This window comes from Paraburkholderia atlantica, assembly GCF_009362785.1.
Lineage (GTDB): Bacteria > Pseudomonadota > Gammaproteobacteria > Burkholderiales > Burkholderiaceae > Paraburkholderia > Paraburkholderia atlantica.
The window spans coordinates 1-45,230 of sequence record NZ_WHNQ01000042.1; the positions used below are offsets into that span (position 1 = coordinate 1).

Genomic DNA, 45,230 nt, shown 5'->3' on the forward strand with positions numbered 1-45,230 from the left:
CCAGGCGCCCCCACCAACTCGCGACCTTCCCCCCCAATCCTCAGATTTTTTTCACGCCGACCCTCAACCCGCCTCCGGTCGCTGCCGATATCCAAAGGTTGGCGCGTAAAAGATTTGCATCGATGCGGCCCAACGCACCGGTAGCGAGCGCGCTCTCCCGCCCTCGGAACGATTGACGTTCGGAACCCATGAATCCTTTTTTGTCGAAGCGACTGCTGATCAATATTGCGGTCGTGGTCGTCGCGGTCGGTGCGAACGCGTTCGTCGCGTACACGCAGATTCGCGGGCAGCGCGATGCCGATGCGCGCCTCGCGCGCTCGACCAGTGTGCGCCAGAACCTCGATGCGTATCACGCCGCGCTAGGTAAAGCGCTTGCCGTGGTGCACCGCCGGAAGGAATCGGGCGATCCGGTGCCGCCGGACGCGGCCGCTTCGATGATGAATACACTCGCGAGCCGCGAGGACGCACTGCGCGACGAGCTCGCGAGCGAGCCGTCCATGTCGGGGGCGCTCGCCAGCCTGAGCGCGGCGCGGCACGCGCTGCAGCACGATCTCGAGGACACGCTGCGCGGTACCGCGAGCGACTTACCCGGCGCGGCCAGCGCGACGTCGGGCGCGGCACCGACCGGAGCACCGATTTCGGCCCCCCTCGACGCATCCGTCGACCCCGCGCCGTCCAACCCGCAGCTTGCCTCCTCGCTAGAGCGTGTCGAAGCCGCGCTCGCCACGTTGCGCAGCGAGGAAACCCGCTCGTTGCAAGCCGCGCTCGCGGCATCGGCGAGCGACAGCCAGCGCGCGATGTTCGTGCTGCTCGTGACGATGCTCTCCGGCAGCGTGCTGCTGATGCTCACGTTCGGCGTGCGCGAGAACAGCGTGCGTGAAAAGCTGCGCAGCGCCCGCGCGCTGGCGCGCAACGACGAGCGTTTTCGCAGCCTGTTCGACGATCACACGGTGCCGATGTACATCTTCGATCGCGACACACTGCGCTTTCTCGCCGTCAACACGGCCGCGATCGAGCAATACGGCTACACGGAAAGCGAGTTTCTGGGCATGACGATCCGCGCGATTCGCCCGACCTCGGAAGTCGCGCGCCTCGAGAGGCATTTGGCGCGCAGCGCCGACCTGCGCCAGAGCCACACGATGGCGGGCATCTGGCGGCATCGGCGCAAGGACGGCTCGATCATCAGCGTCAACGTGTCGTATCACGCGCTCAACTTCATGGGCCGCGACGCGTCGTTCGTGCTGGCGGACGACGTGACCGATCAGATCAACGCCGAAGCCGAAGCGCTGCGCTCGAATCAGATGCTCGAAGCGGTGATCGACAACATTCCGCAGCGGATTTTCTGGAAGGATCTGAACTCGCGCTATCTGGGCTGCAACATGGCGTTCGCGCGCGATGCGGGGCTCGCGTATCCCGAGCAGGTGGTCGGCAAGAGCGACACCGATTTGCCGTGGCGCGCGTTCGCCGACCTGCTGAACGAGCACGATCGCGAAGTCGCGAGCACCGGCGTGCCGAAGATGAACTTCGAGGTCGACTTCGTGATCGACGGCGTGCATCGCACGAGGGTCACGAGCAAGCTGCCGTTCACCGACGGCGACGGCCAGGTGATCGGCGTGCTCGGCTCTTACACCGACATCACCGAGCAAAAGCGCGCCGACCTCGCGCTGCGTCTGCAAAGCCGTGCGCTCGACGCGAGTGTCAACGCGATCCTGATCACCGCACCGTCGCCGTCGGGCAATCTGATCGAATACGTGAATCCGGCGTTCATGCGCATCACCGGCTACGATCTCGATGAGGTGATCGGTCACGACTGCCGCGTGCTGCAGCGTGACGACCGTGATCAGGAGGGCGTCGCGCTGATCCGCGAGGCGCTCGCGGCGAATCGCGAGGTCAGCGCGGTGGTGCGCAACTATCGCAAGGACGGTGCGCTGTTCTGGAATCAGCTGTTCATCGCGCCGGTGCCGAACGCGGAAGGCGTGATCACCCATCATATCGGCGTCATCAACGACGTGACCGAACTGATCCGCTATCAGGAACAGCTCGAATACCAGGCCAACTACGACGGCCTGACGCGGCTGCCGAACCGCAACCTGCTGCGCGACAGGCTCGAACATGCGCTCGTCGTCGCGCAGCGGCATCACACGGGCGTGGCGGTCGTGTTCCTCGATCTCGACGGTTTCAAGAACGTCAACGACAGCCTCGGCCATAGCGTCGGCGACCGGCTGCTAGGCGTGGTCGCCGAACGGCTCGCTCGCTGCTCGCGCACCAGCGACACGGTGGCGCGCCACGGCGGCGACGAGTTCGTGATCGTGATGACCGACACCGTCGACGAGCAATCGCTGATCACGTGGATGGAGCGCGTGCGCGCGTCGATCGCCGAGCCGGTGTGGCTCGACGGCACCGAGTTGTACGTCGGCTGCAGCATGGGCGCGAGCCTGTTCCCGCAGGACGGCGACGACGCCGAAACGCTGATGAAGAAGGCCGACGTCGCGATGTACCGCGCGAAGGACATGGGCCGCAACACGTTCCAGTTCTATCAGCCGGAGATGAACGCGAGCGCGGGCGCGCGCCTGAATCTCGAACGACGCCTGCGCCGCGCGCTGCGCGACAACGAGTTCCTGCTGCATTATCAGCCGCAGGTCGATATCGTCAGCGGCCAGATCGTCGGCATCGAGGCACTGGTGCGCTGGCACGATCCCGAGGCCGGCCTCGTGCCGCCGTCGTCGTTCATTCCGCTTGCCGAGGAAAGCGGGCTGATCGGGCCGCTCTCGGAGTGGGTGCTGCGCGAGGCGTGCCGCCAGAACAAGGCGTGGCAGGATCAGGGCTTGCCGCCGGCGCGCGTGTCGGTGAATCTGTCGGCGCGGGTGTTCCAACAGCGCAACATTGCGAAGCTCGTGATGCAGGTGCTCGCCGAGACCGGGCTCGAACCGAAGTACCTCGAACTGGAGCTGACCGAAAGCACGATCATGCGCAACGCGGAAGAAGCGGTGTTGATGCTCAACGAGCTGCACGCGCTCGGCATCGGTCTCGCGATCGACGACTTCGGCACCGGCTATTCGAGCCTCAGCTATCTGAAGCGCTTTCCGGTAGACCGCTTGAAGATCGACCGCTCGTTCGTGTCGGATATCGGCGTGTCGGGCGACGACGAGACGATCACGTCGGCGATCATCGCGCTCGCGCATTCGCTGAAGCTGCAGGTGATCGCCGAGGGCGTGGAGACATCCGCGCAACTCGACTTCCTGAAGGAACGCGCGTGCGACGAGATGCAAGGCTTCTATTTCGCCAAGCCGCTATCGACGGAAGGTATTTCCGAGCTGCTGCACGGCGGCTTGGTGCCGGAGCTGGAGCCGGCGTGAGGGGAGTGAGACGCGCGGCGCGCAAAGTCGCCGCGTGTCGCCGCGTGTCGCGTCAAACGCCGATCACTGCGCCGGCGTGTCCTTGAATACCGGCAGGCTTTCCGCGAACGCGGAAAATTGCTCGAGCCGCGGATGATCGGTCTTGCTGACCTCATCCGGCAGCATCATGTGCGTGAACTGCCACGCGACGGCGACGGCTACGTCCGCCGCGCTGAACTGCTGCTGCGTGTCGGGCAGCGGCCCTTCGCGCAACTCGCGTTCGAGCTCGGCATAGGCGGCGAGCAGTTGCGTTCGCACGCGCTCCACCCACGGTTCATGCTGCTTCTCCTGAGGCCGCAGATTGCGTTCGTAGACGATCTGCACGCTCTTTTCGCACGCGGCGAGCGCGAGCCCCGTCAGACGCGCGGCGCGCAACGCCGCGTCGGCTTGAGTCGGGAACAGTGGGGTGGGACCGGCGAGCGTCGCCAGATACTGCAGGATCACCGTCGAATCCATCACGACCGCGCCGTTGTCGGCGACGAGCGTCGGCGCCTTGACGACCGGGTTGATCTTCGCGAACTGGTCGTAGGTGCGGAATACCGAAATCGACTCGTGTTCGAAGTCGAGCGCGAGCAGCTTCATGCAGATGGCGACGCGCCGCACGTACGGCGAGTCGAGCATTCCGATCAGTTTCATCACGTATCCATTAGAAGAGCGACTATCGGGCGCCCGGCCTTGTGCGCTGATCGGCTGAAACGGCTAGCGGGTGGCGCGGCGCGTGACGCGTGGAACCGCTAGCTTAAGCATCCTTGCTGGCTCAGTCCAGCACGGGCAGCGCGCGCGGACGGCGGTCGCTGTCGGTGGCGACGTAGGTGAGGATCGCCTCCGTGACCTTGACGACTTCCTGCGACAGGCTCATCCGCTGCGCGTAGACCTCGACCGACACAGTCACCGACGTATTGCCGGTCTTCATGATATCCGCGTAAAAGCTCAGCAGATCGCCGACGAACACTGGCTGCTTGAACAGGAACGAATTGACCGCGATCGTCGCGACCCGTCCATTCGCGCGACGGCTTGCCGGAATCGAGCCGGCGATGTCGACCTGCGCCATGATCCAGCCGCCGAACACGTCGCCGTGAATGTTCGCGTCCGACGGCTGTGGCATCACGCGCAGCGCGCAAGGCTTGGAAGGAAGTTGAAGAAGATCGGTCATCGGGACATCCTTGGGAAACGTGTTCGAGTGTATTGACGCGCACGGACGGAATGGCTGGGCCAGCCCGACCGTAGGCGGCGGAAAGCGCCGCCAGCTGGCTTCTGCGACAATACGGGGGATCAGGAATTGTACGGGAAAGCGCCCAGCCAGGCGCGCGAGCCGCGCCGCTGCGAACTCCGGCAGTTCCACACTCTCCCCACGATTTATGCGCCGCGCCCCTTCGTCAGAACCCTCGCCGATTTCCACCGGACCCCGCAACGACTGGCAAACGATCCTGTCGCTGCTGCCATACCTTGCAACCTACAAATGGCGAGTCGGCATCGCGCTCGGCTGCCTGATCGGCGCGAAGGTCGCGAACCTCGGCGTGCCGATCGTGATGAAGCACATCGTCGACAGTCTCGCGTCGATCCGCCATCTGACCGCGCTCGGGCGCGCGCAGGACGCGCCCGGCATCGTGCTGCTCGGTGGCGTCGGCTTGCTGGTGGTCGCGTATGCGGTGGTGCGGCTGTCCACGTCGTTCTTCACCGAACTGCGCGAGATGCTGTTTTCGAAGGTGACCGAAAGCGCAGTGCGCCAGCTGGCGCTGAAAGTGTTTCGTCATCTGCACGGGCTGTCGCTGCGCTTTCATCTGGAGCGGCAGACGGGCGGCATGTCGCGCGATATCGAACGCGGCACGCGCGGCATCACGCAGCTGATTTCCTATTCGCTGTACAGCATCCTGCCGACGCTCGTCGAAGTCGGTCTCGTGCTCGGCTTTTTCGTCGTCAAATACGAGGCCTATTACGCGATCGTCACGTTCATCGCGCTCGCGGCGTACATCGCGTTCACGGTGAAGGTCACCGAGTGGCGCACGCACTTTCGCCGCACGATGAACGAGCTCGATTCGAAGGCGAATTCGCGCGCGATCGACTCGCTGCTCAACTACGAAACCGTCAAGTACTTCGGCAACGAGGAGTGGGAAGCGAGCCGCTACGACGAAAACTTGAAGCGCTATCGCGCGGCGGCGATCAAGTCGCAGCGTTCGCTGTCGGCGCTGAACTTCGGGCAGCAGGCGATCATCGGCACGGGGCTCGTGTTCATCCTGTGGCGCGCGACCCAGGGCGTGATGGCCGGACGCCTGACGCTAGGCGACCTCGTGCTGATCAACACGTTCATGCTGCAGCTGTATATCCCGCTGAATTTTCTCGGCGTGGTCTATCGCGAGCTGAAGCAGAGCCTGACCGACATGGACCGCATGTTCACGCTGCTCGGCGCGCCGCAGGAAGTGCCCGATGCGCCGAATGCAGTGGCCTTGCAGGTCCGCGGCGCGCAGGTGCGTTTCGACAACGTGAGCTTCGCATACGAGTCTTCGCGACCGATTCTGCACGACGTGAGCTTCACGATCGCGGCGGGCACGACGACCGCGGTGGTCGGCCACAGCGGCTCGGGCAAGTCGACGCTCGCGCGGCTGCTGTTCCGCTTCTACGACCTCGACCGCGCGACGGGCGGCGCGATCCGGATCGACGGGCAGGATATTCGCGACGTCACGCAGGATTCGTTGCGCGCGTCGATCGGCATCGTGCCGCAGGACACGGTGCTGTTCAACGACTCGATCTACTACAACATCGCGTACGGGCGGCCGTCGGCGACGCGCGATGAAGTGATCGCGGCGGCGCGCGCCGCGCATATCCACGAGTTCATCGAGAGTCTGCCGAAGGGCTACGACACGCCGGTCGGCGAGCGCGGGCTCAAGCTGTCCGGCGGCGAAAAGCAGCGCGTCGCGATCGCGCGGACCATCCTGAAGAATCCGCCGATCCTGCTGTTCGACGAAGCGACGTCCGCGCTCGACTCGCGCTCCGAGCGCGCGATCCAGCATGAGCTCGACCTGATCGCGCGCGAACGCACGACGCTGATCATCGCGCACCGGCTGTCGACGGTCGTGCACGCGCAGCAGATCATCGTGATGGACAAGGGGCGCATCGTCGAGCGCGGCACGCACGCCGAGCTATTGCGCGCGAACGGCCTGTTCGCGCAGATGTGGGCGTTGCAGCAGCGCGCCGCGCAGACCACGGACGCGGTGGAAAGAGCGGAAGCGGTCGGGGCGGGCGATAGCGCGGCGAAGTAAAGTTCAGCGCGCGCGCAGCAGCCGATCGAGCGCTTCCAGCTGCGCCTGCGTGCCGACGTTCTCCCACACGCCTTCGTACAGCTCGCCGCTCGCCAGCCCACGCGCGATCGTCGCGCGGTAATACGGGCTCAGCGCGCGCCGCGTGCCGCGCGGCAGATCGCGGAACATGCGCGTGTCGTACAGCCCGAAACTGCCGAACGTGAGGCGCGGCTGCGTGTCGAGCGACAGCATGCCGTCGACGAGGCCAAAGTCGCCGTTCGGATGAAACGCCGGATTCGGCACCATCACCAGATGCATGCCGGGCTCGGGCAGCGCCTTCAGCGCGCCGGCGTGCGCGTGCAGCGCGGCGTAGTCGTAGTCGGTGTAGACGTCGCCGGCTACCGCGACGAACACGTGATCCGCGCCGTCGTCGGTCAGCAGCGGCAGCGCCTGCGCGATGCCGCCCGCAGTCTCCAGCGCCTCGTGCTCGGGCGAGTAGCGCAGCTCGACCTGCCAGCGCGAACCGTCGCCGAGCGCGGCTTCGAGCTGCGCGCCGAGCCACGCATGGTTGATCACGATGCTACGGATGCCGGCCCGCGCGAGCCGTTCGATCTGCCACACGATCAGCGGCTTGCCGCCCACTTCGAGCAAGGGCTTCGGACACGCGTCGGTCAACGGACGCATGCGCTCGCCGCGGCCCGCGGCGAAAATCATCGCTTTCTTCACGGACATCGTCATCGGTCAAAAGGTGTAGCCGATTTCCTGCGCGCGGCCTTCGAGGTCGTCGAGCAGTTTCGCGAACCCGCGCAGCGGCGCATAACGCTCGGCCACCTTGCGCGCATAGCCGATGAAGCGCGGCAGGTCTTTCATGTAATGCGCCTTGCCGTCGCGGTAGTTGATGCGGCAGAACAGGCCCAGCACCTTGATGTGCCGCTGCAGCCCCATCCATTCGAGCTGGCGGTAGAACTCGCCGAAATCGGCATCGACCGGCAGGCCGGCTTTTTTCGCCCGCTCCCAGTAGTACACGAAGCAGTCGAGCTCGAACTCCTCGTCCCAGCTGAGGAACGCATCGCGCAGCAGCGACACGACGTCGTACGTGATCGGGCCGTACACCGCGTCCTGGAAGTCGATCACGCCCGGGTTCGGCTCGGCGAGCATCAGATTGCGCGGCATGAAATCGCGCAGCATGAAGCTTTGCGGCTGCGCGCGCGCGCTCGCGATCAGCAGCGCGAACGTGCGATCGAGCTGCGCGCGCGTTGCGGCATCGACCTCGCGGCCAAGGTGCCGGCCGATGAACCACTCGGGCATCAGTTCCATTTCGCGATGCAGGAACGCTTCGTCGAACGGCGGCAGCACGTCTTCGCGCGAGCTGAGCTGCCAGCGGATCAGCGCGTCGAGCGCGTCGCGCATCAGCTTACGGGCCGCGCGGGTATCACCGGCGGCCTGCGCGTCGGTCAGCGCACCGAGGTACGGCGCGGTGCCGAGATCGGTGACGAGCATGAAGCCCGCGTCGAAGTCGACCTCGAGCACGCGCGGCACGTGCACGCCGGCGGCGTCGAGCAATTGCGCGATCTGCGCGAATTCGCGGCATTTTTCGGGCGGCGGCGCGTCGACGGCGATCAGCGTGGCCGCGCCGTTGCCTTGCGGCGCCTTACCGGCGAGCCGGAAATAACGACGGAAACTGGCGTCGGACGAGGCCGGAACGATCGTGTCGAGCTCCAGCGCATGGCGCGCCGCGTGGCCTTGCAGCCAGGCCTTGAGCAGGGAGAGACGGGGGTCGGTGAAGTCTTGGGTGGAAGGCAGCGTCATGAAAAGCGGCGGCAAATTCTTGGGGACAACGTCTTGCCATATAATACCCCACGACTTTTTTGACGCGACTCACACGCCAGCTTTCGCGTGCTCCGTTTTACCGCCCGCCTTATCACTCGGCAAATTGGGAATCCAGACGTGCAGCCGACTCTCACGGTCGCGGTGTGCAGGCGGTGGATCGTGACGACGGAGGCTTGCACACGGGTCGACTCGCCAAACGATACATGCCGCCCAGACAGCTTTCCGATACCACTCCTTCCTGTGCAGTAGCGCCGCGCAAAAGGCGGCTCGTCGCGGCGCTTGTCGCCGTTCCGGGCCTGATGCCCGCGCTTGCGCACGCCCAGCTGGTGGGGGAAGCTGCGCAACCGCAACCGGTCTACCCGCCATGGGGCATGCAGCTTGCGCCGCAGCTCGAGGATCATCCGTTGCAAACGGGCCAGCGGCCGGCCACCTTCGTGCTCGGCGACCACGCGAGCGGCACGGTCGACCAGGATCTGGCCGCCAAGGGCTCGGCCGAAGTGCGCCACAACACGTCCGTGATCAAGGCCGACGGCCTGCACTACGATCAGGACACGGACATGGCCGATGCGTACGGCAATGTCCACGTGATCAATACCGGCAATACCTTCATCGGGCCCGAAGCGCATCTGCGCGTCGATTCGACCGAAGGTTTCATGACCGCGCCGAAGTATCACTTCACGTTGACGGGCGGCTCGGGCAGCGCGCAGCGCGTCGACCTGCTCGACGCCGAGCGTTCGGTGTTCACGAAGGCCACCTACACGGCATGCGCGTGCACGGACGATCCGGCCTGGTACATCAAGGGCAGCGAGTTCGATTTCGACACCGGCGCGGACGAAGGCGTCGCCTACAACAGCGTGCTGTTCTTCCAGGGCGTGCCGGTGTTCGCGTCGCCGTGGCTGTCGTTCCCGCTGTCGGGCGAGCGGCGCAGCGGCCTGTTGCCGCCCACGTTCTCGCTCAGCTCGTCGAACGGCTTCGAACTGTCGGTGCCGTATTACTTCAACATCGCGCCGAATCGCGATCTGACGGTCACGCCGCGTCTGATCTCGAAGCGCGGTGTGCAGCTGCAGAGCACGTTCCGCTATCTGTCGCCGACGTATTCCGGTTCGATCACCGGTGAATTTCTGCCTGACGATCGCCTGACGAAGACCAACCGCTACGCGCTGTACATCCAGCACAACCAGAATTTCGGTAACGGCTTCGGCGGCTACATCTACTACAACAAGGTTTCGGATAACACCTATCCGCAAGACCTGTCGTCGTCGGTCAACCAGTTCATGAACGGCCTCCAGCTCCTGTACCAGCAGGAAGCCGGGGTGACCTACAACAACGGGCCATGGTCCGTGCTCGCGCGCGAGCAGCACTGGCAGACGCTGCAGGAGTCGGTCGCGCCGTACGGCCGCGAGCCGCAGTTGAACGTGAAGTACGCGAAGTACAACGTCGGCGGCTTCGACTTCGGCGCCGAGGCCGACTACACGAACTTCCGCATCACCACCGCGGATCTGACCGAAGGCCAGCGGGTGCTGTTCAACCCGTACGTGTCGTATTCGGTGGTGGGGCCGGGCTACTTCGTCACGCCGAAGGTGCAGTGGCACTTCGCGTCGTACAACCTGAACAACATCGGCACCGATCTGAACGGGGTGCCGAACCCGCAGAAGAATTTCACCGAGTCGATCCCGACCTTCACGTTCGATACTGGGCTGACCTTCGAACGCTCGGTGCGCCTGTTCGGCCAGGATTTCATCCAGACGCTGGAGCCGAGGCTGTACTACGTCTACACGCCGTACCGCAACCAGAACAACGCGCCGCTGTTCGATACCGCCGAGTCCGATTTCGGTCTCGCGGAAATCTTCACGCCGAACACGTTCGTCGGCAACGACCGGATCGCCGACGCGAACCGCCTGACCGCGGGTCTCACCACGCGCTTCATCAACCCGGCCACCGGCGACGAACGCGCGCGCTTCGTGATCGCGCAGCAGTACTATTTCCGGGATCAGCGCGTCACGTTGCAGCCTTCGCAGACGAGCGCGCAGGCCACGCACTCGGACCTGATCGCGGGTGCGGCGATCAAGCTGGGTGCCGGTTTCGCTTCGGAAACGGCGTTCCAATATAATGCGGACAACAACCAGCTCACGAAGACGAGCGTCGGCTTCGGGTTCAGTCCGGAGACCGGCAAGGTCCTCAACGTGGCGTACCGCTACACCCGCGCCAACACCACGCTCGACAACCAGCCGATCAACCAGGTGCTGATTTCGGGCCAATGGCCGCTGTCGCACCGGATGTACGGTGTCGGCCGGTTCAACTACGACCTCGGTGGCCACCGTATCGTCGACGGCCTGGTCGGCCTGCAATACGACGCGGATTGCTGGACGCTCGGCGCCGGCATCCAGCGCTATGCGAACGGCCTGAACTCGTCGGGACAGAATCAGTCGAGCACGCGGTTTCTCGCGCAGTTGACGTTCAAGGGCTTGTCGAGCGTCGACAACGGGCTGATGACCGCGTTCCGCAGCAGTGTGGCCGGCTATACGCCGTTGCCGCCGCCGCCACCGCCGGAGTCGCGGTTCACCAACTACGAATGACGGTCGCCCGGTCATTCACGGCTTGCGAAAAGACGGGCGAAGCGCCCGACATCATTGGAGTATCTGTGGCAATCATGAAACAGCTTCGCTTGGCAATACTCGCGGCGGGTCTCGTCGCCGCGGCGTCCTTCGTTCCAGTCGCATCGGTACAGGCGCAGGCATTGGGCGGCAATAGCGGCCAGACGGTCGACACCATCGCCGCGGTGGTCAACAACGGTGTCATCACGCAGCGCGAGCTCGACGAGCGGGTCGGTCTGATCGCGCACCGGCTGAACCAGCAGAACGCTCCTGTGCCGCCGACCGACCAGTTGCGCCAGCAGGTGCTCACGCAGATGGTGCTCGAGCGCATCCAGTTGCAGAAGGCCAAGGAAGACGGCATCAACATCGACGACGCAGCCGTGCAGCGCACGCTCGAGCGTCTCGCGCAGGCGAACAACATGCCGCTCGCAATGTACCGCGCGCGCATCGAGGCGCAAGGCGTGCCCTGGGCCACGTTCTCGAACGACGCGCGCACGGAGCTGACGCTGTCGCGTCTGCGCGAGAAAGAAGTGGACAGCAAGATCACGGTGACGGACGCCGAAGTCGCGAACTACATCGCCAGCCAGCGCGGCCCGGGCGCCGGCCAGACAAGCGACCTGCACATGCAGCACATTTTCGTGAGTGCGCCGCTGAACGCGCCGGAGACCGACATCGAGGCGGCACAGAAGAAGGCTCAGGGGCTGCTCGCCGAAGCGAAGGGCGGCGCGGATTTCGGAAAGCTCGCGAAGGCCAATTCGCAAGCGCCGGACGCGTCGAAGAATGGCGGCGATCTCGGTTTCCTCGCACCGTCGAAGCTGCCGCCCGAGTTCGTGAAGGCCGCGTCGACACTGCGTCCGGGTGAGATCAGTCCGGATCTGATCCGCACCAACGACGGCTTCGAAATCGTGCGTCTGGTCGAGCGCCGTGCCGGCCAGGGCACCAGCGCGGATGCGCCGAAGCTCGTGCAGACGCACGTGCGCCATATTCTGCTGCGCGTCGGCGACGGTCAGTCCGAGCCGCAGGCACGCCAGAAGCTGATCGACATCCGCAACCAGATCGCCGCCGGCGGCGACTTCGCGAAGTTCGCGCACACCTACTCGCAGGACGGCTCGTCGTCGCAAGGCGGTGACCTCGGCTGGATCAGCCCGGGCGAGACGGTGCCCGAGTTCGAGCGCGCGATGAACGCGCTGCAGGACGGTCAGATCAGCGAACCTGTGCGCAGCGAATACGGCTACCACCTGATTCAGGTGCTCGGCCGCCGCGACGCGGAAGGCTCGATTGCACAGCAGATGGATCTCGCGCGTCAGGCCATCGGTCAGCGCAAGGCGGAACAGGCGTACGCCGACTGGCTGCGTGAGCTGCGCGATACCGCGTACGTCGAAGTGAAGCCGACCACGGCGAACGTGCAGTAACGGAGCCCATGCCATGACGAGCGCTGCTCAGCCCACCCACCGTCCGCTGCAGATCGCGATCACGACCGGCGAGCCCGCCGGCGTCGGTCCCGAGCTGACCGCGCAGGCGCTGGCGGGGGCGGCGGCGCACTGGCCTCACGCGCAGTTCACCGTGCTCGGCGATGCGCAATTGCTCGCTGAGCGGGCGCGGGCGGTCGGTGTCGATTGGGCCGCGCTGCTCGCGCAGGGCCCGCGCGTGCGGCTCGAACCTCACCCGCTCGGCGCACCCGCGCAGGCAGGCAAGCTCGACGCCGCGAACGGCCGCTATGTGCTCGATCTGCTCGATGCGGCGATCGACGGCGCGATAGCCGGCAAGTTCGACGCAATCGTCACTGCGCCGCTGCAAAAAAGCACGATCAACGACGCCGGTGTGCCGTTCACCGGCCACACCGAATATCTGGCCGAGCGCACCTATACGCCACGCGTCGTGATGATGCTCGCGGGCACCGGCAAACGGCCGCTGCGCGTCGCGCTCGCGACCACGCATCTGCCGTTGAAGGACGTGTCGGCGGCCTTGACGATCGAAAGCCTCGTCGCGACGCTGCGCATCATCGATCACGACCTGCGTCATCACTTCGGTTTGCCTGCGCCGCGCATTCTCGTGACGGGGCTCAATCCGCACGCGGGCGAAAACGGCTACCTGGGTCGCGAGGAAATCGACGTGATCACGCCGGCGTTGCAGCAGGTGAACGGCGAGGGCATCGACGCGCGCGGTCCGTATCCGGCCGACACGCTGTTCCAGCCGCGTTATCTCGAAGAAGCCGACTGCGTGCTCGCGATGTTCCACGACCAGGGCTTGCCGGTGCTGAAGTTCGCGACGTTCGGCGAAGGGATCAACGTGACGCTCGGCCTGCCGATCATCCGCACGTCGGTCGATCATGGCACCGCGCTCGATCTGGCCGGCACCGGCCGTGCCGACGCGGGCAGCCTGATGGCTGCGATCGACACGGCTGTTTCGATGGCGCAGCATCGTCGCGCGGGCTGACGCGCGGGTGACGTGAGCGGTTGCGGCGCGCGTGACGCGCCGCGCGGCGTCGTATTTCCACCGTGACGTCTTTCATTCTCAAGCAGTTTTCTTTCTAGCGTTTCTCCGATGTCCACCAGCAGACAGCAAGGCCGGCACCAGGGCCATCTCGCGCGCAAGCGTTTCGGTCAGAACTTTCTGGTCGACATGGGCGTGATCGATTCGATCGTCGACGTGATCCGGCCGCAGCGCGGCGAGCGCATGGTCGAGATCGGTCCGGGCCTCGGCGCGCTGACCGAGCCGCTGATCGAGCGGCTCGCGACGCCCGAGTCGCCGCTGCACGCGGTCGAACTCGACCGCGATCTGATCGGCCGTCTGAAGACGAAGTTCGGCGACCTGCTCGAACTGCACTCCGGCGACGCGCTCGAGTTCGACTTCGGCTCGCTCGCGGCACCGGGCGACAAGGCGTCGCTGCGCATCGTCGGTAATCTGCCGTACAACATTTCGAGCCCGCTGCTGTTTCATCTGGCGACGTTTGCAGACCGCGTGATCGATCAGCACTTCATGCTTCAGAACGAGGTGGTCGAGCGGATGGTCGCGGAACCGGGCACGAAGGCGTTCAGTCGCCTGTCGGTGATGCTGCAATATCGCTACGTGATCGACAAGCAGCTCGACGTGCCACCCGAGTCATTCCAGCCGCCGCCGAAGGTCGATTCGGCGATCGTGCGGATGATCCCGTACGAGCGGCACGAACTGCCGGTGGTCGATGAGAACGTGCTCGGCGAGGTGGTGACAGCGGCGTTTTCGCAGCGTCGCAAGATGCTGCGCAACACGCTTGCCGCGCTGCGCGATACCGTCGATTTCGACGCGCTCGGCTTCGATCTGCAACGCCGCGCGGAGGACGTGCCGGTCGCCGAATACGTGAGCGTGGCGCAGGCGGTGGCGGCGCGCTCGGCCGCCGCGCCGGACTAGTCTCGACGTTTGACGACGGCGGTGCGCCCGCCGCCGTCGAGCCGCTTATCGTTTCGCCGGCGCGTTGACGAGCGCGATGCCGGTCAGCACCAGCAGCGCGGCGATCAGAAAGCGCGCGCTGAACGACTCGCCGAGCAGCAGCACGCCGAAGGTCACGCCGAACATCGGCGTCAGAAACGAAAACACCGACAGCCGCGACGCGATGTAACGCGTCAACAGCCAGAACCACAACAGATAGCTGACGAACGCGACGATCACGGCCTGATACGCGAGGCTCGCGAACGCGAGCGGCGTCACGCTTTCCACGCGCACTTCGCCGAGCGTGAGCGCCAGCGCGAGCAGCACCACCGCCGACACCGTCAACTGATAGAACAGCGTCTTGCTCGCGCTCGTCTGCGCCAGCCGCGAGCCGCGCACGACCACCGTGGTCGCGGCCCATGCGATGCCGGCGAGCACGCCTAGCGCATCGCCGGCCGCGCCTGCGAGCGCCGAGCCGTGGGCTGCGCTTGCAGTCGCGCCGGCGTCCGGGTGCAGGAAGCCATCGGCGAACGCGAGTGCTATCCCCGCGAACGCGACGACGATGCCGAGCCATTGGATGCGCCGCATGCGTTCGCCATCGACGAACCAGTGCAGGCCGAGTGCCGTGAAACACGGCGCCGTGTACAGAAAGACCGCCATGCGCGACGCGCTAGTCAGCGTCAGGCCGAAAAAGATACAGACGAACTCGGCCGCGAACAGCACGCCCGCGAACAGGCCCGCGCCGAGCGTGCCGTCGTCGCGAAAGAGCGGCGTGCCGCGCGAGCGTGCCCATGCCCACACGAGCAGCGCCGCGATCGTCGAGCGCAGCCCCGCTTGAAAGACCGGCGGCACCGCCGCATTGGTGGTCTTGATCGCGACTTGCTGTAGCCCCCAGATTGCGCACAGGCCGATCATCAACAGGATCGCGAAGCTATCCGGGGCGCGGTGCGCGGGCAGGGCGGTGGTCGTGCTCATCGTGAATAGTCGGCTTTATTTTTTGATAGTGCCGGCGCAAGACAGGATTGCCGGGCGAATACGCCCGGCAGCAAATCCCCCAGGTACAACGTGAAGCCGGGCTTTATGTCGGTTCTGGCGCCTCGCCCGAATCTGTATAGCGGGCGCATGCGTTTCGGGAAGTGTCCAGCGCGAACGGTTGAACTCGGGTCAGTCGACTCGTCCCTTCTTCTGTATCAGCTCGATCTTGTAGCCGTCCGGATCGGCGACGAAGGCGATGACAGTCGTGCCGTGTTTCATGGGTCCCGCTTCGCGCGTCACGACGCCGCCACGCTTCTTCACTTGTTCGCACGCCGCATAGGCGTCGTCGACTTCAAGGGCGATGTGACCGTACCCGGTTCCGAGCTCGTACTTGCTCGTGTCCCAGTTGTAAGTCAGTTCGATTGCCGCGCCTTCGGATTCGTCCTCGTAACCGACGAAGGCGAGGGTGAACTTCCCGTCCGGGTAGTCGTTCTTTCGAAGCAGGCGCATTCCGAGAACTTCGGTGTAGAAACGGATCGAGGCGTCCAGATCACCGACTCGAAGCATGGTATGCAGGATTCGCATGAGTCCTCCTTTGACAGTTTGTCGATAAATGCATTGACCTGCGGGAATTGTAAATGATTGCCTGGTAGCTCGAAGCCGCGCGGGCCAGCCCGGACTCGATGCGCTTCGTGGAATCCGCGCGGACTTATTTCAACAAAAAAGTGCGGGCAATAAGGGTTTGTGTCCGGTTGCCGCTTGGATATTAGTGTCCAACACTCGGTATCAATCCGATTCGTCAGATAGCAGTCTGATATATCGGACAATCGATGCGTGACCTGGCGAATTTTCAGGCATGCCGAAAGGCCTGAAGCCGATGCGTCTGCTCCGAAACCCTCTTCTCCGCTTAGGACCCTGCCCATGAAGCTTGCCAATCGAGGCGCCAGAGCCGCCTTTCTGTTCGCTGTTGCTGGATTGCTCGCCATCACTGGCTGCACCAAGGTGGCCACGCCGGAGCAGGGCGCGGCGGCAGTTCCGTCGACGCTTCAGGGCGTGTTGCAGCGAGGCACGCTGCGCGTCGGGGACTGCCTGACATTCGCGCCGTTCGGGTTCTATAACAAAGACGGCCAACCGGACGGCTATGACGTGGACCTCGCGAAGGAACTCGCGAAGCAGATGGGCGTGAAGCTCGAGGTCGTGAATACGACCAGCGCGAACCGGATTCCGAATCTGCAGACCAGCAAGGTGGACGTCGTGTTCTGCAACTTCACGCGTAATCTCGAGCGCGCGAAAGTGATCGAATTCACGGCCCCGTACGTGGTTGCCAGCGAAGCGCTGCTGGTCAGAAAAAACAGCGGTATTCAGTCGATCAAGGACATGAGCGGTCGCACGATCGCGACGGTCAAGGGCTCGACCAATGGCGATGAAGTGCGCTCGCTGAATATCCCGGTGAAGATCCAGGAATACGACAGCTCGCAAGCCGCAATACTTGCCGTCAAGCAGGGGCAGGCTGACGCGATGATCGAGGACAACAACTTCCTCGCTTATCAGGCCAAGCTCGATCCTGAACTTGCCGTCACGAACGAAGCGCTGGTCCCGCTCGAATACAACGCGTTCGGCGTCAAGGCCGGTGATCAGGAATGGCTGAACTATCTGAATCTGTTCCTCTTCAACGTCAATGCGTCGAAGCTCAACGCGCAGCTCTACAACAAGTGGTTCGGCACCGATCCGCGCTATCCGCTCAATCCGCAGTTTTAAAACGCGGCAGACGCCGATATCTAGTGAAGCCCGCACGATGGGGAGCATGAGATGAGTTACCAGTGGCTGACTTTGTGGGGCTACGTGCCGGAGTTTCTGAGCGCGAGCTGGCTGACGTTGCAGGTGACCGTGCTGGCCTTCGTACTGGCGTTAGTCCTCGGCTTGTTGACCGCGCTCGCCGGCGCTTCTCCGCTCGCTGTGCTTCGATGGATCGCCCGGGGCTACGTTGAAATCATCCGTAATACGCCTGTGCTGTTGCAGATTTTCATCGTGTTCTTCGGTCTTCCGTCAGCGGGTGTTTCGCTCGACGCGTACTGGGCGGGCGTCATCGCGCTCGGCCTCAACGTCGGTGCTTACCTGTCGGAAGTGTTCCGCGCCGGCATACAGTCGGTGCCGCGCGGCCAAATCGAGGCTGCTGGCATTCTCGGCCTCGAACGCGCGCAGATCTTCGTCGAGGTCGTGCTGCCGCAGGCGACGCGCGCCGTCTATCCGGCCATCGTCAACTACCTGATCCAGTTGCTGCTCGGCACGTCGCTGCTGTCCGCCATTGCATTGCCGGAGTTGACCGGTACGGCGACCGTGATCAACTCGCGCACGCTTCTCTACCTTCAGACGTTCAGCGTGACGCTCGTCGCGTATCTCGTGCTCAGCAACGTACTGTCATGGCTTGCGGGTCAGCTCGGCGCGCGGCTCTTTCATCCTCCCCTCGCCATGCCGGCGCGCACCGGTTTCGGGACAGGCTTTATGCGCCGGACGAAGCGGGCCTGATTCCCGGATTGGAGTTGGATCATGTCAGTCGAATTGCTGAAAACCAGTCTATCGATCCTGCTGCAGGGTCTGGTGACCACGCTGTTGCTGTCGATCGCGTCCATCGTGGGCAGCACGCTGATCGGCCTGTTCGCCGCGGTCTTGCGGTCGTTCGGACCGTGGGGCACGGACCGCATCGCCAGACTCTATACCGAGCTGTTTCGCGGCACGCCGGTGCTCATCACGCTGATGTTCATCTATTTCGGCGTGTCGTACTTCGGTTATGCGATCGACGTGTTCGCAGCCGGCGTCATTGGCTTGAGCGTCTATCAGGGCGCCTATATCGCCGAAATTTTCCGCTCGGGGATCGAGGCGGTACGCAAAGGTCAATGGGAGGTTTCGCAGATCCTCGGCCTCACGAGGGCTCAGGCGTTCTCGTTCGTCGTGCTGCCTCAGACCGGAAAGATCGTGTTGCCGCCTCTCGTCGGACAGTATCTGTCGCTCATCAAGGACACCTCGATCGTCAGCATGATCGGAATGTCCGAGTTGATGCACGGTGGCCAGGCGATCGTCGACCGGATCGGCAAGCCGGTGGAAATCTATGGACTCGTCGCACTCATTTACTTCGCCGTGTGCTTCCCGCTTTCGCAATGGGTGCGCCACCATGACCGCAGGAGATTGTCGTGAATAACCAAAGCCAAACCAGGCCGATCATTTCACTGACGGGCGTCAGCAAAGCATTCGGTTCGACCAGGGTGCTGAACGAAATCAATCTAGAGGTCCGCTCGGGTGAAGTGCTGGTGCTGATCGGCGCGTCAGGCTCGGGCAAGAGCACGGTCCTGCGAATCATGGCGGGATTGGAGACCACCGATTCCGGCGAGGTCTGGGTCAACGAAGTGCCCTTGCATGATCCGCGTCGGGCACGGGAGATTCGTGGCCACGTCGGCATGGTCTTCCAGCAGTTCAATCTGTTTCCTCACAAGACCGCGCTCGGCAATGTCACGCTCGCGCTGATCAAGGCGCGCCGCATGAGTCCGGCCGACGCGCGCAAGCGCGCGATGGAGACACTCGATCGCGTCGGGCTCGCGGACCGCGCCGAACACTATCCCAGCCAGCTCTCGGGCGGTCAGCAGCAACGCGTGGCGATTGCGCGAGCGCTCGCGGTCGAGCCCGGCATCATGTTCTTCGACGAGGCGACGTCCGCGCTCGACCCGGAGCTGGTCGGCGAGGTCACCGAGGTGATGCGCGGGCTCGCGCGCGACGGCATGACGATGGTCGTCGTCACGCATGAAATGGGCTTTGCCCGCAAGACCGCTGACCGCGTCGTTTTCATGGACAAGGGCGTCATCGCCGAGCAGGGCGATCCGGAGCAGATCTTCGTCAATCCCACGAACGAACGCACCCGGCAGTTTCTGCATCGAGTTCTCGACCATTGACCCGGCTTGGCCTGAAAGTCGCTATCGCGCGTCTGCCGTGCGATACACTCGCGTCGCTTGAATGACAACCGGTCGGATCAACGCTTTACGGGGTGAATGCATGGCTGTTACAGAGTCGTCTCGGGCGAGAGGCGTGGACCGCGTCATCGCGATTTTCCGGCAATTGCATATTGCCCAACGCCCGCTGACGATGCGCGAACTGATCGAGGCAACCGGTGCGCCGCGTTCGAGCATTTACGAGCTGGTCGCGATTCTCACGGAAGTGGGCTGGCTCGAGACGGCCGCGGACGGCAGCGTGTTCTTTGGGCGCGAGATGCACTACTACGGATCCGACTATGCAACGCACAACGATCTGATCAGCCGCGCGCATCAATCCATACTGGGACTGGTGAGGAAGTACGACGAGACCACGCAGTTGTGCATGCTGGAAGGCAACAAGTACACGGTCGTGTTGTCCGAGCACAGTGCGCGGCCATTCAACATCAGTTCGGACATCGGCGTGAGAGTGCCGATTCCCTGGACCGCCACGGGACGTCTGCTGCTAGGTCACCTGGGCGCCGACGAGATTCGCGCGCTGATTCCGGCCGAAGATTTCATCCTCGACAACGGGGCGAGCATCGAATTCGACGAATTCCTGAAGGACGTGCAGGCCGCAAAGGAACGAGGCTACTGTTGCACCGAAGGACTTTCGAACGCGTTCAGGCTTTGTATGGCAGCGCCGATTCGCGATCGTGCGGGACTGCCGATTGCAGCGCTGTGTTTCATGACTGGCCGCGACACGAGCCTGGACAGGCGCGGCGCGATGCTCGACGATCTGTTGCAGTCCGCGAAAGCGCTGTCGCAGAGATAGCACCCGGCCTCAAAGCGTCGGCAACAACTCCGGCGGATGCGATTTCAGTGTCTGCCGCGCCTCGCGGAATTCCGGAAAAATCGATTCGACCGTCTGCCAGAAGCGCGGACTGTGATTCATCTCGCGCAGATGCGCCAACTCGTGCGCGACGACGTAATCGATGATCGACAGCGGAAAATGAATCAGCCGCCAGTTCAGGCGGATTTTGCCGTCGCTCGAACAACTGCCCCAGCGCGTCGCCGCCGAAGACAACGCATACGCGCGATAGTTGACGCCAAGCTTTTCCGCGTAAATCTCCAGCCGCTCGCCGAACAGCCGCTTCGCTTCGCCTTGCAGCCAACCCTGCACGCGATCCTTGATCTGCTGCGGGTCGGCTTGCAACGGCAGCGGCAATTGCAGCGCGCCGTGCTCAGCGCTGAACCTCAGCATGCCTTGCGGCGCGCCGAGCGTCACGCGCACCGGTTGACCGAGATAGGGCACTTCGGCGCCGTCTTTCCAATCGATCTTCGGCAGCGCGCGCTGTTCGACGCGCGTTTGCCATTCGATCAGCTTCGTAAAAATCCAGCGCTGTTTTTCGGTGATAGCGGTTTCGATATCGCCGAGCGTGACCCAGCGCGGCGCGGTGATCGTGAGGCCGGTGCTGTCGATCGCAAAGCCGATCGAGCGGCGCGCGGAACGCTTGAGCGCGTAATGCAGCGTGCGTGAACCGATGGTGAGGCTGCGCAGCTTGCTGCCGTCCGGCGCGAGCGGCGCGACGGGCGGCCGGGCCGGCGCGGTGCCGGATGAACCCGGCGTGGAAGGTGATGGAGTCGACGACGTCGACCCCGGCTCGGCGAAGAGCGGGAGATCGAGCTGCCGGTTTTCGAGCGCCGCGGCGGGCTGCGGCGTGGGAGACTTCTGCATCGGCTTCGCTTCGCGCAAGACGCCTTCGGGCTTCGAAGGCGTGGCGCGTCAGATGGGAGCGGCGGCAGAGTCGTTGGCCGCCGCGCTGTAGGCAGTCGGATCGATGCGGCGCATTTCGGCTTCGATCCACTGTTCGACGCGCGTGTTCACTTCGTCGGGCGTGAGCCCCGTCGTTTCGATCGGCTTGCCGATCGACACCGTGACTATACCCGGATATTTCGTAAACGAGTTGCGCGGCCACACGCGACCCGCGTTGTGCGCGATCGGCACGACAGGCGCGCCGGTTGCGATCGCGAAGCGTGCACCGCCGGTCTTGTACTTGCCCTGCTTGCCGGTCGGCGTGCGCGTGCCTTCGGGAAACATGATGACCCATGCGCCTTCGGCCATGCGGGCCTTGCCCTGGTTCGTGACCGATTCGAACGCGTACTTGCCTTCCTTGCGGTTGATGTGGACCATCTTCAGCATGCCGAGCGCCCAGCCGAAGAACGGCACATACAACAGCTCGCGCTTGAACACGTAGCACAGCGGGCGCGGCATGAGCGCCGGAAACGCGATCGTTTCCCACGCCGACTGATGCTTCGACAGCAGCACGGCCGGGCCGTTGGGCAGGTTCTCGAAACCTTCGGTGCGATAGCGGATGCCGTTCAGGTAGCGCACCGTCCACAGCGTCAGACGACACCAGCCGGCCGCCATCCAGTAGCGCTTTTCCGCGCGCAGGAACGGAAACGCGATGAAGCACGCGGTCGCGTACGGCACCGTGGCCACAACGAAGTAAATCAGCAGCAGCAGGGAACGGATAAAGCGCATCGGCGTGGTCGGTGAAGGTTGGGAGCGCGCGGTGTGGGCTTATTCCTGCGCGTTGGCAAGAAAGTCGAGCGCGAACGCGCGCAGGTCGTCGTGCACGATCGTGCCTTCGGGCAGGCCGCCCGCGGCGAGGGTCTTGCGGCCCTTGCCGGTCAACACGAGATGGATCGGGTGACCGAGCGCCGCGCCCGCTTGCAGATCGCGAAGCGAATCGCCGACGGTCGGCGTATGCGCCGGATCGACCTCGAAACGCTCGGCGATCATCTTCAGCATGCCGGGCTTCGGCTTGCGGCATTCGCAGTGATCTTCCGCCGTATGCGGGCAGAAGAACACCGCTTCGATGCGCGCGCCGACCGCTGCGGCCATCCGGTGCATCTTCAGATGCATCGCGTTCAACGCGTCCATGTCGAACAGACCGCGGCCGATGCCCGACTGGTTCGTCGCGATCGCGACGCGATAGCCCGCCTGGTTCAGGCGCGCGATCGCCTCCAGCGCGCCGGGCAGCGCAACCCATTCGTCCGGCGACTTGATGAACGCGTCGGAGTCGACGTTGATCACACCGTCGCGGTCGAGGATCACCACTTTCTTGATCGGCATGGCGCGGTGCTCAAGCGGCGAGTCGGGAAATATCGGCGACGCAGTTCATCTGCTGATGCAGCGCGCCGAGCAGAGCCAGACGGTTCGCGCGCAACGCCGGGTCTTCGGCGTTGACCATCACGTCGTTGAAGAACGTGTCGACCGGCTCGCGCAGCGCGGCCAGTGCCGTCAGCGCGCCGGTGTAGTCGCGCACGGCCAGTTGCGATTGCACGCGCGGCGTCACCTGTTCGAGCTGCGCGTTGAGCGCCTTCTCCGCTGCTTCGGTGAGCAAGCCGGGCTGCACGCCACCGTTCGTCACGCCTTCCGACTTCTTCAGGATGTTCGAGATCCGCTTGTTGGCCGCCGCCAGCGACGCCGCTTCGGCGAGCGACGCGAATTCGCGCACCGCGTCGAGGCGCGCGACGATGTCGTCGAGCCGCGTCGGGTTCAGCGCGAGCACCGCGTCGATTTCGCCGGCCGCGTAGCCGCGTTCGCGCAGCAGGCCGCGCAGGCGGTCCATGCTGAACTCGTAGATCGCGTCGGTCGAATCGGCGACGTTCGGCATGCCGGCGAATTGCGCATAAGCGATGCGCAGCAGATCGACGAAGTCGACGTTCAACTGCTTTTCGATCAGGATGCGCAGCACGCCGAGCGCATGACGGCGCAGCGCGAACGGGTCTTTTTCGCCGGTGGGCTGCAGGCCGATGCCCCAGATGCCGACCAGCGTTTCGAGCTTGTCGGCGAGCGCGACGACGGTGCCGGTCTCGGTGGTGGGCAGGGCGTCGCCCGAGAAGCGCGGCTGGTAGTGTTCCGAGCATGCGAGCGCGACTTCTTCCTGCTCGCCGTCGTGGCGCGCGTAGTACGTGCCCATCGTGCCTTGCAGCTCGGGGAATTCGCCGACCATGTCGGTGATCAGGTCGGCCTTCGCGAGACGCGCGGCGCGCGTCGCGCGCGCGACGTCGGCGCCGGTCATTGCGGCGATCGCGCCGGCCAGCCCTTCGAGCCGCTCCACGCGTTGCAGCGCCGAGCCGAGCTTGTTGTGATAAACGACGTTCGCGAGCAGCGGCACGCGATCCGCGAGCGGCTTCTTCTTGTCCTGCGTGAAGAAGAACTTCGCGTCGGCGAGACGCGGACGCACGACGCGCTCATTGCCTTCGACGATCTCGACCGGCGTCGCGGTCTCGATGTTCGACACGATCAGGAAGCGCGAGCGCAGCTTGCCGTTCGCATCGGTCAGCGCGAAGTACTTCTGGTTGGTTTGCATCGTCAGGATCAGGCATTCCTGCGGCACCTGCAGGAATTCGTCCTCGAAGCGGCACTCATAGACGACCGGCCATTCGACCAGCGACGTCACTTCGTCGAGCAGCGCTTCGGGCATCACGACCTTGTCTTCGCCGGCATGCGCGAGCAGTTGCGAGCGGATCGCTTCCTTGCGCCTGGCGAAGCTCGCGATCACGCGGCCCCGGTGTTCGAGCGTATCGGCATACGACTGCGCGTGCTGGATCTGCACGAAACCTTCGGACAGGAAGCGGTGGCCGAGCGTGGTGTCGTCGGCGTCGATGCCGAGCGCGCTCACCGGCACGATTTCTTCGCCGTGCAGCGCGGTCAGGCGATGCACCGGGCGCACGAACTGCACGCTCGAACCGTCGGGGCGCTGATACGTCATCACCTTCGGAATCGGCAGCTTCCCGAGCGTTTCGTCGAGCGCGGCCTGCAGGCCGTCGGCGAGCGTCGCGCCCGGCGCCGCGTAGCGCAGGAAGAACGCTTCGGCTTTACCGTCCTGGGCGCGTTCGAGGTCGTTCACCGTGAAGTCGGGGAAGCCGAGCGCGGCGAGTTTCTTCGCGAGCGGCGCGGTGGGCTGGCCGTCTTTGTCGAGCGCGACGGAAACCGGCAGCACTTTTTCGCGCACGTGTTTTTCCGGCGCGACCGCGCGCACGTTGTGAATCGTCACCGCGAGACGGCGCGGCGTGGCAAAGCGTTCGAACGACGGTTCGCCTTCGATCAGGTCGCGCGCCGCGAGGCGCTGCGCAATGCCTTCGGCGAAGGCGTCGCCGAGACGCGCGAGCGCCTTCGGCGGCAGTTCTTCGGTCAGCAGCTCGACGAGCAGGGTAGCGTGTTGAGATTGAGTCATTGGTTGAAGTTCTCGTCAGTCCTGGTCGATCTTGCGTTCGACTTTCAGCGGCGGCGCCCACGCGGGCATCGCGGCGTCCTGCTCGTCGGTGGTGAGGCCGGGCACGCCATGCACCGGATTGCCGAGCATCGGGAAGCCCAGCTTTTCGCGCGAGTCGTAGTAGGCCTGCGCGACCAGACGCGACAGCGCGCGAATCCGGCCGATGTACGCCGCGCGCTCCGTGACCGAAATCGCGCCGCGCGCGTCGAGCAGGTTGAACGTGTGGCCGGCCTTCAGCACGAGTTCATAGGCGGGCAGCGCGATCTGCGCATCGATCATGCGCTTCGCTTCCGCTTCGTAGCTGTTGAAGAACGTGAACAGCAGATCGACGTTCGCGTGCTCGAAGTTGTAGGTGGACTGCTCGACTTCGTTCTGGTGATACACGTCGCCGTAGGTCAGGCGGCGCAGCTCGGGGCCGTTCGGGCCTTGCTCTTCCCACTCGGTCCAGACGAGGTCGTAGACGTTCTCGACCTTCTGCAGATACATCGCGAGGCGTTCGAGACCGTAGGTGATTTCGCCGAGCACCGGCTTGCAGTCGAGACCGCCGACCTGCTGGAAGTACGTGAACTGCGTCACTTCCATGCCGTTCAGCCACACTTCCCAACCGAGCCCCCACGCGCCGAGCGTCGGGTTTTCCCAGTCGTCCTCGACGAAGCGCACGTCGTTCTGCTTCAGGTCGAAGCCGAGCGCTTCGAGCGAGCCGAGGTACAGGTCGAGAATGTTTTCCGGCGCGGGCTTGAGCACCACCTGGTACTGGTAGTAGTGCTGCAGACGGTTCGGGTTCTCGCCGTAGCGACCGTCTTTCGGACGGCGCGACGGTTGCACGTAGGCGGCACGCCACGGCTCGGGGCCGATCGCGCGCAGAAACGTATGAACGTGGGACGTGCCCGCGCCGACTTCCATGTCGATCGGCTGGAGCAACGCGCAGCCCTGCTTGTCCCAGTAGGACTGCAAGGTCAGGATGATTTGCTGAAACGTGAGCATGAAGTGCCTTTCGGGCATGGGGGGCCGTGCCGCGTGCGCCTAAGCGCGCGAGCGGGCCGTGGAGCGAAGTGCTAAACCCGAGATTTTAACGGAAAGGAAGGTGGGCGGCCCGTTTTGCGGGGTCGGACGGGCCGCGATGCGGCTTTTGGGCGACAGGCGGCGCGGCAAGGGGCCGCGCGCACTCAGCACGCCGCCAGCTCCGCCTTCGGCGAGAACGAATCGCTTTGCGCGATCGGCCAGTACGTCTCGAACAGACTATAGCGATAGTTGCCGTTCAGCAGGTCGTTCGGTTCGAGATACTTGAGCAGCTCCGACATCAGCCGCACTTCATGCGACGACACGCGCCGCACGATGTGATGCGCGCGCAGCTCCGCCGGATGCCGCAGCCCGGCGGCCTGGATGATTTCCTGCAACGCATGCAGCGTGTTGTGGTGGAAGTTGAATACGCGATCGGCCTTGTCCGGCACCACCAGCGCGCGCTGGCGCACCGGGTCCTGGGTCGCGACGCCGGTCGGACAGCGGCCGGTATGGCAGGTCTGCGCCTGTATGCAGCCGACCGCGAACATGAAGCCGCGCGCCGCGTTGACCCAGTCGGCACCGATCGCGAGCGTCTTCGCGATATCGAACGCGGTGATCATCTTGCCGCTCGCGCCGATGCGGATGCGCTGCCGCAGACCGATGCCGACCAGCGTGTTGTGTACGAGCAGCAGCCCTTCCTGCAACGGCACGCCGACGTGATCGGTGAATTCGAGCGGCGCCGCGCCGGTGCCGCCTTCGGCGCCGTCCACGACGATGAAGTCCGGCAGGATGCCCGTTTCCAGCATCGCCTTCGCGATCCCGAAGAATTCCCACGGATGCCCGATGCACAGCTTGAAGCCGGTCGGCTTGCCGCCCGACAGCGTGCGCAGCCGCTCGACGAATTCGAGCAGCTCGCGCGGCGTCGAGAACTCGGAGTGCGTCGCTGGCGAGATGCAGTCGCGGCCCATCGGCACGCCGCGCGTCTCGGCGATTTCGGGCGTGATCTTCGCGGCCGGCAGCACGCCGCCGTGACCCGGCTTCGCGCCTTGCGACAGCTTCACCTCGATCATCTTCACCTGCGGTTCGGCGGCCTGCTTCGCGAACTTTTCGGCGTTGAAGGTGCCGTCGTCGTTACGACATCCAAAATAGCCGGAAGCGATTTCCCAGATGATGTCGCCGCCATGTTCACGGTGATATTTCGACATCGAGCCTTCGCCGGTGTCGTGCGCGAAGTTGCCTTTCTTCGCGCCGAGGTTCAGCGCCATGATCGCGTTGGCCGATAGTGAGCCGAAGCTCATCGCCGATACGTTGAAGATCGACATCGAATACGGCTGCGCGCGATCGGGGCCGACGACGATGCGAAAGTCGTGACCGTCGAGCGTGGTCGGCGCGAGCGAGTGGCTGATCCATTCGTGCGCGATCGCCTTCACGTCGAGCTCGGTGCCGTACGGGCGGCTATCCACATCGTTCTTCGCGCGCTGGTAGACGATGCTGCGTTGCGCGCGCGAGAACGGCTTTTCGTCGGTATCGTCTTCGACGAAATACTGACGGATCTCCGGCCGGATGAATTCGAAAATGAAGCGCAGGTGGCCCCACAGCGGGTAGTTGCGCAGGATCGCGTGGCGCTGTTGGGTCAGGTCGAACACGCCGAGCGCGACGAGCGCGATCGGCACGATGATCCAGAACCACGACAGGCGATGCGTCGCGGCCAGCGCGGCACATGCCGCGGCGAGCGCGATTGCGCACCACATGGCCAGATAGCGTCGAGAAAACATGGGGACTCCAGTGCAGTGAAGATCATTGCGGCGGGATCGTCCGCGCGAGGGGGCGCGGGCGGTATCCGTCGCGAAGGAAAACTGGCGGCTGCGGGTCACGGCGCGGCGTCGACGGGGAAAGACCGAAGATGAGGCCTGGGAATGGAAGCCAGGCGTCGCACGCGAAGGTGAAGCGTGTGTGACTGCGCCAGGCGGGGAAACAGGGAGAGCGGCGCGCGCGGGTCGCATCGGTGTGACCCGCCGCGCGCGCCGTTATGCATCGCTCAACGCGCTCCGAGCAGCGCCGCTTTTTGCCGCGGAGTCTGCGGCTCGTCCTGCGATGCGCGCTGCGGCTGCTTCGGCTTATGCGCCTGCTTGCGACGCTGCGCGCGAGTTTGCTTCGGCGCCTGATCCGGCGGCAGCTCGGCCGGTTGCCCGGTCATCGCGCGTTCGATGATGCCGCCGCCGAGGCACACGTCGCCGTCGTACAGCACCGCCGATTGTCCCGGCGTGACGGCCCATTGCGCGGCGTCGAAGGTCAGCTCGAACAGGCCGTCGCCCGAACCGCCTGCCGCCGCGGCGTTGAACGTGCACGCCGCGTCGGCCTGCCGGTAGCGCGTCTTCGCGCCGCACGCGAAGCCATCGGCCGGCGGCTCGCCCGCGACCCAGCTCGTGTTGCCCGCCGACAGCGTATGGCACAGCAGCCACGGATGATCGTGCCCCTGCGCGACGTACAGCGTATTGGTCGGAATATCCTTGCCCGCGGCGAACCACGGCTCGCCGCTGCCGTCCTTGCTGCCGCCGAGACCGATGCCCTTGCGCTGGCCGAACGTGTAGAACGCGAGGCCGATGTGCTCGCCGACGATCTTGCCATCGGTAGTCTTCATCGGCCCCGGCCTGGTCGGCAGATAGCGGTTCAGGAAGTCGCGGAACGGCCGCTCGCCGATGAAACAGATGCCGGTCGAATCCTTCTTCTTCGCGTTCGGCAGGCCGATCTGCGCGGCGATCTCGCGCACTTTGGTCTTGGGAATTTCGCCGAGCGGGAACAGCGTCTTCGACAACTGCGCCTGGTTCAGCCGATGCAGGAAGTACGACTGGTCCTTCGTATGATCGAGCGCCTTCAGCAGCTCGAAGCGGCCGTCGCGCTCGTGGTTCTGGCGCACGCGCGCATAGTGGCCGGTCGCGATGGTTTCCGCGCCGAGCGACATCGCGTGATCGAGGAAGGCCTTGAACTTGATTTCGGCGTTGCACAGCACGTCCGGGTTCGGCGTGCGGCCGGCCGAATATTCGCGCAGAAACTCGGCGAATACGCGGTCTTTATATTCGGCCGCGAAGTTGACCGCCTCGACGTCGATGCCGATCAGGTCCGCGACCGACACCACGTCGATCCAGTCCTGGCGCGTCGAGCAGTATTCGCTGTCGTCGTCGTCTTCCCAGTTCTTCATGAACAGGCCGACCACGTCGTAACCCTGTTCCTTCAGCAGCCACGCGGTGACCGACGAATCGACGCCGCCCGACATGCCTACTACGACTTTACGCTTGCTCATAAGGTACTCACTGGGTGCTGCATGACTGCATGGATCTTGTAGGGGCCGCTCGTGACGGCTTTATCGCTTCGGCCCGACCGAATGGGTATGGACGAAGTCGAGCGGGAAACGCCGGCCGGCGAGGTAATCGTCGATGCACTGCATCACGAGCGGCGTGCGATGCCGCTCGGGGCACCCGCGCAACTCATCGGCGCTCATCCACAGCGTGCGGACGATGTCGGGATCGAGCGAAGTCGCCGGGTCCGGCTCGCCGCCCGCACCGCAATAGGTGAAGCGCAGGTACGTGGTGCCCGCGCGGTCCGGCCGCTCGAAGTGGGTCATGTACATGCCGACGAGCGCCTCGGGCGCGAACGGATGGGCGGTTTCCTCGAGCGTTTCGCGGACCACCGCTTCCAGCAGCGTTTCGCCCGCCTCGAGATGGCCGGCGGGCTGGTTCAGGCGCAGGCCGGCGGCGGTATGTTCCTCGACCAGCAGGAAGCGCCCGTCACGCTCGACGATCGCCGCGACGGTCACGTGCGGCAGCCAGGTTTCCGGTTTCATGGGTGCGCATTTTACCGGTTATGCGCGCCGGCTGCCGGGCGCTGCACTGACCCCGGCGGGGCAATGGCCGGCGCAAGCTGACGACCGATTCGCGGCGGGTTCGCAGCACGTTCGCGACTGATTCGCAACACTTTGGCGGTCTGCCGCGCATTCGCATCGACCCCGATATTGGCCGCGTGACGGTTTCGGTTAAAGTGGGGCCTGCGTTAGCCGTTGCATGTGCAAGCCGGCGAGCCTCGTCGGCAGATCTGTCGTCAAACAGGAAGTCGAGGAGGAACAACGATGCACATCGGAGTGCCAGCCGAAACGCGCGCGCATGAAACCCGCGTTGCCGCGACGCCCGAAACGGTCAAGAAATACGTGGCGCAAGGCCACCGGGTCACGCTTCAAAGCGGCGCCGGCGCCGGCGCGAGCTTTCCCGATGATGCCTATACGGCCGTGGGCGCCGAAATCGTCGATGCCGCCACCGCGTTCGGCGCAGATCTCGTCCTCAAAGTCCAATCCCCCACCGATTCCGAACTGCCGCTCCTGAAGCGCGGCGCGACGCTCGTCGGCATGCTCGACCCGTTCAACGCCGAGAATGCTGGCAAACTCGCCGCGGCCGGCGTCACCGCGTTCGCGCTCGAAGCGGCGCCGCGCACCACGCGTGCTCAAAGCCTCGACGTGCTGTCGTCGCAGGCGAACATTGCCGGCTACAAGGCGGTGCTGCTCGCGGCTACGCTCTATCCGCGCTTCATGCCGATGCTGATGACCGCGGCCGGCACCGTGAAGGCCGCGCGCGTGCTGATTCTCGGCGCGGGCGTGGCCGGCCTGCAGGCGATCGCCACCGCAAAGCGCCTCGGTGCGGTGCTGGAGGCGTCCGACGTGCGCCCGGCCGTCAAGGAGCAGATCGAATCGCTCGGCGCGAAATTTCTCGACGTGCCCTACGAAACCGACGAGGAGCGCGACGCCGCGCAGGGCGTCGGCGGCTATGCGAGGCCGATGCCGCCGTCGTGGCTCGCGCGCCAGTCGGCGCTCGTGCACGAGCGCGCGAAGCAGGCGGACATTGTCATCTCGACCGCGCTGATTCCGGGCCGCCCCGCGCCGACGCTGCTGTCGGTCGAAACCGTACAGGCGATGAAACCGGGCTCGGTGCTCGTCGACCTCGCGGCTGGCCGCGGCCCTGAAGTCGACGGCCGGCGCGGCGGCAATTGTCCGCTGACCGAAACGGACCAGGTGGTGGTGCGCTATGGCGTGCAGATCGTCGGCTATACGAATCTCGCCGCGATGGTGCCCGCCGACGCATCGTCGCTATACGCGCGCAACCTGCTCGACTTCCTGAAGCTGATCGTCACGAAGGAAGGCACGCTGAATATCGATCTCGCGGACGACATCGTCGCGGCCACGCTGCTGGCTCGCGACGGCCAGGTCACGCGCAACGCATAAGGGGGCGAAGATGGACGTCATCAATCACACGGTCATCAACCTGATCATCTTCGTGCTGGCGATCTACGTCGGCTATCACGTGGTCTGGAACGTCACACCCGCGCTGCATACGCCGCTGATGGCGGTGACCAATGCGATCTCGGCGATCGTGATCGTCGGCGCGATGCTGGCGGCGGGGCTGACGGTGGGCAGTGCGGGCAAGTTCTTCGGCACGATCGCGGTGGCGCTCGCGGCCGTCAACGTGTTCGGCGGTTTCCTCGTCACCCGGCGAATGCTGGAGATGTTCAAGAAGAAAGAACCAAAGAAACTCCCGGCTGGCGGCAAGGAGGGTGCGTAAATGAGCCTGAACGTCGTCACGCTGCTGTATCTGGTCGCGTCGGTTTGTTTCATCCAGGCGCTCAAGGGGCTGTCGAATCCGAAGACCGCCCGCGTTGGCAACACCTTCGGCATGGTCGGCATGGCGATCGCGATTCTGACCACCATCGCGCTGATCTCGCGGCAGGCCGAGGTACTCGGCTCCAACCTCGGTCTCGGGCTCGGCCTGCTGCTGTTCGGGCTCGTGATCGGCGGCGCGATCGGCGCGTTCGTCGCCGCGCGCGTCGAGATGACCAAGATGCCCGAACTGGTCGCGGCGATGCACTCGCTGATCGGTCTCGCGGCCGTGTGCATCGCGTACGGGGTCGTGTCGGAGCCGGCCGCGTTCGGGCTCGTCGACCCCGAGGTGCCGATCGAGGGCTTCCTGCCGTACGGCAACCGCATCGAACTGTTCATCGGCACCTTCGTCGGCGCGATCACTTTTAGCGGCTCGGTGATCGCGTTCGGCAAGCTGTCTGGCAAGTACAAGTTCCGGTTGTTTCAGGGCGCGCCGGTCGTCTACAGCGGCCAGCATCTGATCAATCTGATGCTCGCAATCGCGATGCTCGGCTTCGGCGTGCTGTTCTTCCTCACGCAGTCGTGGCTGCCGTTCATCATCATGACGATCATCGCGTTCGTGCTCGGCGTGCTGATCATCATTCCGATCGGCGGCGCGGACATGCCGGTGGTCGTGTCGATGCTGAACTCGTACTCGGGCTGGGCGGCGGCGGGCATCGGCTTTTCGCTGAACAATCCGATGCTGATCATCGCCGGCTCGCTGGTGGGGTCGTCGGGTGCGATCCTGTCGTACATCATGTGCCGCGCGATGAACCGCTCGTTCTTCAACGTGATCCTCGGCGGCTTCGGCAACGAGCCGGGCGCGGCCGCGGGTGGAGCGGCGGAGCAGCGGCCGGTGAAATCGGGCTCCGCCGATGACGCGTCGTTCATGATGGGCAACGCCGAGACCGTCGTGATCGTGCCGGGCTACGGGCTCGCCGTGGCGCGCGCGCAGCATGCGCTGAAGGAACTGACCGACAAGCTGGTCGAGAAAGGCATCGAGGTGAAGTACGCGATTCACCCGGTGGCCGGCCGCATGCCGGGTCACATGAACGTGCTGCTCGCCGAAGCCGAAGTGCCGTACGACATGGTCTACGAGATGGAGGACATCAACGGCGAGTTCGGCCAGGTCGACGTCGTGCTCGTGCTCGGCGCGAACGACGTGGTGAATCCGGCCGCGAAGAACGATCCGAAGTCGCCGATCGCCGGCATGCCAATCATCGAGGCGTACAAGGCGCGCACCGTGATCGTCAACAAGCGCTCGATGGCGGCGGGCTACGCCGGGCTCGACAACGATCTGTTCTACATGGACAAGACGATGATGGTGTTCGGCGACGCGAAGAAGGTGATCGAGGATATGGTGAAGGCGGTCGATTAGATCGTTAGCGGTGAACCGGCCTTATGGGATCGCGGTGTGTCACCGCGATCCCTTTCATTTTTTCGGCCTCGCGTTCAGATGCCGCAGCAGATCGGCGAGCCGCCTGCCTGCCTGATCCGGATACGTCTCGAGCACGGTGAGATCGCGCATCTTCTCCAGCCCGAAGTTGCGGAAATCACCGCGCAGCTCGCACCATGCGCCGAGCGTCCAGCGCGCGCCCCAGTACGCGAGCGCGAGCGGCCAGACGCGGCGCTCGGTGTCGGCGCCGTTCGCGTCCGTGTACGCGAAGCGCACCACCTGGCGCGTATCGATCGCGCGATGCAGCGTGTCGAGCTGCGTCGAAAACTCCGCCTTGATGTGAAACGACGGCGCGAAGATCGCGAGCCGTTCGAGCGCCGCGCGCTTGTCGGCGGGCATCGCCGATGCGATTTTGGCCAGCGCGCCGCGCGCGCCACTCGCGAAGCCCGCGCCGCCCCACGATTCGAGCATCCGCGCGCCAGCGGCGAGCGCGGCGAGTTCGTCGGCGGTGAAGGTGAGCGGCGGCAGACTCGCCGAGCGCGACAGCCGATAACCGATGCCAGCTTCGCCTTCGATCGGCACCCCCGACAACTGCAGATCGCGCACGTCGCGATAGACGGTGCGCAGCGAGATGTTCAGCCAGTCGGCCAGTTGCTGCGCGGTGGTCAGGCGCCGGCCGCGCAGCAGCTCGGCGATCTGAAACAGGCGGTCGGCGCGGCGCGTCATCGTTTGCGTCGGGTAGAGGAGGAGGGGGACGGTCCCGCGATGATAGCGCCGCATGGCGGCCTTCGGTTGGAGCGCGGTGGCTGCGGACCCGCTTAGCCGTTGGTGCGCGAATGCAGCCCGAGGCGGTTGCCTTCGGTATCGGTGAAGAACGCGATATAGCCGATGTCCTGCGGCAGCTTGATCACCGGACCGTCGGTCTTGCCGCCCGCCCGTTCGATGCGCTCGAGCGCGGCGTCGACGGTGGGCTGCGCGTTCAGGTAGACGGTGACGCCGTCGGCGGCGGGCGTCATCGACGGACTATGGACGATCGCCCCGCCGGTCGCGGGCTCCTCGTAGCTGAACACGGCGATCGGCTGGCCGCCGATCTCCTAGCGATTCAGCGGGGCGTCGAGCGCAGCTTCGTAAAAGCGCACCGCGCGATCGAAATCGACGGACGGGATTTCGAACCAGGCAACGACTTTGGGCAATGCGGACATGACACTCTCCTTCGGTTGGCAGTAGGCCGTTCAAGCGCCGGATGGCGTGAGAAGGAGTGTGCGGGGGTGCTGCTGACAGCGTGGTGGCAGTAGGGTGTGAAAAGGCTACCGCCTCACTCCGCCGGCAACTGAAACACGCCGACCACATCGCTCATGCGCGTGGCCTGCTCTTCGAGCGACGCCGCCGCGGCCGCGGCCTGCTCGACGAGCGCCGCGTTGCGCTGCGTGACCTCGTCCATCTGCGAGACGGTGCGGTTGACCTGCTCGATGCCGTCGCTTTGCTCTTCGGATGCGGCGGCGATCTCGGCCATGATTTCGGTCACGCGGCGCACCGCGTCGTTGATCTCCGTCATGGTTTTGCCGGCCCGGCCGACCAGTTCGGTGCCGTTGCCGACACGCTCCACCGATTCGCTGATCAGCGTTTTGATTTCCTTCGCCGCCGACGCGCTGCGTTGCGCCAGTGTTCGCACTTCGCCCGCCACGACCGCGAAGCCGCGGCCCTGTTCGCCGGCGCGCGCTGCTTCGACGGCGGCGTTCAGCGCGAGGATGTTGGTCTGGAACGCAATGCCCTCGATCACGCCGATGATCTCGGCGATCTGCTTCGAGCTTGCGTCGATCTCGCCCATCGTCATCACGACTCGCGAGACGACGTCGCTGCCTTCGGTGGTCACGCTGACCGCGGCCCGCGCTAGCTCGCTCGCCTGACGCGCGTTGTCGGCGTTCTGGCGCACCGTCGAGGTCAGTTCGGCCATGCTCGATGCGGTTTCCTCGAGCGACGCGGCCTGCTCTTCGGTGCGTTGCGACAGATCGATGTTGCCGGCCGAGATCTGCGCGGTCGCCGTGGAAATGGACTGCGTGCCGTCGCGCACCGACAGCAGCGCCTGCCTGAGGCGCGTCTGCATCATGCGCAGGTCGTCCATCATGCGGCCCATCTCGTCGCGCGAGCGCACGTCGATACGCCGGCTCAGATCGCCATTGGCGATCGCGCGGAAGTGGCCGGTGGCTTCTTCGAGCGGACCCGCGATCGACTTGCGCAGCGCATGCCAGGCGAACGCGGCCATCGACAGTCCAATCAGAAGGCCGACGCCGGCGATCGCGAGAATCGCGTGGAAGCGCTCCTGCGCCGCTTCGTAGCGGCTGCGCGCGTCGTCACCCTGCATCTTCTCGAGCTTCGCGGAGAGGTCCGTGATTTCGTTGAACGGGTCCGTCATCTTGTTCGAGATCAGGTCGGCGAGCTGCGTGGTGTCGCGCCGCTCGATAGCGGCGAACACCTGCGCGACCGGGCCGTTGATCGCCTGCGCGCGTTTGACCTCGAGCGCATCGGCGAGTTGCCGCTCCTGCGCATCGGAGGGCAGCGCGCGATAAGCCTGCCACGCCTTGTCACCGATCGCGAACTGCTCGCGCGCATGCTGTTTGAGACTCGCGATGTCCGCGCGATCAGGCTGCGCCGCGATGCGATCGAGCACGAGCCGGCCACGCGCATAGAAGAAGTTGAACTTGCCGAGCGCGCTCGCCGCCGCGAGCTCGTTGGTGTACAGCGCCTTCTGGTCGGCGTTGCTCAACGCGATGCCGGTGACGCCGAGCGCCGCGCCGATCGCCATCAGCAAGCCGAGAAAGCCCATCGCGAGAGCCAGACGGGTGCGAATCGTGAGGTTCGAAAACATGGATGCCTCGAAACAACGGAACGGGAATGCGGCGCACCGGGAAAGCACGCGGGGTCGTTAGGGTTTACGGCAAACGTTTGCAAAGATGAAGGGGCGGGATCGAATGCGGGCGCTTTCGAAGGAAGGGAAACAGCGTGACGTGGCGCAATAAAAAACCGCGGCACGAGGTCCGCGGTTTTCATCTCAACTTGGCCGTCCGACGCAGCTTCAACCCGCCTGCGTATCGCCCTGCGGACGCTGCCGCACGCTGCCCGCGATCAGATCGAAGCGGAACAGCCTGCATTCGAGCGCGCCGTTGAAGAGCGGCGTCTTCGTCGATTCGCGCAGCCGCAGTTGCCCCGGCAGCTTGCGATCCGACGTCAGGATAAACGCGTGCCATCCGGCAAAGCGCTGCTTCAGCGCATTGCCGAGCAACTGGAAAAACTCGCTGTCCGGCGCCTCTTCCTGAATGCGGCGGAAGCCGTCGTCGCCGCGATTGCCGCGGCCTTCGCGAAGCTCGCCGCGCGCATTGCGGCCGCGCACTTCGATCCGCTCGCCATACGGCGGATTCGCGACGAGGATGCCCGGCGACGAGGTAGGCGGCGTCATGTCGCGCGCGTCGAGCTGCTTGAGCGCAATGGCCGGCAGACCGGCGCGCTCGAAGTTCGCGCGGGCCTTTTCGAGCATGTCGCCGGAGATGTCGCTGCCGAAGATCTGCAGATCCGCGCCGCGCGTGCCGCGCGCCGCGTTCTTCGCTTCGAGCGCGGTGCCCCGCAGCGTTTGCCAGGTCCGCGTATCGAACTGGATGAGCTTTTCGAAGCCGAAGCGCCGCTGCACGCCCGGCGCGATGTCCAGCGCGACCTGCGCCGCTTCAGCGAGGAACGTGCCGCTGCCACACATCGGATCGTAGAGCGGCGTGCCCGCTTGCCAGCCGGTCAGACGCAGAATGCCCGCCGCAAGGTTCTCACGCAGCGGTGCCGCGCCCTTGTCGAGACGCCAGCCGCGCTTGAACAGCGGATCGCCGGACGTGTCGAGGTACAGCGTGCAGTCGGTCGCGGTCAGGAACGCGAACACGCGCACGTCGGGCATCGCGGTATCGATGCTCGGCCGCGCGCCGCTTTTTTCGCGCAGACGATCGCAGATCGCGTCCTTCACGCGCAGCGTCGTGAACTCGAGACTGCGCAGCGGCGACTTGATCGCGGTGACGTCGACGCGCAGCGTCTCGTGCGCGGAGAACCACTGCTCCCAGCGCTGTTCGAGCGCGAGCGCGTAGATGTCCTGCTCGCTGCGATAGGGCCGCTGCGCGATTTTCAGCAGCACGCGGCTCGCCAGACGCGAGTGCAGATTGGCAGCCATGCCGGCGGCCCAGCCGCCGCGGAAATGCACGCCGCCCGGCACCTGGGCGCCGGCCGTGAAGGCGGCGCCGTTCAGATGTTTGGCGGCAATTTCGGCGAGTTCGGCCGCGAGCGGAGCTTCGAGCCCGCGCGGGCAAGGGAGGAAGAAATCGAAGGACATTGAGGTTGCCGCAAGGCGTTGGATAAGGCGCTATTGTACGCGGTCGGGGTCGGCCGGCCGGTGCGATTGGCGCGCCGGGCCGTCGTTTGCGTCGTTTGTCGTTGCGTGATCGCGCCTCGCGTACCGGCTGAGCCCGCGACGCCAGCAGGCATGCGGACGCCGTTGAGCTCGCCGCGCCGCCGGGCCTCTCAGGCGCCGGCCCCCGCGGCCGTTCCCGCCGAAGGGCAGGGCGGCACGACCGGCGCCGCGGCCGGCCTGGACGAAGACGAAGTCCGGCCGGTCGCGTTCGTGGTGGCAACGGCCGCTGCCGCCATCGCGCGCACGCCCGTCGCGATCTGCGTCGACACTTCCGCGAGCGCGCGCCGATGTCCGTCGACGAGCGCGTCGTACCCGCCGCCGACCGTTTCGCTGATCACGCTGCGACACGTCATCACCGCATTGCTGCGCACGGCGCGCACGCTCCACACCGCATCGATCAACGCATGCGAGCCGGGCCACGACTCGAAGCGCTGCACGTTCATCGCGATCCGGTAGACGGCCGCGTCGTCGGGATGCGCGGTGCCGAACGTATCGATGGTGCCGAGCTGCTGCGTCAGATTCGTCGACAGCGCGCGGCGGATTTCATCGCCGGGCAGCGAGGCCCAGCGCTCCTGTTCGAGCAGCTGCACCTGAGTCGGGCCGGTCTGCACGACCAGCTGGTTTCGCGCCACCTGCGGCGGCACGTTGACCGGCGCGACTTCGATCAGCCACGCGGGCGCGGCGCCCGTGCGCGCGGCTGCGGCTGCGCTGTCCGCGCCACCCAGCGTATAGAAACGGCTCGACGGCGACGAGCACGCCGCGATCGCGAGCGCCGCAGCCAGTGCGGTGCCATACACGACGCCGCGTGCGGCGCCGCGCACGAGCGCGCGCGGCGGACGGGGGAGCCGGGCAAACATCATGGTTTATCTCCTGATTTACCGCGCAACAACGATTCGGGATGACGCTCGAGGTAATCCGACAGCGCATTCAGCGACTGCAACGTGCGCGTCAGTTCCTGCAACGCCTGATGAACGTCGGACTGCATCGGCGAATCCTGCTGCAAGGTTGCCTGGGCCGAATTGAAGGTCTGCTTCGCGGCGCTCAGCGTGTCGCGCGCCTGCGGCACGACTTCCTTGTCGAGACGCGAGAACAGCTGATCGGCGTTTTTCAGCGCAGTGTTCAGGTTCGCGCCGATCTGGTCGAACGGCACCTTGTCGAGCTTTTTGGCGATGTCGGCGACCTGCAGCTGCAATTCGTCGAGCGTGTTCGGAATGGTCGGCAGCTCGAGCGGGTCCTTCGTGACGTCGACCTTGGCCGGCGCCGCTTTCGGGAAGATATCGAGCGCCACGTACAGCTGGCTCGTGATCAGGTTGCCAGTGCGCAACTGGCCGCGCAGGCCGTGCTTGACGAGCTCCTGCAGCAGGTTCTCGCCGGCGAGCGAGCCCGGCTGCGGCGCGCTCTCGCGGAAGCGCTTGCCGAGGCGATCGGGGTACACGTTCATCGTGACCGGCATCGTGAAGCTCCGCGTCGTCGGATCGTAGTCGATACCGATATTGGTCACCTGGCCGAGCACGATGCCGCGGAAGTCGACCGGAGCGCCGATCGACAGCCCGCGCAGCGACTGGTTGAAGTTCATCACGACACGCAACGGCACGCCGTCCGGTTCGCGCATGGCGTCGGCCTGGTCCGAGCCGAGACGGAACGTCTGGTTGTTCGGCGCCTGCGGGCCCATGTTCTGGCCGGGCGGCGACTGGAACGACAGACCGCCGACGATCACCGTCGCGAGCGACTGCGTGTTCAGCTTGAAGCCGCTCGAATCGAGCCGCAAATCGACGCCGCTCGCATGCCACCAGCGCGTGTTGGTGCCGACGTACTGGTCGAACGGCGCCGACACGAACACCTGCATCGTCACGCCGGTGCCGCTCTTGTCGAGCGAGAAGCCGACTACCTGGCCGACCTGCACGCGCCGGTAGAAGATCGGCGAGCCGATGTCGATCGAGCCGAGCGACTCGCCGTGCAGCGTGTACTGGCGGCCTTTCTGGTCGCCGGTGATGGGCGGCGGCGTTTCGAGGCCGACGAAGTTGCTTTCGCTGTCGCTCGAGCGGCCCGCGTCGGCGCCGATATATGCGCCCGACAGCAGCGTGGTCAGGCCCGACACGCCGCTCGCGCCGACGCGCGGACGCACCACCCAGAAGCGCGAGTCCTTGACCGCGAACTTGCCGCCTTCCTTGGTCAGTTGCACCTGCACGAGCACGTGCGACAGATCCGGCGCCAGCGTGATCGTCTTCACTGAACCGATGGCGACGTCCTTGTACTTGACCTGGGTCTTGCCCGGTTCGAGCCCTTCCGCGCTGATGAAGCTGATCGTGATCACGGGCCCGCGCTCGGTCACCGACCTGACCACGAGCGCGATGCCGATCAGCGCGGCGATCAGCGGAATCACCCAGACCAGCGACGGCAGCCAGCGGCTGCGGGGTTCGATGTCGGGGTCGGGCAGTTGGGGCGGCAGTCTGGGTCCGTTCGAATCGTTGCGCGGCGCGTCACCTGAAGCGGGCGTCGGTCCTTGCGGGCTAGTCATGGTCGAGATCCTGAGGTTTTGGGGTACTGCTTTCCACGGGGTCCCAGATGAGGCGTGGATCGAATTGCATGGAGGCAAGCATCGTCAGGATCACGACCGAGCCGAACGCGATCGCGCCGGGCCCGGCCGTGATCACGGCCAGCGATTTGAAACGCACGAGCGCCACGGTCAGCGTGACGACGAACACGTCGAGCATCGACCAGCGGCCGATGCGCTCGACCATCCGGTACAGCGTCGTGCGCTGTTGCGGACGCCAGCGCGAGCGGCGCTGTGCGGTGATGGTCAGCAGCACGAGCACCGAGAGCTTCAGCATCGGCACCATGATGCTGGCGATGAACACGATCACCGCGAGCGGCCAGTCGCCCGAGGTCCAGAAATAGACGACGCCGCTCATGATGGTGTCGTCCTCGGTGCCGAGCAGCGATGACGTGTGCATCACCGGCAGCAGGTTCGCCGGAATATACAGCAGCGCCGCGGCGATCAGCAGCGCCCACGTGCGCATCAGACTGTCGGGGTTGCGCGAGTGCAGATGCGCGCCGCAGCGGCTGCAGTGCTGCGGGGTGACCGAGCGGATGCGTGGTTCGACGCGCCCGCACGAGTGACAGGACACCAAGCCCGCGCGTTTCGCGGTGACGTATTTCATCGCGGACTCATCCTTCGCGCGGCGCGGGCGGCAAGCCGGGCTGAGCGCTGCCAGCGGCACCGTCAGCGCTGCCAGCCGTCGAGCCCGCGACGCGCGTGGACGGCGCCGGCGGACCGGCGAGCGAACCGAGCGCGAGCGCCGCGCTGTCGGCCGACGTGCGCGGCAACGGCCGATCGCCGCTCGCGTCGATCTCGTCGGCGACATCCCACAGCACACGCGGATCGAACGTGACGACGACCGCGAACATCAGCGTCAGCGCACCGAACGCGAACAGCGCCGCCTCGGGGATCACGCGGGCGAGACTCACCATCTTTACGATCGTGATCAGCACGCCGAGCATGAACACTTCGATCATGCCCCACGGCCGCACGAACTGGATTGCGCGCAGCACGCGATGGAAATGCGGAGGCACATAGCCGGAGCGCAGCGGCACCAGCACGTACAGCAGGGCGAGGAGTTCGGTGAGCGGAAAGAGGATCGTCGAGCAGAACACCATCACGGCGACGATCTGCATGTCCTCGCTCCACAGCGCGACGAGCGCGCCGAACAGCGTAGTCTGTGAGGTGATGCCGTTGGTTTCGAGTTCGACGATCGGAAAGCCCTGCGCGATCACGAAGGTGATCAGCGCGGCGAGCGTCAGTGCGCAAATCGCGTCGAGCTTGCGCGATACGCCGCGATAGAGCGTCGCGCGGCAGCGCGGACAACGCGCGGCGACGCGCCCGACAAGCCGAGGCTTGCGGACCAGCGTATCGCATTCATGGCACGCGATCAGGTTGTCATGTTCCATGCGGCAGATGGGCTAACGACGTAGAGGCGGCGTGCAAGGCCTGTTCTTTACGAGGGATGGGGCGGCAGTGAGCAGCAATAGTACCAAACGCGGCCTCGCGACCGACGCGAAGCGCGCGCGGCGCTGACCGGGCTGCTGCGCTGCAAAATTCGGGCCCGTTCCGCCGACGCGCTACAGCCAGCTTTGCCCGCTTGGGGTAGCATGGCGCCCGTGGCATCCCCAGCGGCCCTTTTCTGGCGATAATGCCGGCCGCATCGGCCGCCCGCGCCATGCCGGTGCGCGGCAGTGATCGCGGAATAGCCGGCCGCGGCGCGCCGTTAACTTCTAACAGCCTGCGTTGATCTGACATGACACTCAATCCATCGTTCGGTACCCGGGAGTCGTACACGCGGACCGCCATCGCGTTTCACTGGCTGATCGCATTGCTGATCGTCTGCGGCTTTGCGCTCGGCTGGGTGATGACCGACATCCCCGGCTTCACGCCCACCAAGCTGCGCTATTTCTCGTGGCACAAATGGATCGGCGTGACCGTGTTCGCGCTCGCGATCGTGCGCATCGTGTGGCGCGCGACCCATGCCGGACCGCCGATGCCGCGCCGCATGCCGGCCTGGCAGCGCGCCGCCGCGCATCTGACGCATCTGCTGCTGTACGCGCTGATGATCGTGATTCCCGTGTCCGGCTATCTGTATAGCTCGGCCGCGAATGTGCCGGTCGTCTACCTCGGGCTGATTCCGCTGCCGCGAATCATCGCGCCCGATCCGCACCTGAAGGAAATGCTGAAGGACCTGCACATCGCATTGAATTACACGCTGCTCGTGCTGGTCGCGCTGCACGTCGCGGCGGCGCTCAAGCATCAATGGCTGGACCGCGACGGTCTGCTGTCGCGCATGATCCCCTTCCTCAAATAAGGACAACCATGAAGGTTTCGTTTTATCGCTACATGCTGGCCGCATTCGCAGCGGCATCGCTGAGCGCCGCGGGCGCCGCGCTCGCCCAGGTCGACGTCGCGAAGAGCTGGGTGACGGCCACCTCGAAGCAGATGAACGTGCCGGTCGAAGGCAAGTTCAACAAGTTTAGCGCGCAGGTCAGCTTCGATCCGGCCAAGCCGACGGCGGGCAGCGCGCAGATCGACATCGACGTCGCCAGCTACGATCTCGGCGACGAGAGCTACAACGAGCAGGTGCGCGGCAAGGAATGGTTCGACGCGAAGGCTTTTCCGCGCGCGACGTTCGTGTCGAGCGAGATCGCGCCGGCCGGCGCCAATCAGTTCAAGGTGACCGGCAAGCTGACCATCAAGGGCAAGTCGCAGACGGTTGTGGTGCCGGTCACGGTGAGCCAGCAGGGCGCGACGCAGACCTTCGACGGCGCACTGCCGATCAAGCGCTCGCAGTTCGACGTCGGCACCGGCGAATGGAAGGACACGTCGGTCGTCGCCGACGAGGTCGTGATCAAGTTTCATATCGTCGCCGCGCACAAGTAACCCGCGCGGCGTTTGCGATGTCAGCCGCGCCACGTGGGGCGCGGCCGTTTTCCCACCGCAGGTTGCACCGCGATTTTCAACGCAAAACAGGAGCACGAATTGAAAACGTCCATGTTGATCGCTGTTGGCGCGCTGGCTTCGTCGCTATCGCTCTGCGCCTTCGCCGCCGATACCTATACGCTTGATCCGATGCATACGTTTCCGAGCTTCGAGGCCGACCACTTCGGCGGTCTGTCGATCTGGCGCGGCAAATTCACGAAGACCACGGGCACGGTGACGCTCGATCGCGCGGGCAAAACCGGCACCCTCGACGTGACCGTCGATCCCGCTTCGGTGCAGACCGGCAACCCGAAGCTCGACGATCATCTGAAATCCGGCGAGTTCTTCGACGTCGCGAAGTATCCGACCGTGACCTACAAGGGCACCGAGATCAAGTTCGACGGCGACAAGCCGGTCGAGGTGATCGGCAATCTGACGATTCGCGGCATTACGAAGCCGGTGAATCTGAAGGTCGAGTCGTTCAAGTGCATGCAGCATCCGGTGCTCAAGCGCGAAGTGTGCGGCGTCGAGGCGAGCACCGAATTCAATCGCGCCGACTATGGCATGGACTTCGGCGCGAAGTACGGCTTCAGCATGCAGACGCGCCTGCATATCCAGTCGGAAGGCATCAAGCAGCAGTAAGCGCGACGGCATCTTCGCAGCCGGCGGCGCGCGCGAGCCGCTGTCACGATGCGATTCACGCTGCGCCGCAACACGAAAACCGCTTCGGCCGTTCACCGACGAAGCGGTTTTTTATCGCCCGTAGCGAACGACGCGGCCATGCGTGGCACATATCGACCCGCATCGGCCCGCATCGGGCATTTGTCGCTCGCTTCGCTTTTATTTTTTCAGTTAAATAGAGCGCACGCAGTCATGCCGGTGGTGCGCGTTGCCGGGATGGCCAGCGCGGACGTCACGCGTTGTTTCGAATAAATATTTCGCGCAGCACAGGAGATCTGGATGAATGCAACGACAGCAGCAAGCATCGCGGGAAGCCGACAGAATTCGTGGCGCGCGGTGGTCGCCGCCTCGATCGGCAACGCGCTCGAATGGTTCGACCTCGTGGTCTACGGCTTTTTCGCCGTGACCATCTCCAAGCTGTTTTTTCCGGCCGGCAACGACACCGTGTCGCTGCTGCTGACGCTCGGCACCTTCGGCGTGTCGTTCTTCATGCGGCCGCTCGGCGCGATCGTGATCGGCGCGTACTCGGACCGCGCCGGTCGCAAGGCGGCGCTCACGCTGTCCATCCTGCTGATGATGAGCGGCACGCTGATCATCGCGATCCTGCCGACCTATCAGAGCATCGGTCTCGCCGCGCCGCTGATCCTCGTGCTCGCGCGGCTGATGCAAGGCTTCTCGGCCGGCGGCGAGTTCGGCAGCGCGACCGCGTTTCTCGCCGAGCACGTGCCGGAGCGGCGCGGCTTCTACGCGAGCTGGCAGATGGCGAGCCAGGGCCTGACGACGCTGCTTGCGGCCGGCTTCGGCGCGTTGCTGACCGGCGGGTTGTCACCGGAACAGATGACGTCGTGGGGCTGGCGCGTGCCGTTCTTCTTCGGTTTGCTGATCGGGCCGGTGGCGTTCTACATCCGCACGAAGCTCGACGAGACGCCCGAATTCCTCGCCGCCGAAACAACCCAGACGCCGCTGCGCGACACGTTCGCGACGCAGAAGCTGCGGCTCGTGATCGCGATGGGCGTGGTGATTCTCGGTACCGTGTCCTCGTATCTGATGCTGTTCATGCCGACCTATGGCGTGCGGCAACTGGGGCTCGCGCCGTCGGTCGCGTTCTCGGCGATCGCGGTGACGGGACTGATCCAGATGGTGTTCTCGCCGGTGGCCGGGCATTGGTCGGATCTGCATGGACGCACGCGCATCATGCTGGGAGCGGCCGTGCTGCTGTTCGTGCTCGTCTATCCGGCATTCGCATTCCTGATCGCGCATCCGAGCTTCGGCACGCTGATCGTGTGGCAGATCGTGTTCGGCTTTCTCGTCAGCGGCTACTTCGGCGCGACGCCGGGCCTGCTGTCGGAGATCTTCCCGGTGCAGACGCGTACTACCGGCATGTCGCTCGCGTATAACATCGCGGTGACGATTTTCGGCGGCTTCGGGCCGTTCATCATCGCGTGGCTGATCAGTGTGACCGGATCGAAGGCAGCGCCGAGCTACTACGTGATGTTCGCCGCGCTGCTGAGCATCGCGGCGCTGATCGGCGCGCGGCGCAAATTGGGGTTCCGCTAAGTTGAGGCGGTTGCGACCGCGCACGGCATAAACGCAAATCTATGGTCAGCCTGATTTTTGCAAGCGAGGCGGTGTTGGCATAAATTGGACGTGCGCAAATCTATCCGGGGTCATGATGGGAACAGGTTCCCGCCCCATGATGAGAGCCGCGCCGGGCAAACCTACAAAAGGCCTCAGCGTCTGGCGCTGTTGTTTTTACCAGGTTGCTTGCCCGGCCGTTGAGTCGTTTGTGCCTTCACGTATCTCGCGTCGCAAAACCAGGAAGGGGTTGAGTACAACGTGATAAGCGACGCCGCGTCAGGCTGCTGTCACAGCCTGTTCGCCCTGGTAGTG

39 protein-coding genes and 1 pseudogene are annotated in these 45,230 nt (G+C 65.0%); 18 read left to right on the top strand and 22 right to left on the bottom strand.

Features of this window, described 5'->3' with window-relative positions; genetic code table 11:
* The first annotated feature begins 188 nt into the window (after positions 1-188).
* Complete coding sequence (locus GCT19_RS34810; RefSeq protein WP_018431938.1) at positions 189-3,356, top strand: sensor domain-containing protein; 3,168 nt, start codon at positions 189-191, stop codon at positions 3,354-3,356.
* Between the two features lie 63 nt (positions 3,357-3,419).
* On the opposite strand, the gene GCT19_RS34815 is transcribed toward GCT19_RS34810, so the two are convergent.
* Both GCT19_RS34815 and GCT19_RS34820 read right to left on the bottom strand, forming a co-directional pair.
* On the bottom strand, positions 3,420-4,031 hold the full coding sequence (locus tag GCT19_RS34815; RefSeq protein WP_018431937.1) for a glutathione S-transferase family protein: 612 nt from the start codon (positions 4,029-4,031) through the stop codon (positions 3,420-3,422).
* Positions 4,032-4,152: 121 nt separating this feature from the next.
* Positions 4,153-4,548 (bottom strand): acyl-CoA thioesterase, encoded by a 396-nt coding sequence (locus GCT19_RS34820; RefSeq protein ID WP_018431936.1) that lies wholly within the window; start codon positions 4,546-4,548, stop codon positions 4,153-4,155.
* Between the two features lie 205 nt (positions 4,549-4,753).
* Here GCT19_RS34820 and GCT19_RS34825 point away from each other — a divergent pair, with 205 nt between their 5' ends.
* Positions 4,754-6,652: an ABCB family ABC transporter ATP-binding protein/permease gene (locus tag GCT19_RS34825; RefSeq protein WP_013088393.1), complete on the top strand. Its 1,899-nt coding sequence runs from the start codon at positions 4,754-4,756 to the stop codon at positions 6,650-6,652.
* A 3-nt stretch (positions 6,653-6,655) separates the two neighbouring features.
* Here GCT19_RS34825 and murU read toward each other — a convergent pair whose 3' ends face one another.
* Positions 6,656-7,369: an N-acetylmuramate alpha-1-phosphate uridylyltransferase MurU gene (murU, locus tag GCT19_RS34830; RefSeq protein WP_018431935.1), complete on the bottom strand. Its 714-nt coding sequence runs from the start codon at positions 7,367-7,369 to the stop codon at positions 6,656-6,658.
* A 3-nt stretch (positions 7,370-7,372) separates the two neighbouring features.
* Entirely contained in the window at positions 7,373-8,440 is a 1,068-nt protein-coding gene (locus tag GCT19_RS34835; protein WP_018431934.1) for an aminoglycoside phosphotransferase family protein, read from the bottom strand.
* A 224-nt stretch (positions 8,441-8,664) separates the two neighbouring features.
* Between GCT19_RS34835 and GCT19_RS34840 the strand changes: the two genes are divergently transcribed.
* The 4 genes from GCT19_RS34840 (at position 8,665) to rsmA (ending at position 14,442) form a co-directional block, all read left to right on the top strand.
* Positions 8,665-11,037: an LPS-assembly protein LptD gene (locus tag GCT19_RS34840; RefSeq protein ID WP_026228001.1), complete on the top strand. Its 2,373-nt coding sequence runs from the start codon at positions 8,665-8,667 to the stop codon at positions 11,035-11,037.
* A gap of 65 nt (positions 11,038-11,102) precedes the next feature.
* Positions 11,103-12,467, top strand: coding sequence for a peptidylprolyl isomerase (locus GCT19_RS34845; protein WP_026228000.1), 1,365 nt, complete (start codon positions 11,103-11,105; stop codon positions 12,465-12,467).
* 13 nt (positions 12,468-12,480) lie between these two features.
* Positions 12,481-13,491, top strand: coding sequence for a 4-hydroxythreonine-4-phosphate dehydrogenase PdxA (pdxA, locus tag GCT19_RS34850; RefSeq protein ID WP_152854459.1), 1,011 nt, complete (start codon positions 12,481-12,483; stop codon positions 13,489-13,491).
* A 108-nt stretch (positions 13,492-13,599) separates the two neighbouring features.
* Positions 13,600-14,442 (top strand): 16S rRNA (adenine(1518)-N(6)/adenine(1519)-N(6))-dimethyltransferase RsmA, encoded by an 843-nt coding sequence (gene rsmA / locus GCT19_RS34855; protein ID WP_018431930.1) that lies wholly within the window; start codon positions 13,600-13,602, stop codon positions 14,440-14,442.
* Between the two features lie 45 nt (positions 14,443-14,487).
* Here the strand turns inward: rsmA and GCT19_RS34860 are convergent, their stop codons facing one another.
* Both GCT19_RS34860 and gloA read right to left on the bottom strand, forming a co-directional pair.
* Positions 14,488-15,435: a DMT family transporter gene (locus GCT19_RS34860; protein ID WP_152854460.1), complete on the bottom strand. Its 948-nt coding sequence runs from the start codon at positions 15,433-15,435 to the stop codon at positions 14,488-14,490.
* Between the two features lie 189 nt (positions 15,436-15,624).
* A complete protein-coding gene (gloA, locus tag GCT19_RS34865) occupies positions 15,625-16,020 on the bottom strand; it encodes a lactoylglutathione lyase (protein WP_018431928.1) in 396 nt (131 codons plus the stop codon).
* Between the two features lie 336 nt (positions 16,021-16,356).
* Between gloA and GCT19_RS34870 the strand changes: the two genes are divergently transcribed.
* From GCT19_RS34870 to GCT19_RS34890, 5 genes are all read left to right on the top strand, one after another.
* Positions 16,357-17,193, top strand: a complete 837-nt coding sequence (locus tag GCT19_RS34870) for an ABC transporter substrate-binding protein (protein ID WP_152854461.1) — start codon at positions 16,357-16,359, stop codon at positions 17,191-17,193.
* 51 nt (positions 17,194-17,244) lie between these two features.
* A complete protein-coding gene (locus tag GCT19_RS34875) occupies positions 17,245-17,961 on the top strand; it encodes an amino acid ABC transporter permease (RefSeq protein ID WP_152854462.1) in 717 nt (238 codons plus the stop codon).
* Between the two features lie 21 nt (positions 17,962-17,982).
* Positions 17,983-18,627, top strand: a complete 645-nt coding sequence (locus tag GCT19_RS34880) for an amino acid ABC transporter permease (RefSeq protein WP_152854463.1) — start codon at positions 17,983-17,985, stop codon at positions 18,625-18,627.
* Complete coding sequence (locus GCT19_RS34885; RefSeq protein WP_321576922.1) at positions 18,624-19,376, top strand: amino acid ABC transporter ATP-binding protein; 753 nt, start codon at positions 18,624-18,626, stop codon at positions 19,374-19,376. The genes GCT19_RS34880 and GCT19_RS34885 overlap by 4 nt, the downstream gene beginning before the upstream one ends.
* Positions 19,377-19,476: 100 nt before the next feature.
* Entirely contained in the window at positions 19,477-20,226 is a 750-nt protein-coding gene (locus tag GCT19_RS34890; protein ID WP_013088406.1) for an IclR family transcriptional regulator, read from the top strand.
* A 9-nt stretch (positions 20,227-20,235) separates the two neighbouring features.
* On the opposite strand, the gene GCT19_RS34895 is transcribed toward GCT19_RS34890, so the two are convergent.
* The 8 genes from GCT19_RS34895 to GCT19_RS34930 all read right to left on the bottom strand — a co-directional run bounded on the left by GCT19_RS34895 (position 20,236) and on the right by GCT19_RS34930 (position 29,522).
* Positions 20,236-21,129, bottom strand: a complete 894-nt coding sequence (locus tag GCT19_RS34895; RefSeq protein ID WP_152854464.1) for a M48 family metallopeptidase — start codon at positions 21,127-21,129, stop codon at positions 20,236-20,238.
* A gap of 48 nt (positions 21,130-21,177) precedes the next feature.
* Positions 21,178-21,936 (bottom strand): lysophospholipid acyltransferase family protein, encoded by a 759-nt coding sequence (locus tag GCT19_RS34900; protein WP_152854465.1) that lies wholly within the window; start codon positions 21,934-21,936, stop codon positions 21,178-21,180.
* A gap of 39 nt (positions 21,937-21,975) precedes the next feature.
* A complete protein-coding gene (gene gmhB, locus GCT19_RS34905) occupies positions 21,976-22,530 on the bottom strand; it encodes a D-glycero-beta-D-manno-heptose 1,7-bisphosphate 7-phosphatase (protein WP_013088409.1) in 555 nt (184 codons plus the stop codon).
* A gap of 10 nt (positions 22,531-22,540) precedes the next feature.
* On the bottom strand, positions 22,541-24,640 hold the full coding sequence (gene glyS / locus GCT19_RS34910; RefSeq protein ID WP_152854466.1) for a glycine--tRNA ligase subunit beta: 2,100 nt from the start codon (positions 24,638-24,640) through the stop codon (positions 22,541-22,543).
* A 15-nt stretch (positions 24,641-24,655) separates the two neighbouring features.
* Positions 24,656-25,663, bottom strand: coding sequence for a glycine--tRNA ligase subunit alpha (gene glyQ, locus GCT19_RS34915; RefSeq protein WP_013088411.1), 1,008 nt, complete (start codon positions 25,661-25,663; stop codon positions 24,656-24,658).
* 182 nt (positions 25,664-25,845) lie between these two features.
* The gene (locus GCT19_RS34920) at positions 25,846-27,456 is read right to left on the bottom strand and encodes an FMN-binding glutamate synthase family protein (protein ID WP_152854467.1); all 1,611 of its coding nucleotides are present in this window, start codon (positions 27,454-27,456) and stop codon (positions 25,846-25,848) included.
* Positions 27,457-27,719: 263 nt separating this feature from the next.
* A complete protein-coding gene (mnmA, locus tag GCT19_RS34925) occupies positions 27,720-28,982 on the bottom strand; it encodes a tRNA 2-thiouridine(34) synthase MnmA (RefSeq protein WP_013088455.1) in 1,263 nt (420 codons plus the stop codon).
* 60 nt (positions 28,983-29,042) lie between these two features.
* Positions 29,043-29,522 (bottom strand): NUDIX hydrolase, encoded by a 480-nt coding sequence (locus tag GCT19_RS34930; RefSeq protein WP_018431917.1) that lies wholly within the window; start codon positions 29,520-29,522, stop codon positions 29,043-29,045.
* A 282-nt stretch (positions 29,523-29,804) separates the two neighbouring features.
* Between GCT19_RS34930 and GCT19_RS34935 the strand changes: the two genes are divergently transcribed.
* From GCT19_RS34935 to GCT19_RS34945, 3 genes are read left to right on the top strand one after another with little or no spacing between them, the layout of a single operon-like run.
* Positions 29,805-30,947, top strand: a complete 1,143-nt coding sequence (locus GCT19_RS34935) for a Re/Si-specific NAD(P)(+) transhydrogenase subunit alpha (RefSeq protein ID WP_152854468.1) — start codon at positions 29,805-29,807, stop codon at positions 30,945-30,947.
* A 10-nt stretch (positions 30,948-30,957) separates the two neighbouring features.
* A complete protein-coding gene (locus GCT19_RS34940) occupies positions 30,958-31,284 on the top strand; it encodes an NAD(P) transhydrogenase subunit alpha (protein ID WP_013088458.1) in 327 nt (108 codons plus the stop codon).
* A complete protein-coding gene (locus GCT19_RS34945) occupies positions 31,285-32,736 on the top strand; it encodes an NAD(P)(+) transhydrogenase (Re/Si-specific) subunit beta (RefSeq protein ID WP_018431916.1) in 1,452 nt (483 codons plus the stop codon). It begins immediately after the preceding gene.
* A gap of 54 nt (positions 32,737-32,790) precedes the next feature.
* Here the strand turns inward: GCT19_RS34945 and GCT19_RS34950 are convergent, their stop codons facing one another.
* The 8 genes and pseudogenes from GCT19_RS34950 to GCT19_RS34985 form a co-directional block, all read right to left on the bottom strand.
* Positions 32,791-33,534 (bottom strand): helix-turn-helix transcriptional regulator, encoded by a 744-nt coding sequence (locus tag GCT19_RS34950; RefSeq protein ID WP_018431915.1) that lies wholly within the window; start codon positions 33,532-33,534, stop codon positions 32,791-32,793.
* Positions 33,535-33,572: 38 nt separating this feature from the next.
* Positions 33,573-33,956 (bottom strand): annotated as a pseudogene (locus GCT19_RS34955) (VOC family protein).
* Positions 33,957-34,069: 113 nt separating this feature from the next.
* A complete protein-coding gene (locus tag GCT19_RS44665; protein WP_152854469.1) occupies positions 34,070-35,620 on the bottom strand; it encodes a methyl-accepting chemotaxis protein in 1,551 nt (516 codons plus the stop codon).
* A gap of 207 nt (positions 35,621-35,827) precedes the next feature.
* Positions 35,828-37,114 (bottom strand): THUMP domain-containing class I SAM-dependent RNA methyltransferase, encoded by a 1,287-nt coding sequence (locus tag GCT19_RS34965; protein WP_152854470.1) that lies wholly within the window; start codon positions 37,112-37,114, stop codon positions 35,828-35,830.
* A gap of 188 nt (positions 37,115-37,302) precedes the next feature.
* Positions 37,303-38,052, bottom strand: coding sequence for a PqiC family protein (locus tag GCT19_RS34970; protein WP_152854471.1), 750 nt, complete (start codon positions 38,050-38,052; stop codon positions 37,303-37,305).
* Positions 38,049-39,710, bottom strand: coding sequence for a PqiB family protein (locus GCT19_RS34975; RefSeq protein ID WP_018431910.1), 1,662 nt, complete (start codon positions 39,708-39,710; stop codon positions 38,049-38,051). The genes GCT19_RS34970 and GCT19_RS34975 overlap by 4 nt, the downstream gene beginning before the upstream one ends.
* Positions 39,703-40,353: a paraquat-inducible protein A gene (locus GCT19_RS34980; RefSeq protein ID WP_018431909.1), complete on the bottom strand. Its 651-nt coding sequence runs from the start codon at positions 40,351-40,353 to the stop codon at positions 39,703-39,705. Before GCT19_RS34980 ends, GCT19_RS34975 begins: the two co-directional genes overlap by 8 nt.
* A 7-nt stretch (positions 40,354-40,360) precedes the next feature.
* Positions 40,361-41,140, bottom strand: a complete 780-nt coding sequence (locus tag GCT19_RS34985; RefSeq protein ID WP_152854472.1) for a paraquat-inducible protein A — start codon at positions 41,138-41,140, stop codon at positions 40,361-40,363.
* A gap of 347 nt (positions 41,141-41,487) precedes the next feature.
* Here GCT19_RS34985 and GCT19_RS34990 point away from each other — a divergent pair, with 347 nt between their 5' ends.
* The 4 genes from GCT19_RS34990 to GCT19_RS35005 all read left to right on the top strand — a co-directional run bounded on the left by GCT19_RS34990 (position 41,488) and on the right by GCT19_RS35005 (position 44,897).
* Positions 41,488-42,048, top strand: a complete 561-nt coding sequence (locus GCT19_RS34990; protein ID WP_152854473.1) for a cytochrome b — start codon at positions 41,488-41,490, stop codon at positions 42,046-42,048.
* An 8-nt stretch (positions 42,049-42,056) separates the two neighbouring features.
* A complete protein-coding gene (locus tag GCT19_RS34995; RefSeq protein ID WP_152854474.1) occupies positions 42,057-42,620 on the top strand; it encodes a YceI family protein in 564 nt (187 codons plus the stop codon).
* Positions 42,621-42,731: 111 nt separating this feature from the next.
* On the top strand, positions 42,732-43,301 hold the full coding sequence (locus GCT19_RS35000) for a YceI family protein (protein ID WP_152854475.1): 570 nt from the start codon (positions 42,732-42,734) through the stop codon (positions 43,299-43,301).
* 318 nt (positions 43,302-43,619) lie between these two features.
* On the top strand, positions 43,620-44,897 hold the full coding sequence (locus GCT19_RS35005) for an MFS transporter (protein ID WP_152854476.1): 1,278 nt from the start codon (positions 43,620-43,622) through the stop codon (positions 44,895-44,897).
* Positions 44,898-45,230 lie beyond the last annotated feature (333 nt).

Coding starts and splice junctions, on each gene's coding strand:
- GCT19_RS34810 (WP_018431938.1), top strand. CDS start 189: ATGAATCCTTTTTTGTCGAAGCGACTGCTGATCAATATTGCGGTCGTG.
- GCT19_RS34815 (WP_018431937.1), bottom strand. CDS start 4,031: ATGAAACTGATCGGAATGCTCGACTCGCCGTACGTGCGGCGCGTCGCC.
- GCT19_RS34820 (WP_018431936.1), bottom strand. CDS start 4,548: ATGACCGATCTTCTTCAACTTCCTTCCAAGCCTTGCGCGCTGCGCGTG.
- GCT19_RS34825 (WP_013088393.1), top strand. CDS start 4,754: ATGCGCCGCGCCCCTTCGTCAGAACCCTCGCCGATTTCCACCGGACCC.
- murU (WP_018431935.1), bottom strand. CDS start 7,369: ATGACGATGTCCGTGAAGAAAGCGATGATTTTCGCCGCGGGCCGCGGC.
- GCT19_RS34835 (WP_018431934.1), bottom strand. CDS start 8,440: ATGACGCTGCCTTCCACCCAAGACTTCACCGACCCCCGTCTCTCCCTG.
- GCT19_RS34840 (WP_026228001.1), top strand. CDS start 8,665: ATGCCGCCCAGACAGCTTTCCGATACCACTCCTTCCTGTGCAGTAGCG.
- pdxA (WP_152854459.1), top strand. CDS start 12,481: ATGACGAGCGCTGCTCAGCCCACCCACCGTCCGCTGCAGATCGCGATC.
- rsmA (WP_018431930.1), top strand. CDS start 13,600: ATGTCCACCAGCAGACAGCAAGGCCGGCACCAGGGCCATCTCGCGCGC.
- GCT19_RS34860 (WP_152854460.1), bottom strand. CDS start 15,435: ATGAGCACGACCACCGCCCTGCCCGCGCACCGCGCCCCGGATAGCTTC.
- gloA (WP_018431928.1), bottom strand. CDS start 16,020: ATGCGAATCCTGCATACCATGCTTCGAGTCGGTGATCTGGACGCCTCG.
- GCT19_RS34870 (WP_152854461.1), top strand. CDS start 16,357: ATGAAGCTTGCCAATCGAGGCGCCAGAGCCGCCTTTCTGTTCGCTGTT.
- GCT19_RS34875 (WP_152854462.1), top strand. CDS start 17,245: ATGAGTTACCAGTGGCTGACTTTGTGGGGCTACGTGCCGGAGTTTCTG.
- GCT19_RS34880 (WP_152854463.1), top strand. CDS start 17,983: ATGTCAGTCGAATTGCTGAAAACCAGTCTATCGATCCTGCTGCAGGGT.
- GCT19_RS34890 (WP_013088406.1), top strand. CDS start 19,477: ATGGCTGTTACAGAGTCGTCTCGGGCGAGAGGCGTGGACCGCGTCATC.
- GCT19_RS34895 (WP_152854464.1), bottom strand. CDS start 21,129: ATGCAGAAGTCTCCCACGCCGCAGCCCGCCGCGGCGCTCGAAAACCGG.
- GCT19_RS34900 (WP_152854465.1), bottom strand. CDS start 21,936: ATGCGCTTTATCCGTTCCCTGCTGCTGCTGATTTACTTCGTTGTGGCC.
- gmhB (WP_013088409.1), bottom strand. CDS start 22,530: ATGCCGATCAAGAAAGTGGTGATCCTCGACCGCGACGGTGTGATCAAC.
- glyS (WP_152854466.1), bottom strand. CDS start 24,640: ATGACTCAATCTCAACACGCTACCCTGCTCGTCGAGCTGCTGACCGAA.
- glyQ (WP_013088411.1), bottom strand. CDS start 25,663: ATGCTCACGTTTCAGCAAATCATCCTGACCTTGCAGTCCTACTGGGAC.
- GCT19_RS34920 (WP_152854467.1), bottom strand. CDS start 27,456: ATGTTTTCTCGACGCTATCTGGCCATGTGGTGCGCAATCGCGCTCGCC.
- mnmA (WP_013088455.1), bottom strand. CDS start 28,982: ATGAGCAAGCGTAAAGTCGTAGTAGGCATGTCGGGCGGCGTCGATTCG.
- GCT19_RS34930 (WP_018431917.1), bottom strand. CDS start 29,522: ATGAAACCGGAAACCTGGCTGCCGCACGTGACCGTCGCGGCGATCGTC.
- GCT19_RS34935 (WP_152854468.1), top strand. CDS start 29,805: ATGCACATCGGAGTGCCAGCCGAAACGCGCGCGCATGAAACCCGCGTT.
- GCT19_RS34940 (WP_013088458.1), top strand. CDS start 30,958: ATGGACGTCATCAATCACACGGTCATCAACCTGATCATCTTCGTGCTG.
- GCT19_RS34945 (WP_018431916.1), top strand. CDS start 31,285: ATGAGCCTGAACGTCGTCACGCTGCTGTATCTGGTCGCGTCGGTTTGT.
- GCT19_RS34950 (WP_018431915.1), bottom strand. CDS start 33,534: ATGCGGCGCTATCATCGCGGGACCGTCCCCCTCCTCCTCTACCCGACG.
- GCT19_RS44665 (WP_152854469.1), bottom strand. CDS start 35,620: ATGTTTTCGAACCTCACGATTCGCACCCGTCTGGCTCTCGCGATGGGC.
- GCT19_RS34965 (WP_152854470.1), bottom strand. CDS start 37,114: ATGTCCTTCGATTTCTTCCTCCCTTGCCCGCGCGGGCTCGAAGCTCCG.
- GCT19_RS34970 (WP_152854471.1), bottom strand. CDS start 38,052: ATGATGTTTGCCCGGCTCCCCCGTCCGCCGCGCGCGCTCGTGCGCGGC.
- GCT19_RS34975 (WP_018431910.1), bottom strand. CDS start 39,710: ATGACTAGCCCGCAAGGACCGACGCCCGCTTCAGGTGACGCGCCGCGC.
- GCT19_RS34980 (WP_018431909.1), bottom strand. CDS start 40,353: ATGAAATACGTCACCGCGAAACGCGCGGGCTTGGTGTCCTGTCACTCG.
- GCT19_RS34985 (WP_152854472.1), bottom strand. CDS start 41,140: ATGGAACATGACAACCTGATCGCGTGCCATGAATGCGATACGCTGGTC.
- GCT19_RS34990 (WP_152854473.1), top strand. CDS start 41,488: ATGACACTCAATCCATCGTTCGGTACCCGGGAGTCGTACACGCGGACC.
- GCT19_RS34995 (WP_152854474.1), top strand. CDS start 42,057: ATGAAGGTTTCGTTTTATCGCTACATGCTGGCCGCATTCGCAGCGGCA.
- GCT19_RS35000 (WP_152854475.1), top strand. CDS start 42,732: ATGTTGATCGCTGTTGGCGCGCTGGCTTCGTCGCTATCGCTCTGCGCC.
- GCT19_RS35005 (WP_152854476.1), top strand. CDS start 43,620: ATGAATGCAACGACAGCAGCAAGCATCGCGGGAAGCCGACAGAATTCG.